Annotated in this window: 52 protein-coding genes and 2 pseudogenes (2 of these 54 running past the window's edge); 23 read left to right on the top strand and 31 right to left on the bottom strand. The window is 56.5% G+C overall.

The genetic code is table 11. The features are described 5' to 3' along the window. The 6 genes and pseudogenes from ABJD00_RS14315 to ABJD00_RS14290 all read left to right on the top strand — a co-directional run. A protein-coding gene (locus ABJD00_RS14315; protein WP_413836384.1) for a class I SAM-dependent DNA methyltransferase crosses the window boundary here: on the top strand, positions 1–531 show its 3' portion. It extends 198 nt beyond the left edge of the window; 531 of the gene's 729 nt are visible here — the last part of the coding sequence; the start codon falls outside the window, past its left edge; the stop codon is at positions 529–531. A 502-nt stretch (positions 532–1033) separates the two neighbouring features. Then, positions 1034–2407, top strand: coding sequence for an aspartate aminotransferase family protein (locus ABJD00_RS14310; protein ID WP_413836386.1), 1374 nt, complete (start codon positions 1034–1036; stop codon positions 2405–2407). A gap of 20 nt (positions 2408–2427) precedes the next feature. Next, the gene (locus ABJD00_RS14305; RefSeq protein ID WP_413836388.1) at positions 2428–3612 is read left to right on the top strand and encodes a M24 family metallopeptidase; all 1185 of its coding nucleotides are present in this window, start codon (positions 2428–2430) and stop codon (positions 3610–3612) included. A 3-nt stretch (positions 3613–3615) separates the two neighbouring features. Continuing rightward, positions 3616–4777, top strand: a pseudogene (gene argE, locus ABJD00_RS14300) (acetylornithine deacetylase). A gap of 352 nt (positions 4778–5129) precedes the next feature. Further along, a complete protein-coding gene (locus ABJD00_RS14295) occupies positions 5130–5417 on the top strand; it encodes an SH3 domain-containing protein (protein WP_413836391.1) in 288 nt (95 codons plus the stop codon). Between the two features lie 97 nt (positions 5418–5514). Further along, entirely contained in the window at positions 5515–5895 is a 381-nt protein-coding gene (locus ABJD00_RS14290) for a hypothetical protein (protein WP_413836394.1), read from the top strand. 668 nt (positions 5896–6563) lie between these two features. Here ABJD00_RS14290 and ABJD00_RS14285 read toward each other — a convergent pair. From ABJD00_RS14285 to ABJD00_RS14270, 4 genes and pseudogenes are all read right to left on the bottom strand, one after another. Continuing rightward, positions 6564–6773, bottom strand: a complete 210-nt coding sequence (locus ABJD00_RS14285; protein WP_413836516.1) for a hypothetical protein — start codon at positions 6771–6773, stop codon at positions 6564–6566. 42 nt (positions 6774–6815) lie between these two features. Next, positions 6816–6977 (bottom strand): annotated as a pseudogene (locus tag ABJD00_RS14280) (c-type cytochrome); the annotation flags it as partial. A 44-nt stretch (positions 6978–7021) separates the two neighbouring features. Continuing rightward, on the bottom strand, positions 7022–7633 hold the full coding sequence (locus ABJD00_RS14275) for an HdeD family acid-resistance protein (RefSeq protein WP_413836395.1): 612 nt from the start codon (positions 7631–7633) through the stop codon (positions 7022–7024). 112 nt (positions 7634–7745) lie between these two features. Then, on the bottom strand, positions 7746–8093 hold the full coding sequence (locus ABJD00_RS14270; protein ID WP_413836397.1) for a carboxymuconolactone decarboxylase family protein: 348 nt from the start codon (positions 8091–8093) through the stop codon (positions 7746–7748). 253 nt (positions 8094–8346) lie between these two features. Between ABJD00_RS14270 and ABJD00_RS14265 the strand changes: the two genes are divergently transcribed. After that, positions 8347–9771, top strand: a complete 1425-nt coding sequence (locus tag ABJD00_RS14265) for a M20 family metallopeptidase (RefSeq protein ID WP_413836400.1) — start codon at positions 8347–8349, stop codon at positions 9769–9771. Between the two features lie 117 nt (positions 9772–9888). Here the strand turns inward: ABJD00_RS14265 and ABJD00_RS14260 are convergent, their stop codons facing one another. The 3 genes from ABJD00_RS14260 to ABJD00_RS14250 all read right to left on the bottom strand — a co-directional run bounded on the left by ABJD00_RS14260 (position 9889) and on the right by ABJD00_RS14250 (position 13780). After that, positions 9889–10920 (bottom strand): hydroxyacid dehydrogenase, encoded by a 1032-nt coding sequence (locus ABJD00_RS14260; RefSeq protein WP_413836402.1) that lies wholly within the window; start codon positions 10918–10920, stop codon positions 9889–9891. 95 nt (positions 10921–11015) lie between these two features. Further along, entirely contained in the window at positions 11016–12887 is a 1872-nt protein-coding gene (gene htpG, locus ABJD00_RS14255) for a molecular chaperone HtpG (protein WP_413836404.1), read from the bottom strand. A 257-nt stretch (positions 12888–13144) separates the two neighbouring features. Next, positions 13145–13780 carry a glutathione S-transferase gene (locus tag ABJD00_RS14250; RefSeq protein WP_413836407.1) on the bottom strand — a complete coding sequence of 212 codons (636 nt, stop codon included), beginning with the start codon at positions 13778–13780 and terminating at the stop codon, positions 13145–13147. A 784-nt stretch (positions 13781–14564) separates the two neighbouring features. Between ABJD00_RS14250 and ABJD00_RS14245 the strand changes: the two genes are divergently transcribed. After that, positions 14565–14978 carry a cupin domain-containing protein gene (locus tag ABJD00_RS14245; protein WP_413836410.1) on the top strand — a complete coding sequence of 138 codons (414 nt, stop codon included), beginning with the start codon at positions 14565–14567 and terminating at the stop codon, positions 14976–14978. Positions 14979–15052: 74 nt separating this feature from the next. Here ABJD00_RS14245 and ABJD00_RS14240 read toward each other — a convergent pair whose 3' ends face one another. Beyond that, entirely contained in the window at positions 15053–16765 is a 1713-nt protein-coding gene (locus tag ABJD00_RS14240) for an adenylate/guanylate cyclase domain-containing protein (protein ID WP_413836415.1), read from the bottom strand. A 456-nt stretch (positions 16766–17221) separates the two neighbouring features. Between ABJD00_RS14240 and ABJD00_RS14235 the strand changes: the two genes are divergently transcribed. Beyond that, positions 17222–17359, top strand: coding sequence for a hypothetical protein (locus ABJD00_RS14235; RefSeq protein ID WP_413836417.1), 138 nt, complete (start codon positions 17222–17224; stop codon positions 17357–17359). Between the two features lie 492 nt (positions 17360–17851). After that, positions 17852–19987, top strand: coding sequence for a polyribonucleotide nucleotidyltransferase (gene pnp, locus ABJD00_RS14230; protein ID WP_413836420.1), 2136 nt, complete (start codon positions 17852–17854; stop codon positions 19985–19987). A 123-nt stretch (positions 19988–20110) separates the two neighbouring features. Here pnp and ABJD00_RS14225 read toward each other — a convergent pair whose 3' ends face one another. After that, positions 20111–20764 (bottom strand): peroxiredoxin, encoded by a 654-nt coding sequence (locus ABJD00_RS14225; protein ID WP_413836423.1) that lies wholly within the window; start codon positions 20762–20764, stop codon positions 20111–20113. A 133-nt stretch (positions 20765–20897) separates the two neighbouring features. Here ABJD00_RS14225 and ABJD00_RS14220 point away from each other — a divergent pair, with 133 nt between their 5' ends. Then, entirely contained in the window at positions 20898–22337 is a 1440-nt protein-coding gene (locus ABJD00_RS14220) for an aldehyde dehydrogenase family protein (RefSeq protein WP_413836425.1), read from the top strand. A 36-nt stretch (positions 22338–22373) separates the two neighbouring features. On the opposite strand, the gene ABJD00_RS14215 is transcribed toward ABJD00_RS14220, so the two are convergent. Continuing rightward, a complete protein-coding gene (locus ABJD00_RS14215) occupies positions 22374–22787 on the bottom strand; it encodes a MarR family winged helix-turn-helix transcriptional regulator (RefSeq protein ID WP_413836427.1) in 414 nt (137 codons plus the stop codon). A gap of 97 nt (positions 22788–22884) precedes the next feature. Here ABJD00_RS14215 and ABJD00_RS14210 point away from each other — a divergent pair, with 97 nt between their 5' ends. Continuing rightward, positions 22885–23349, top strand: a complete 465-nt coding sequence (locus ABJD00_RS14210; protein WP_413836429.1) for a hypothetical protein — start codon at positions 22885–22887, stop codon at positions 23347–23349. 117 nt (positions 23350–23466) lie between these two features. Continuing rightward, a complete protein-coding gene (locus ABJD00_RS14205) occupies positions 23467–25395 on the top strand; it encodes a DUF3604 domain-containing protein (protein WP_413836432.1) in 1929 nt (642 codons plus the stop codon). 141 nt (positions 25396–25536) lie between these two features. Here ABJD00_RS14205 and ABJD00_RS14200 read toward each other — a convergent pair whose 3' ends face one another. Then, a complete protein-coding gene (locus tag ABJD00_RS14200) occupies positions 25537–26073 on the bottom strand; it encodes an extensin family protein (RefSeq protein WP_413836434.1) in 537 nt (178 codons plus the stop codon). A 542-nt stretch (positions 26074–26615) separates the two neighbouring features. Beyond that, a complete protein-coding gene (locus ABJD00_RS14195; RefSeq protein WP_413836511.1) occupies positions 26616–27305 on the bottom strand; it encodes an RluA family pseudouridine synthase in 690 nt (229 codons plus the stop codon). 65 nt (positions 27306–27370) lie between these two features. Between ABJD00_RS14195 and ABJD00_RS14190 the strand changes: the two genes are divergently transcribed. Further along, entirely contained in the window at positions 27371–28168 is a 798-nt protein-coding gene (locus ABJD00_RS14190) for an alpha/beta hydrolase family esterase (protein ID WP_413836436.1), read from the top strand. On the opposite strand, the gene rarD is transcribed toward ABJD00_RS14190, so the two are convergent. From rarD to ABJD00_RS14140, 10 genes are all read right to left on the bottom strand, one after another. Next, the gene (gene rarD, locus ABJD00_RS14185) at positions 28165–29070 is read right to left on the bottom strand and encodes an EamA family transporter RarD (protein ID WP_413836438.1); all 906 of its coding nucleotides are present in this window, start codon (positions 29068–29070) and stop codon (positions 28165–28167) included. The genes ABJD00_RS14190 and rarD overlap by 4 nt on opposite strands. 46 nt (positions 29071–29116) lie before the next feature. Continuing rightward, positions 29117–31564 (bottom strand): GcvT family protein, encoded by a 2448-nt coding sequence (locus ABJD00_RS14180; protein WP_413836440.1) that lies wholly within the window; start codon positions 31562–31564, stop codon positions 29117–29119. Between the two features lie 12 nt (positions 31565–31576). Further along, positions 31577–32470, bottom strand: coding sequence for a homocysteine S-methyltransferase family protein (locus ABJD00_RS14175; protein WP_413836444.1), 894 nt, complete (start codon positions 32468–32470; stop codon positions 31577–31579). 4 nt (positions 32471–32474) lie between these two features. Further along, the gene (locus tag ABJD00_RS14170; RefSeq protein ID WP_413836447.1) at positions 32475–32939 is read right to left on the bottom strand and encodes a cupin domain-containing protein; all 465 of its coding nucleotides are present in this window, start codon (positions 32937–32939) and stop codon (positions 32475–32477) included. Further along, positions 32936–35383 (bottom strand): GcvT family protein, encoded by a 2448-nt coding sequence (locus tag ABJD00_RS14165; RefSeq protein ID WP_413836449.1) that lies wholly within the window; start codon positions 35381–35383, stop codon positions 32936–32938. Before ABJD00_RS14165 ends, ABJD00_RS14170 begins: the two co-directional genes overlap by 4 nt. Before the next feature lie 2 nt (positions 35384–35385). Then, positions 35386–35757, bottom strand: coding sequence for a GFA family protein (locus ABJD00_RS14160; RefSeq protein ID WP_413836452.1), 372 nt, complete (start codon positions 35755–35757; stop codon positions 35386–35388). Further along, a complete protein-coding gene (locus tag ABJD00_RS14155) occupies positions 35757–36377 on the bottom strand; it encodes a LysE family translocator (RefSeq protein WP_413836454.1) in 621 nt (206 codons plus the stop codon). The genes ABJD00_RS14160 and ABJD00_RS14155 overlap by 1 nt, the downstream gene beginning before the upstream one ends. Then, positions 36377–36949: a helix-turn-helix domain-containing protein gene (locus tag ABJD00_RS14150; protein ID WP_413836457.1), complete on the bottom strand. Its 573-nt coding sequence runs from the start codon at positions 36947–36949 to the stop codon at positions 36377–36379. The genes ABJD00_RS14155 and ABJD00_RS14150 overlap by 1 nt, the downstream gene beginning before the upstream one ends. Before the next feature lie 67 nt (positions 36950–37016). Then, entirely contained in the window at positions 37017–37469 is a 453-nt protein-coding gene (locus ABJD00_RS14145; RefSeq protein WP_413836460.1) for a GAF domain-containing protein, read from the bottom strand. An 88-nt stretch (positions 37470–37557) separates the two neighbouring features. Then, positions 37558–38730 carry a thiolase family protein gene (locus ABJD00_RS14140; RefSeq protein WP_413836463.1) on the bottom strand — a complete coding sequence of 391 codons (1173 nt, stop codon included), beginning with the start codon at positions 38728–38730 and terminating at the stop codon, positions 37558–37560. A 93-nt stretch (positions 38731–38823) separates the two neighbouring features. On the opposite strand from ABJD00_RS14140, the gene ABJD00_RS14135 reads away from it, so the two are divergent. From ABJD00_RS14135 to ABJD00_RS14125, 3 genes are all read left to right on the top strand, one after another. Then, positions 38824–39162 (top strand): STAS domain-containing protein, encoded by a 339-nt coding sequence (locus tag ABJD00_RS14135; protein WP_413836465.1) that lies wholly within the window; start codon positions 38824–38826, stop codon positions 39160–39162. Between the two features lie 27 nt (positions 39163–39189). Beyond that, positions 39190–39639: an ATP-binding protein gene (locus ABJD00_RS14130; RefSeq protein WP_413836468.1), complete on the top strand. Its 450-nt coding sequence runs from the start codon at positions 39190–39192 to the stop codon at positions 39637–39639. Between the two features lie 366 nt (positions 39640–40005). Further along, the gene (locus tag ABJD00_RS14125) at positions 40006–41580 is read left to right on the top strand and encodes a gamma-glutamyltransferase family protein (RefSeq protein ID WP_413836471.1); all 1575 of its coding nucleotides are present in this window, start codon (positions 40006–40008) and stop codon (positions 41578–41580) included. Between the two features lie 28 nt (positions 41581–41608). Here ABJD00_RS14125 and hspQ read toward each other — a convergent pair whose 3' ends face one another. After that, positions 41609–41935 (bottom strand): heat shock protein HspQ, encoded by a 327-nt coding sequence (hspQ, locus tag ABJD00_RS14120; protein WP_108838100.1) that lies wholly within the window; start codon positions 41933–41935, stop codon positions 41609–41611. 85 nt (positions 41936–42020) lie between these two features. Between hspQ and ABJD00_RS14115 the strand changes: the two genes are divergently transcribed. Next, positions 42021–42902 (top strand): AEC family transporter, encoded by an 882-nt coding sequence (locus ABJD00_RS14115; protein ID WP_413836473.1) that lies wholly within the window; start codon positions 42021–42023, stop codon positions 42900–42902. Between the two features lie 88 nt (positions 42903–42990). Further along, positions 42991–43566 carry a lytic transglycosylase gene (locus ABJD00_RS14110; protein ID WP_413836475.1) on the top strand — a complete coding sequence of 192 codons (576 nt, stop codon included), beginning with the start codon at positions 42991–42993 and terminating at the stop codon, positions 43564–43566. A gap of 11 nt (positions 43567–43577) precedes the next feature. Here ABJD00_RS14110 and ABJD00_RS14105 read toward each other — a convergent pair whose 3' ends face one another. From ABJD00_RS14105 to ABJD00_RS14090, 4 genes are all read right to left on the bottom strand, one after another. Then, the gene (locus ABJD00_RS14105) at positions 43578–44171 is read right to left on the bottom strand and encodes a LolA family protein (RefSeq protein ID WP_413836478.1); all 594 of its coding nucleotides are present in this window, start codon (positions 44169–44171) and stop codon (positions 43578–43580) included. Between the two features lie 215 nt (positions 44172–44386). Next, positions 44387–47215 carry a DNA translocase FtsK gene (locus ABJD00_RS14100; protein WP_413836481.1) on the bottom strand — a complete coding sequence of 943 codons (2829 nt, stop codon included), beginning with the start codon at positions 47213–47215 and terminating at the stop codon, positions 44387–44389. A gap of 18 nt (positions 47216–47233) precedes the next feature. Next, positions 47234–48412 (bottom strand): aminotransferase class I/II-fold pyridoxal phosphate-dependent enzyme, encoded by a 1179-nt coding sequence (locus ABJD00_RS14095; RefSeq protein ID WP_413836484.1) that lies wholly within the window; start codon positions 48410–48412, stop codon positions 47234–47236. A 207-nt stretch (positions 48413–48619) separates the two neighbouring features. Then, positions 48620–49948 (bottom strand): amidase, encoded by a 1329-nt coding sequence (locus tag ABJD00_RS14090; protein ID WP_413836487.1) that lies wholly within the window; start codon positions 49946–49948, stop codon positions 48620–48622. Positions 49949–49996: 48 nt separating this feature from the next. Between ABJD00_RS14090 and ABJD00_RS14085 the strand changes: the two genes are divergently transcribed. Next, positions 49997–51253, top strand: coding sequence for an FAD-dependent monooxygenase (locus tag ABJD00_RS14085; protein WP_413836514.1), 1257 nt, complete (start codon positions 49997–49999; stop codon positions 51251–51253). Positions 51254–51261: 8 nt separating this feature from the next. Here ABJD00_RS14085 and ABJD00_RS14080 read toward each other — a convergent pair whose 3' ends face one another. From ABJD00_RS14080 to trxA, 3 genes are read right to left on the bottom strand one after another with little or no spacing between them, the layout of a single operon-like run. Beyond that, positions 51262–51438 (bottom strand): Trm112 family protein, encoded by a 177-nt coding sequence (locus ABJD00_RS14080; RefSeq protein WP_413836489.1) that lies wholly within the window; start codon positions 51436–51438, stop codon positions 51262–51264. Then, a complete protein-coding gene (locus ABJD00_RS14075; RefSeq protein ID WP_413836492.1) occupies positions 51435–52076 on the bottom strand; it encodes an LON peptidase substrate-binding domain-containing protein in 642 nt (213 codons plus the stop codon). The genes ABJD00_RS14080 and ABJD00_RS14075 overlap by 4 nt, the downstream gene beginning before the upstream one ends. 27 nt (positions 52077–52103) lie before the next feature. Beyond that, a complete protein-coding gene (trxA, locus tag ABJD00_RS14070; RefSeq protein WP_413836495.1) occupies positions 52104–53018 on the bottom strand; it encodes a thioredoxin in 915 nt (304 codons plus the stop codon). A 398-nt stretch (positions 53019–53416) separates the two neighbouring features. Between trxA and ABJD00_RS14065 the strand changes: the two genes are divergently transcribed. After that, positions 53417–54106, top strand: a complete 690-nt coding sequence (locus tag ABJD00_RS14065; protein WP_413836498.1) for a cyclic nucleotide-binding domain-containing protein — start codon at positions 53417–53419, stop codon at positions 54104–54106. A gap of 154 nt (positions 54107–54260) precedes the next feature. Here the strand turns inward: ABJD00_RS14065 and ABJD00_RS14060 are convergent, their stop codons facing one another. Continuing rightward, entirely contained in the window at positions 54261–55049 is a 789-nt protein-coding gene (locus ABJD00_RS14060; RefSeq protein ID WP_413836500.1) for an exodeoxyribonuclease III, read from the bottom strand. 276 nt (positions 55050–55325) lie between these two features. On the opposite strand from ABJD00_RS14060, the gene ABJD00_RS14055 reads away from it, so the two are divergent. Continuing rightward, positions 55326–55532: a cold-shock protein gene (locus tag ABJD00_RS14055; RefSeq protein WP_108836582.1), complete on the top strand. Its 207-nt coding sequence runs from the start codon at positions 55326–55328 to the stop codon at positions 55530–55532. Between the two features lie 261 nt (positions 55533–55793). Then, a protein-coding gene (locus ABJD00_RS14050) for an amidohydrolase family protein (protein ID WP_413828858.1) crosses the window boundary here: on the top strand, positions 55794–57316 show its 5' portion. 394 nt of this gene lie beyond the right edge of the window; 1523 of the gene's 1917 nt are visible here — the first part of the coding sequence; the start codon lies at positions 55794–55796; its stop codon lies off the right edge, out of view.

Genomic DNA, 57316 nt, shown 5'->3' with positions numbered 1-57316 from the left:
ATTGAGCTGTCCGCCGCCATGGTCAGGAAACTGCGGGAAAAGGAAACCGGCCCACCCATTGAGGTCGCCATCGGCGACATGACCTCGACACAGGTCCAAGGCACGTTTTCACTGGTCTATCTGGTGTTTAACACCATCGACAACTTGACCTCTCAGCAGGCGCAAGCCGCGTGTTTCAAGAACGCTGCGCGCCATCTTGGACAAGGAGGCCGGTTCCTTATTGAAACCCTCGTGCCGCCTATCCAAAAAATCCCTTTCGGCGAGGAAAGACTGGCGTTTGCAAGCAGTCCTGACCACTTCGGCATCGACGAGTTTGATGTGGCGTCGCAAAATTACACGTCAAACCACGTTTGGATGAAAGACAGACGCTACATTCATCAGTCGATCCCTTTCCGTTATGCATGGCCTTCAGAGCTTGATCTAATGGCACAAATGGCGGGTATGGAGCTGGAACATCGATGGTCAGACTGGGACCGTTCGCCGTTTGATCGAATGAGCACAAAGCACATATCGGTCTGGAAGAAATCCTAGCGTCTGGACCTATCCACTTCTGACGTACCAAATGCCACAAAGCGGGCCTTAGATGCACGCCCCCCCAGTGACCAAATTGCAGGACAAAGTCGCTATTCCGCGGCGACCGCGACAATGTCCGTATCCTTAGGCCAAACAGACAAGGAAACGTATCAGGTAGCGCGGCAACCACTGGATTTATGGAGGAACGCTCTTCGCGGCAAGCGGTGGTACGACCGTCGAGCAGACCGCGATCTTGACAGATCCAAGCCGCTTACCCTCTTAAGCGGCCAGAACCAGAGTGCGTGCGAGCAATGATGCCCTCCGCCAAATTTCAGTTGATCTTTGAGTATACGGCGTGGTTCAAGTCTCGCATTACCTTGGCAATAAAGGCATTGCGCGCTGCTGCCTCGGAGAGTGGAGCCTTTCTGCTCATAGTCAGGGTCGTACTTGACCCATAGCGTGCAACTGGCTCCCTTCAGAAACCAACAGGCGGCGCGCCGCCCAAGCCGAAGGTCAAGCCATGCTCCATAACGATCAACTTGAACACTGGGATCGCGAAAATTTCTTTCACCCCTCAACCCACCTTGCTGAATTCGCACGCGGGAACGTACCGCACCGCGTGATCACGGGTGGATCGGGCAGTCATATCGTAGATCGTGACGGCAATCGCATGCTGGACGCTTTTGCTGGGCTCTATTGCGTGAATGTCGGGTATGGACGTCCGGAAATCGCGGAGGCCATCGCCGAACAGGCCAAGGAACTGGCGTATTACCATTCCTACGTGGGTCACGGGACCGAAGCGTCAATCACACTTGCAAAAATGGTGCTCGACCGCGCTCCAGATCATATGTCGAAGGTCTATTTTGGTTTGTCGGGGTCGGATGCAAATGAGACCAACATCAAGCTGATCTGGTACTACAACAATATTCTGGGCCGCCCCCAGAAAAAGAAAATCATCTCACGCTGGCGAGGCTATCACGGGTCCGGCCTTATGACCGGATCACTGACGGGGCTTGAATTGTTTCACAACAAATTTGATCTACCGCTTGCTCAAGTGATCCACACCGAAGCACCATATTATTTTCGAAGTGATGATCTCGAACAGAGCGAGGCTGAATTTGTAGCCCATTGCGTCTCAGAGCTTGAAGCGATGATCAGCCGCGAAGGAGCCGACACAATCGCGGCTTTCATCGGCGAGCCTGTACTTGGGACGGGCGGGATTGTCCCACCGCCTGAGGGATATTGGCCAGCCATCCAGGCTGTTTTGGAGCACCATGACATTCTGCTGGTCGCAGATGAGGTCGTCACCGGCTTTGGCAGGCTTGGCACGATATTCGGGTCCGATCACTATGGAATGCGCCCCGATCTCATCACAATTGCCAAGGGTTTGACGTCGGCCTACGCGCCGCTGTCCGGATCTATCGTGTCCGAAAAGATGTGGACCATTCTGGAACAAGGCACGGAGGAAAACGGACCCATTGGGCACGGTTGGACGTATTCCGCACACCCGATTGGTGCCGCTGCAGGCGTTGCAAATCTTGAGCTGATCGACAAGCTGGGATTGATCGAAAACGCGGGCATTGTCGGCACCTACCTGAACGCAGAAATGCAGGCTGCCCTTGGCGATCATCCTCATGTCGGAGACGTGCGCGGGGAAGGAATGTTGTGCGCGGTCGAATTGGTGGCCGAAAAGGGCAGTCGCACATTCTTTGATGCAGGCGAAAAAATCGGGCCACAGATCGCGGCCAAGATGCTGGAACAAAACAGCGTCATCGCGCGCGCCATGCCACAAGGGGACATACTGGGTTTTGCACCGCCGTTTTGCCTGACCCGCGCCGAGGCTGATCAAGTGGTCGCAGCCACTGTTCAAGCTGTCACAAGCGTTTTGGGTTGAACCGCCGAAAGGATACCGCAATGGCCACTCACAATGCAGCATTTGAAACTGCAGAATATGATCGCCGTATCGCCAAAACCCGCGCCGCAATGTCGGCGGCAGGGCTGGATGCGATATTTGTTACTGACCCCTCCAATCAAGCGTGGCTGACAGGGTATGATGGGTGGTCGTTCTATGTGCATCAGGGCGTGATCCTGACCATGGATGGCGAACCGATCTGGTGGGGGAGGCATATGGACATGATGGGTGGGCGCCGCACCTGTTGGATGCAGCACGACAACATCATCGGCTACGGCGATCATTTCGTACAGTCGAGCGAAGTTCACCCCATGCAGGACCTGGCCGAGCATCTAACCGCCCGTGGATTGTCGCAGGCGCGCATTGGCGTCGAGATGGAAAACTACTACTACTCCGCCAAGGCACATGCCGTTCTGAGCGATGCGCTTTCCGATGCAACGCTTCTCGATGCCACTGCCTTGGTGAATTGGCAGAGGTTGATAAAATCGGCGGTCGAAATCGATTTTATCCGCAAGGCTGCGCGGATCTCGGAAAAGGTGATAAATACGGCAATTGAGCGCGCAGCGGTGGGCGTTAGAAAGAACGATCTTGTCGCGGAAATCATGCATGCAGGTATTTCAGGTGTGGGCGATGATTGGGGGGACTACCCTGCGATTGTGCCGATCACGCCCTCTGGCTTGGATGCTACAGCAGCGCATCTGACTTGGGATGGCGCACCTATGCGCGCAGGAGAAGCCACGTTCTTCGAGTTGTCAGGGTGCTATCGGCGCTATCACGCTCCGCTTTGCCGTACCGTTTTCCTTGGCACCCCGTCGGATGACATGCGCCGCGCCGAGGCGGCACAGGTCGAAGGCATCGAGGCGGGGCTTGATGCGGCGCGGGCAGGCAACCGTACTTGTGACATCGCCAACGTTTTCATGTCAGTCATTTCCAAACACGGCATCGAACGCTCCGGCCGCATGGGCTATCCCATTGGCCTTAGCTACCCGCCTGACTGGGGCGAGAGGACGGCATCAATCCGCAGTGAAGATGAAACCGTTCTGCAACCCGGCATGACCTTCCACTTCATGCCCGCCCTGTGGATGGACAGTTGGGGGCTGGAAACCACCGAAACTATCCTAATCCAGGACGACGGCCCTGCTGCAACTCTGTGTGACATACCACGCAAGCTTTTTGTGAAAAGCTAGGCCATGATCGACCAGACCAAGCAGATCCTGTCAGACCTAATCGCTTTTCCAACAGTGTCCGCTGACAGTAATCTCGAGATGATCGCCTATCTCGCCAATCGACTGGAAGAGTGCGGCGCGCATGTGGATGTAATGCATGATGAAACGGGTCGCAAAGCCAATTTATTTGCCACTTTGGGTCCAATGCGCGACGGCGGGATTGTCTTGTCCGGACACAGCGATGTTGTCCCCGTCACGGATCAGAATTGGGACACGAACCCTTTTGAAATGGTAGAGCGTGATGGCTTGCTATTTGCGCGCGGGACCTGCGACATGAAAGGCTTCATCGCGGCGACTGTGGCCATGGCCCCACGTTTCGCGGAGCAGGTGTGCGACAGGCCTCTTCATTTCGCATTCACCTACGATGAAGAAACTGGCTGCATCGGCGCTGGGCATCTTGTTCAAAACCTTACCGAGCGATCCATCAGGCCATCCCTTGCCATCATCGGAGAGCCGACTGACATGCGGATCATCGAGGGACACAAAGGTTGTTATGAGTACAGCACCCATTTCCACGGCCTTGAGGGCCATGGATCTACCCCCGAGCTTGGGGTGAACGCAATCGAATATGCCGTGCGGTATGTTGCCCAATTGCTTGATCTACGCGATGCGCTGAAACAAATGGCCCAAACAACAGCCCCTTTGGCCCGCCCTGGACCACGCTGAACATTGGTGCGCTGAACGGTGGGCATGTGCACAACATCATTGCACCCAAAGCAACGGTCGATTGGGAGATGCGTCCAGTTACGGCAAGTGACGCCGACCTAGTTAAGGAATCCCTCAAGGCGTATTGCGACGAAACCCTCTTGCCTGCGATGCAGGCGGTCTATCCCAATGCATCCATCCTCACTGAAGTGATTGGCGAGGTTGCAGGCCTTTTGCCCACAGAAAAAATGAAGCTGTTCGAATCCTTTCCGAACTCACCGGGGCGAACGGTACAGATGTTGTTTCATTCGGGACGGAGGCAGGCTTGTATCAATCCCTTGGGATGGATGTTGTCGTCTGTGGACCCGGTTCTATCGAGCAAGCCCACAAGGCAAACGAGTTTTTGGCTCTAGGCCAGTTATCTCAATGTCTCAAAATGCTGGAAGGACTTAGTGGCAAATTGTCCGAGCCTCAGGGGTGATGGGCGAAATCTTGTGACAAGTGTTGCGATCCAGCATAGCAACCGTGCACGCGAATTGCAGTATCTGGCGCTTAGGGCTAGCAGCGGTGGTTCGCTGTATAGGGGGCCAAGGGCCACTTTATCCCCAATCGCTCACTATGAGTTTGATAGTTCCAGAGCCTAGGCTCTGGACCCATTAAATTCCAAAGCATCGAATACCACCAAGCGGACCTTCGCTGCGCGACGCCCCAATGACCGAGTTGCGGACAAAGTTCCTGTTGCGGACTAGACTACTGTAATGAACTCCGTGTTCAGCAGAGTAGAATTTGGCCGGATGTCAGTCTACTAGTTAGGAAGCAAACGAGGCTAAATTATGCAACGCACAGTTTTTCCGGTTATTTTTGTATTTCTGTTCGTCGCTAGCTGTGGCGGCATAGTAACTGATCGCACTGTTGTCACCGGTGCTGGGCCGGACGAATTGCTCAAGTTACGTGCAGGCCCCGGGCTTGACTACAATGTAGTCTTGGGATTGCCAGACGGAACATCTCTCAATCGCCGCTCCTGTGTGACTGAAGTAGGTCAGCTCTGGTGCCAGGTCTCGCTTGCAGCCACGCCTCAGATCACAGGCTACGTCTCCGCAGATTATCTCCTAGACAGCTGACTTCGGTTAACCGCAGCTGGTCCCGACATCAGTTGAGATCGCGGTGAATTCACCCAATGATGTCTGAACAGACTTTCACTGCAATGGATCATCAAAAATGAACTACTTTGAAATCTACGCCGATGCTCAGGGCGTTTCTCATTTTCGAGATGCAGAAGTTTCTTTCGCTTCAAATGAGTTGGCAGCAAAAGGAAACCCGGTTTCGACATCAAGTTTTCATCAAGCGGCGGCTGGATTCATATCTGTTCCCGCAGGATGGAATAGTGGGTGGCACAATTCTCCAGGTGATGGTTTCGCTGTACTGCTCCAAGGCGGCGTAGAAATTGAAGTAGGTAGCGGAGAAGTCCGACGCTTCTCACCCGGCGAGGTTTGGCGAAGCACCGACGTCTCTGGCAAAGGCCATATCAGTCGGGTTGTCGGCACTAAAGATGCAAAAATCTACATGACGAACTTCGTCAATCTCGATGGCGAAATATGATGTATTATGTTTGAAGAAACCTACTAAACTTACGCTCTGGGCTCGGAGCGGTCGTTCATCGCAAAGCTGACCAATGACCGCTATTTGGAAAATTTGGAGTAAAGCGGCAGGTGCTCTTTCCTGTCTCCTACCGTTCAAGCGCTCTACGAGCAGCTTTGTTTCAAACGTGAAATACCCGAAGCCAGCAGTCGCCTCGCCTCGTACAAGTCACGCTGACCAGACATCAGATTTGGAGGTAAAGCGCTTATCTTTTCTGAATGCCCGATTGATACCTCTAACCTATCAGTCGCTTTGAGCGCAGCTTGGATGGCGGCCCTATGCCTCTGTAGTCTTTTCGCCGTCATGCCACCAGCAATCATCCAGATGGTCAAAATCAAAATGCGGGTAATCTTTTGCAAGTTCGTGCGGCGGCCTCCCGACATCGCAACTGTTACTGAGCTGCTCTCGCACCGTGGCATTGATTTGAAACGGCCGCGTGTTTCCTACCTCCAAGGAGCACTTGCTGCTTGTGCTTACCGAGGGTTCCTAGCAAATGCGTCGTTCAATCCTCGAAGTTTTGCGATCCGCTTTTCCAAAGGCCGCTACACAGCAAAAATAGGGGAAGGTTATCTCGCTCTAGAGACGATCGAACACAGGTCGAGAAAAGCAGCAAACCTTTTCTTCTACGATCAAGGCACGTAGCGCGACGGCGGAGGGTTCTGTAGAGTTTCGAGGTATTTTACTATTTCGATCAGCTTGCTTGGGACCAGAATATCCACACCGTTTCCGGTGTCGAATTCGACCATCTCATTATCCAGAAAATTCTCGAACACCGGCATATCTTCGCGCGGCACTATGTTTCGGGAGTAGCCATCAATGATCGACATTATCTCCAGCATTGGCCACACCCCACCACGTTGGGCGGAAATTTTGGTCAAATCTGCCGGGGCTGTATCCAGTCCCCTCGCATTTGGGCCGTCGCCTTGACCAGCAATACCGTGGCAGGTGACACAGTTTTCCAAGAATAGGGTTTCCCCAACGCTTTCAGCTCCCAGCGAAGAGCCCAAGGCAATAAATGGGACACTAAACAATAGCTGCTTCACTGTTGACCTACTTTCAAAAAATGAGGCCCAAGCGGATCCAAAGGTCAACGCGGATTGATGACCTTGGTCTTAAGGCGTTCATTCGCTCCTTTGAAGCGGGATGCGAGCCAGAACATTATCACCGATACTGTCAGGGCTCCAAATGCGATGGCCCATCCGAGGGCCACCAACCCCGTACCGGGCCAGAAGATGAGAAACAAACCAATGAGCAGCGCGGCAACTCCCGCATTGCGAGCCGTCATCCGCTCAGGATCAGATTCCGGCAACTGCCTCCAGGTCAGAAGAGAGCCTGTACCTGTAAGCAACGCAAAGGCACCCAATAGGGCAAACGCAAAGCGTGCAGTGCCCTCGGGCCAAATCAGCAACACCAACCCAATGGCAATTGCACCGATACCGACACCGCCTGCAGCCCCGCCCCGTCCAAACCCAAACAAGGTAAGTCCACCATCCAAGATTAGAAGAACACCCACGAGTTGAAGCAAAAGCGAAATACTACCTGTCGGCCAAAATAAGGCTGCAAGGCCAACGCCTGCTGCAAGCAATCCACGTAAGAAAAAGGTCCACCAGACATTCGCAAGCCGGCTACTGAGTGCCTCGCGAACCTCTAGCCGATCATCATCGACAATCTCTGCATGCGGAGTTTCCGGTTGATCCATAAGATGTCTCATTTTGTTTGGTTATGACTTTAGCGCAGACAACCAGTCGAGTCTTGCCGATCTCAAAATGACTACGTTGTTCTGTGCAACCTTGAGGTTTGCAAGCGGACGGTTACTGCCCTCCGAACTGTTCCCAAGCATCTAGGGCCTGAGCGGCATACATAAGGGATGGACCTCCGCCCATATAGATTGCTACCCCAAGCATTTCTTCGAACTCTTGGCGGGTTGCACCCAGCCGGACAAGAGTTTTGGTGTGAAACCCGATGCACCCATCACAACGCAGTGCAATTGCTATGCCCATTGCAATTAGCTCTTTGGTTTTCTCATCCAAAGCAGCATTCGCCGTGGCGCCCTGCGCCATGGCGGAGAAGCCCTTCATCGTGTCCGGTATGCCTTTCCGCAATTGCCCGATTTGTTTCGAAATCCCATCGGTCAACTCGGGGTATGACGTTGTTCCCATTTCACTCACCCTTCTTACATTCCTTGGATCCAACTTTACCACTTGGGTGAACCGTCGAACTGATTTGGATCAAGCGAGCCAATGCAAGCAAACGAAAATTGGCTTAATAGCGGGCGATCCGCGTTGGCACGGCCGACAACAGGCAAGCGTCAGGATGCAAGAGATTGACGATACTGCGCTGTATACGGAAATTGTGTTCAGCATCCTCTGCGCGTCAGCCTGGCGCCGCGTAGGAAACTCAAAAGGAACTTCGATGACCAGTGACGCCACCATTGCCCGTGTACATGAATACTTCGACACAGGCGCTTTCCAGGCCGAATTGGCTGATCTTGTCACCTATCGCTCCGAAAGTCAGAACCCTGCCGAAGAATCTCGGAATGAAAGCCACCGCTATCTGAAAGAAGCAATCCTGCCGCGCCTTGAAGCCATGAAATTTGCCTGCGAGATTATCGACAATCCCGACCCGCAGGGCGGTCCGCTGTTGATCGGCGAACGGTTTGAAAGCGACGACCTGAGTACTGTGTTGACGTACGGCCATGGTGACACAGTGCTTGGACAGGAGGGCACGTGGCGCGACGGCCTTGAGCCTTGGGCACTGGTTGAAGAAGGTGACCGGTTGTATGGCCGCGGTGCAGCGGACAACAAAAGCCAACACCTGATCAACCTCGCCGCACTCGAAGCTGTCCTGTCTGTGCGGGGATGCTTGGGATTCAACATCCGCATCGTGATCGAAATGAGCGAAGAGGTTGGGTCCATTGGTCTGCCGCAGGTATTCGAGCGTTTCAAAGATCGTCTGAAAGCAGATGTCTTGATCGCATCAGATGGTCCGCGCCTGCAGCCCGACGTGCCAACCATTTTTATGGGGTCACGGGGTGGGATTACTTTTGATCTCTTGGTCAAGACGCATGAAGGGGCACATCACTCGGGCAATTGGGGGGGACTTTTGGCCGATCCGGCAATGATCCTCGCCCATGCGTTGGCGTCTATCACGGACCGTCGCGGTCAGATCACTGTACAAGAGTGGCGCCCCGACAGTCTGACCGATGCTGTGCGGAGGGCGCTCAAGGACTTGCCCGTGGCGGGCGGGGATGGACCACAGGTCAATCCAGACTGGGGCGAAGAAGACTTAACGCCGGCCGAGCGAGTGTTTGGATGGAATAGTTTTGCGGTTCTTGCGCAGATTACCGGCGTGCCCGATGCCCCACTGAACGCGATTTCGGGCTGGGCCCGTGCGACATGCCAACTCAGGTTTGTCGTTGGGACTGATCCCGATGAGGTTGTTCCAGCCTTGCGCCGCCATCTCGACGCGCAAGGCTTTGAAGACGTGCAGATCATTCTTCATGACAGGGGGTTTTTCAGTGCAACGCGGTTGGATCCCCAACACCCTTGGGCAGAGTTCGTCGGCAACTCGATCCGCAAAACCAGTGGCGGCAAGCTTCATGTGCTGCCCAATCTTGCCGGCTCGCTCCCGAATGACAGTTTCACGGACATTCTTGGAGTGCCGACGATTTGGGTGCCACACTCTTATCGGGGCTGCTCTCAACATGCACCAAATGAGCATGTCCTAAAATCGGTGTGCCGCGATGCTCTGAGTGTCATGGCAGGCCTCTTTTGGGACATCGGCGCGCTTGGTAATCGGCCGAGTGAGTTGCAGAACCTTCTAAAGCCAATGGTCTGACTACGGAGGAGTTCTGTCAGGCCGTCATTCATACACGCCAGAAAACGTCGCTCGTCACGATTTGATCTAGCCATTTTAGGAACATCTGGATCCCTTTGTTTCGGAGTTTGCACCTGGCTAATTTTTGTCAACAGGACGCGACCGCATTCGGCTCACCGTTTCGCGCTCAGCGCGCTTGCACCGCATCGGTGGGAGTCCTCGATCCATCAGGTCCAAGTCTTCCAACACCATATCGCCCATTTGCTTGAACGCGACATCGAGCGCTCCGGCACGGTGGGCTGACCCAATAAACCCAGGGATACGCCTTGCGCGATGATCTGCTGGCAAAGGCTCTTGCGGGAAGACATCGCTCGCCGCAACAATTTGGCCTCGTTCAACAGCGTCCAGCATGTCATCAAAATTTACGACATCAGCGCGGCTCAGAAGAATAAACGCGGCACCTGATCGCATTTGTGCAAACTCTTCTGCACCAAGAAAGCCCTGGTTTTCGGTAGTGACCGCCGCCATCACAAAGATGAAGTCTGACTGTTGTAGCACATCTTCAAGGGAAGACGGCGTAACCTGATAATCAAGGAGGATCGACGGCGGCATCCAAGGATCATAGACTCGGATGTTGCACCGAAATCCTTTGAGCAGTCGGTTCATCGCCCGCCCTAGATCTCCAAAACCGATGACCCCCACATCGGCGCCAGACAGCAAGCGCGCGCTGGTATTGCTGTCGCCGCCCCAAGTTTCCGTGCCAGCCTTGAAGCTACTATCCGCTTGGGTAATGCCTCGCGCAAGATCCAGTGCAAGACCAAGGCCCATTTCAGCAACTGGCATGGCGAAAACAGAGCCAGTGGTGACGACATGTATTCCCCGCGCGAACACTTCATCATAGGGCATGTTATCAAGAAGGTTCGACTCCACGTTCAGTACGGCTCGAAGCAACTTCATCTTCCCGAGTGTGTCCGAAGAAATGGGTGGTTGGCCGATGACGTACTTCACTTTGGCGAGCACTTCTTCGTCCAAGGCGTCAAACACATCTACCGTAGTTTCGATCAGATTATACCGTTCCTGCAGTTCAGCCAGCTTCCTTGGTGTAAAAATCAAGTCCAGACTGCGCGGTTCGGGGACGCTAATCACCAGCGATTTTGCATCAGATTTCATCTCGAGTCTTTCTTGCGTTCATACGCCGGGTATTTCGCACGGCCCAATTGCTTGCCCCGCTTTCCTTTTCGCTCAAACCAGCATTGTGCTGCGCGCTACTTTGAAGTTGTAAAGGCGCGCGCTATGACAGTTCCTAGACGCCTTGCGAACTCGGACGGGTTGGTTGGGGTTTCGCCTTCGACAATCCGGGCCTGATCCAACAGGAGGTGAGCGGCGTCCTTGAGAAGACTATCGTCGCTTGCGCTCTCTGCCATTGCCCGTTCTGCCAATTTGGTGATCATGGCATGGTTTGGGTTGAGTTCCAGCACGCGCGGCATGCCATGTTCCAATTGACCATGACGTTTGAGCATACGTTCTAGATTAACATCCATATCCCCGTCATCAGCGATAAGACAGACGGGACTGTCAGTCAGGCGTTTGGATGGGCGGACGTCTTTGACGGTTTCGCCCAGTTCCACTTTGATCGCAGCGATTAGAGCAGCCAGATCAGCGTCCTCAGTTTTGTCTTCGTCTTTAGTTTCTTGCCCCGTTTTGATCTCATCTAGCTCCGCGGCACCACGAGTAATGGATTTGAGCGGCTTCCCGTCGAACTTGGTAACGTGCTGCAACCAAAACTCGTCAACGTGGTCGGAAAGAAGCAGTACCTCGACGCCCTTAGCCCTGAAGCCCTCCAAATGGGGTGATTGCGCGAGCTTGGCGGCGTCCTCTCCCGCGATATAGAAAATCGCGTCCTGCCCTTCTTTCATTCGAGACACATAGTCGGGGAGGCTCGCAAGCGCATCCTCACCCGTGGAGGCGAAACGGCAGAGCTCAAGAATGCGGTCACGCAAACTTGGATCCTCAATTAGCCCCTCTTTCAAAACCGCACCGAATTTTGCCCAGAATTTCGCATACTCTTCTGGAGCTTTGTTCGCTTTTTTCTTCAGTTCGCTGAGAACCTTCTTGGTGACCTGGGATTTTATCTTGGCGAGTTTTGGATCGGTCTGAAGCATCTCGCGAGAGACATTGAGTGAAAGGTCCTGGCTGTCCACCACACCGCGCAGAAAACGGAGGTAGGCGGGAAGAAGGTCTTTTGTCGTCTCGGAGATAAAAACTCGATTTACATAGAGCTTCACATGGCTTTTGCGCTCAGCGTCGAAGAGATCGAAAGGCTGGTGGGTGGGCACAAAGAGGAGGCTGGTGTGATTGAGCGCACCCTCCACTTTGTTGTGCATCACATGCCAGGGCTCGTCAAAGGCATGTGAGCAGTGGCGATAGAAATCGGTGTACTGTTCTTCAGTGATGTCTTTCGCCGGACGGGGCCAGAGCGCTTCAGCCGCGTTGAGCGTTTCCTCTCCGAGCTTCACGGGGAAGCTGATATGTTCAGAATAGGTCTTAATAATGTGTCGGATGCGGGCTTCGTCTGCGAATTCTTTCGCATCCTTCTTGAGATGAAGAGTGACCGTGGTACCACTGGTATCCCGCTGTGCAGCCTCAATCGTGAAAGATCCTTTGCCGTCTGAGGACCAAAGCCAAGCCTCGGCCTCGCCAGCCTTGCGCGTCAGCACATCAACTTTGGCGGCCACCATAAAAGCTGAATAGAACCCCACACCAAACTGACCAATGAGACCCGGGGTATCTTTCTCCTCAGCTTTGAGCGCCTCAATGAAAGCACCAGTGCCGGACTTTGCGATTGTACCAAGCGTTTCCAACAGATCAGCATGGTTCATCCCAATGCCGTTGTCGGAGATCGTCAGCGTTTTTGCTTTCGTGTCGAACTCAAGTGTTATTGCGAAATCCTGTGATGGTGCCAGGCTTGCATCTGTCAGGGCAGCGTAGCGCAACTTGTCACAGGCATCAGAGGCGTTAGAGACGAGCTCCCGCAGAAACACCTCGCGATTGGAATAGAGCGAGCCCGCAACAATCTCCAAGAGTTGGCCGACTTCTGTCTGAAAAGAAAAGGTTTCTTTCTCGGTAGTCTCTGACATTCGTCCCTCCAAATTCTAATCGCGAAGTCGATTTAGGTGGTTTCGGAGCAGGTTTCAACGCGTCGCTCGCTACCTCCAAGGAGCACTTGCTGCTTGTTCTTTCCAAGGGCTCCTGGCAAGTGCGCACACCATCACTGTTTAAAGCACTTTGCCTCCGACGTTTTCGAAATAGATATCAATCCTACTTGGACATGCCTAGCGCAACTGCTGCACTTTACGCCAACGGCCGCCTTCTAGACCACTCACAAAGCTATGACTCAACCGCCAAACCAGAGCGGTGGCTCTCCCTCTGACCAAGGCGGGTATTTGGTCATAACGCTTACAAAGGTCTCGCTTTCCAGAAACCTATCGAGCCATGCGATTAGATCTGGCCATGGCTGCAAATCAAACCAGTCTCGATCCGAGTTAGCGAACTGTCGCACGAACGGAAGTATCGCGAGGTCGGCTACAGTTGCGTGGCTTCCAAACAGCGACGTCTGCTTGCGCAATCGCGCGTCAAGGCCGGTTAGAAAAGCGGCGGCTTTTACGCGTTCAACCTTTGCATCCACGTCCGGATAACGCGACGCATATTTGGTGTGATCCAGCGCAGATTTGAAAGGACCGTCATTTTCGTCAATCAGGTCCCAACCTTCCTTGGGCATGTTCAAAAGCCGATCCGGATCATGCTGTTCAAGAGCCCAAACCATGATGTCCCTGCTCTCATCCAGTACCCGATCAGTAAGCCGAAGAGCCGGTACGGTGGCTGAGATTGATGTTTCAAGGAAAGCTTGTGGTTTGTCCCGCAATAGAATTTCGCGCAACTCAACTTTGATCCCCGCACTTGCAATCGCAAGGCGCGCCCGGATGGCATAGGGGCAACGTCGAAACGTCCAGAGAATTGGGTGCTGGGACATATAAGACCTGTATGTCAGGAAAAAACGTTCTCGGTCGAGTATAGTTTGCTTGCCGACTTCCTTTGGCCATTTTTTATATTACGTGTCGTACTTTAGGGACGCCGGGCCCCATCCGGGAAAAATGATTTTGACGGGCCGCGAATTTCCTCCAAAACTGGGACTTTTTGAAATCCTTGGGGCTTGAGTTAAGGGATTCAAATTTTTATCATTTACTTCAGATATCTAAGTGTCACCAATCCAACGCTCTTTGACTTTGCAACATCGGCTGGACTTGATTGGCTCCACTGACCAGATTTCCGTGAAAACCACCCGGTTTGTGGAAAAAAATCTGTGCATGCGGGGGATTCGGGTTTTGCGGCCCATTGGTTTGAGAGATTTGCCCCACCCCTCCCCCTTAAACTGTCCCTACCCAAGTACCTCTCCGACCAAAAAACGGCCATTCATGCAAGGCATAGCGAAAGATCGCTCAGAGCCCGTAGCAGCCGGATTGAAATCGTGCCCATCGCTCTTGCAGCAAACTGTGCGCCTCGGCTACGCGTAGCATCGCAGCAAGAAAAGCAGACAATGGTCGCGACCACAGCGAAATTCGAGGGGTCTATGACCCAGTTGCGGACTAAGCTGCCACTCGCCGCACCGTCCGTTAAGAAGCGCTCCGCGAACTATGCGGACCCTAGAATAGCTTTTGACACAACAATTTGGAACGCAGCAGTAAACCGTATGCACACCAGCATTGATTTCGAACAGGTCCCAATGCCATCATCTTCTAAAAGCAGGAGGGGATTAGATGTGGAAACCAATCACATTGGCTTTTTTGATTGTCGTGACTGGTGCCGCAGCGGCTATGTCGCACGATGTGCGGGATCCAGCAACTTTGCAAAAACCGCTCATTCAGGACTTGCTAACCGAGTCGCTCAAAAGCACTGAGGGCTTGGAGGTTGTCCTGAGCCATGTTGCCCTACCACCAAACCTCACTTTACCAATGCATTGGCATCCCGGTGAAGAATTTGCCTACATTCTACAGGGCAGCGTCACCCTCATCCTAGACGGCGAAAGCGAACAAAAAGCTTTTTCAGGTGACGTAGGCGTCGTTCCGTTGAAAAAAGTACACACCGCTCGCTCAGGGGACGAAGGGGCAACCATTTTGGTGTTCCGTGTCCATGAGGAGGGCCAGCCAGGCAGAGTTTTGGTCAGCGACTGATTTTCAAGTCAAAGGCGAAATATCCTTCACCGAATGCACGGTTGACAGAACCGCGGGGGTGGTGCCGTTTGCCTTCACACTTGCAACCCTGCTTTTTTCCACCCGCTGCGCCAGCGATCAGCGCAGGTTGGAATAGAGAATAACGGTAAACGTGTTGTCTCGGTTATCGAAGCCGCATTCGGGGCGATTTCTTCCAATTTGGCGGCCGCTGTTTTTGCCGCATCTACGTCATCGAGCTCAGCGAGCGAGGCAATCAGCATCAGGTGGCTCATCAGGAAGGTTGCACGCACAGACAAGGCTTCGCGACAGGCCTGCGCGGCTTCCTCATAACGTCCCAAGTGAAACAAGGCGGCACCCTGTCCCATGAAAGCGGCGTGCCGCAATGGATCACCCGGGCTGAGTTCGACAGACCGGACTGCATGTTCCAGCGCCTTGTCAGGGCGATTCAGCAAATAGAGATTTGCAGCGGCAAGCATGTGGACCGTCGCCGCGTTGGGATTTTCCGACAATGCTTCCTTAAAGGCTGTCCGTGCGCGGGACAGGTCTTGTGCCAGCATAGAGATCGAATGTGCGGCATATGCCTTTGCAATGCCGTCCGCGCGATCGCTCCGCAGCACCTGCTCTGCGGCCGCGACAGCTGACTTGGGCCCCTGATCTACAGGTTCCAAACCTTGCACAAGACGTTGGATATGAAGCCATGCCAGCAAGCCCGCCGCAGAGGCGTATTCCGCATCTCGATCCAAAGCCAGTTTTGTCAGTCGTATTGCCTCTATGTTGTCTTGGTCAGTCAGCAAGTGGAAATGTGACAAAGCTCGGAGGTAGAGCTCGTATGCCTGTAAGTCCTTGGTGGGTTTTGCACGCGCACGATTTGTTTCAGCGTGCCGCACCGATGGTTCAATAGCTGTAACTACGTCTTCGGTGACTTGATCTTGAAGATCAAAGATGTCGTCGAGCACACCGTCAAAGCGGTCCGCCCACAAATGGCTGCCATTTTCGGTATCTATGAGCTGTCCCGTGATGCGGACGCGCTGCCCGGAACGCCGAACGGAGCCTTCCAGTACATACCGAACCCCTAAGTCCCGGCCCACGTCGCGGATGTCCGTGCTTTTCCCCTTATAAGTAAAAGAAGAGTTTCGTGCGACGACCATCAACCAACGAAACCGCGATAGCTCAGTTATGATGTCTTCCGTGATGCCATCGGCAAAGAATTCCTGCTCCGGATCACCCGACATATTGTCGAATGGGAGCACAGCGATTCCCGGCCTTACATCCGCTTTGATCGCGAGATTGGCTTTCGTACCCTTTGGCCAACACCAGATTCCAACATGCCGCGTGATGTTTTTCAGTTCGGTTTGCTCTCCGCCGTCGAACAATCCCGCATCGTTACGGTCAAGGCTGTTATGTGACGTATCTGAAAAGAGCACTTGTCCCGGCTTCGCGAGAGCCTCCAGACGCGCCGCAACATTGATGCCATCGCCGAAAATGTCATCGCCATCGGTTACCACTTCCCCTGTGTGAACCCCGATGCGCAGTTTGATGTGGTCAGGTTTGTGGGCGGACTGAACTGCGATCGCGCAAGCTGCCGCTTCAGATGGTGATTGGAACTCGACGATCCAGCCGTCGCCCATGCTTTTGATCAGTGAACCATTGGTATCTTCCACGATCGTGAGAAACGTGTCCTCGCGGAAGGTCTTTAGTGCAGCGACTGTGCCAGTCCGGTCCTGATCCATCAGCGCGGAATAGCCAACAATGTCGGCGGCCAATACCGTCGTGAGACGTCTTCCCATTCACCCCTCCTCTTTGCAACGAAGTTAGCTCGGTGGGTTGCTTCTGTCAGCCCATTCGTCAGATTTTGAAAAGCCTTAATGAATAGAAAGCACAGGTACAGGCAAACACGCACGACCCGACTGGATAATCACCAATTGCTCAATTCACCTCGTCGCTTGTAACTGGCCGCTTCGTCGGCAACTCGGTCATAGCCCGATCCAACCTCGCTGCAGGCTGACCCAATGTCCGCTTTTCTCGCTGCAGCGCGGCTGATGATTTGGTCAATTAGTTTGCTGCATCTGCGAGTATCGGTGCCGGACCATGTCTCCTTTGGGCTCAAAGCCGACTCTCTCTGCCGTGTGCACCAACGTCCGCTATAGAGGTTTTCGCTAGTATCCATCCATAAGACCTGCCCCTACTATCCGAAACATGGATGATCTGCCCCGCCTCGCCTTGTCTGTCCGCCAGCCCTCCGCATGGCGATAATTGCCGGGCACAAACCGATCGAGAACCGGTCATTGGGATCCATCCGCGCCGGGCGGATGGGTCCGGGGCGGATCGCCCTGCATGCCGCCCAAGGCCTGAAAGAAAAAGAGTTTCGTTATCTGCATTAGCGATTGGGTGAGCATGGCGTGCAATGCCCGCATCCGCTGGATTTGCCACGCGATTGCATCATCGGGTCCGTCGAGGTGACAGGCGTGATAACAGAATCTGATAGTGAATGGATTGGCTGTCAGGCAGGTTTGACATTGAAGGATCCTGTCCCGCGCGCGCCGATCCCCTGTGCGGGCGCACTCGGTTACTTCGAATGGGCGCGCGGTGGTAAACTGGCACCCCCAACGAAGTGGATGACGAATTGGGGGACCCCCGGAGCAGGCACCGCGAATGATCTCTTTACAGAAGCCCCAATTGCCTTTGAACGTCCGCCGAAAAAGCCTTGGGGACAGCCCGTTTCTGTGCGCTTTCCATTTGCCGCATTCTGCTGTAGACGCGCGATATCTGAAAGCATGGCGCCCGGACCTCAGCGCCCGCAAAAGAAGATACAGGGGTCAGGGGGAATACGCCCCCTATGCAAATGGCGAAACGCGCCAATTTAGGAAACAGAAATGTTCAACGAAGTGAAAAAATCGATGCAGTGGGGCGAAGAAACGCTCACACTGGAAACAGGCAAGGTTGCCCGTCAGGCTGACGGGTCGGTCATTGCCACGCTGGGCGAAACCAGCGTTATGGCGAACGTGACGTTCGCGAAAAAACCAAAGCCCGGTCAGGACTTCTTTCCTCTGACCGTCCACTACCAGGAAAAATACTATGCCGCGGGTAAAATCCCCGGCGGTTTCTTCAAGCGTGAGGCCCGCCCCACCGAGAAAGAGACCCTGACAGCCCGTCTAATCGACCGTCCGATCCGGCCCCTGTTCGTCTCCGGCTTCAAACACGAAGTTCTGGTGATGTGTACTGTTCTGTCCCACGATCTGGTCAATGACCCGGACATGGTGGCGATGATTGCGGCCTCTGCCGCGCTGACGATTTCCGGTGCGCCCTTCATGGGCCCAATCGGCGGTTGCCGCGTTGGTTTTGAGGACGGCGAATACGTTCTGAACCCAACTGTCGACGACATGCAGGACCTGCGTTTGAACCCTGAACAGCGCCTTGATCTGGTTGTTGCGGGTACGAAAGAGGCCGTGATGATGGTCGAATCCGAAGCTTACGAGCTTTCGGAAGCGGAAATGCTGGGTGCGGTGAAATTCGCCCACGAGCAAATCCAGCCGGTCATCGACTTGATCATCAGCCTTGCCGAAGATGCCGCCAAAGAGCCGTTTGACTTCCAGGCGCCTGACTATTCTGACCTCGCTGCTGCTGTGAAAGCTGCCGGAGAAGAGCAGATGCGTGCGGCCTTTGCGATCTCTGACAAGCAAGAGCGTACAACGGCTGTATCCGAAGCACGTGCCGCAATCCTTGCTGCACTGACCGAAGAGCAAGCCGAAGACTCAAACCTTGGCTCCGCCATGAAGGGTCTTGAGGCGTCCATCCTGCGCGGTGACGTTGTCAAAACCGGCAAACGGATCGACGGTCGTAAGACTGACGAAATCCGCGACATCGTATGCCAGACAGGCCTTCTGCCCCGGACGCACGGATCGGCCCTGTTCACCCGTGGTGAAACCCAAGGTCTGGTTGTGACCACACTGGGTACCGGCGATGATGAACAGTTCATCGACGCCCTGCACGGCAACTTCAAATCCAACTTCCTACTGCACTACAACTTCCCTCCCTACTCGGTGGGTGAAGCAGGTCGCGTGGGCCCTCCCGGCCGTCGCGAAATCGGTCACGGCAAACTGGCATGGCGCGCGTTGCAAGCTGTGCTTCCAGCCTCGACCGACTTCCCCTACACAGTGCGCCTGGTCTCGGAAATCACCGAATCCAACGGCTCTTCTTCGATGGCCTCCGTCTGCGGCGGTTCGCTGTCAATGATGGACGCAGGTGTGCCGCTGAAAAATGCAGTTGCCGGTGTGGCCATGGGGCTGATCCTCGAAGAGAACGGCGAATACGCCATTCTGTCCGACATTCTGGGTGACGAAGACCACCTTGGCGACATGGACTTCAAAGTGGCAGGCACCGAAAACGGTATCACCTCGCTGCAGATGGACATCAAGATCGCAGGCATCACGCCCGAGATCATGGAAAAAGCGCTGGATCAGGCCAAAGCAGGCCGGATGCACATCCTTGGTGAGATGGCGAAATCCATCACCGGCGCGGCCGAGTTCTCCGAACACGCGCCGCGTATCGAAACCATGCAGGTACCAACGGATAAAATCCGCGAAGTCATTGGCTCGGGTGGTAAAGTGATCCGTGAAATCGTCGAAGTGTCCGGCGCCAAAGTCGACATCAACGACGACGGCATCATCAAGATCGCGTCGCCAAACGGCGAGTCGATCAAGAAAGCTTACGACATGATCTGGTCCATCGTAGCCGAGCCCGAAGAAGGCGCGGTTTACACTGGTACAGTTGTCAAAATCGTCGACTTCGGTGCGTTCGTGAACTTCTTTGGCAAGCGCGATGGTTTGGTGCACGTCTCCCAGATCGAAAACCGCCGCCTTAACCATCCTTCGGACGTTCTGAAAGAAGGCCAGGAAGTCAAAGTCAAACTCTTGGGCTTTGATGATCGCGGCAAAGTGCGCCTGTCGATGAAAGTCGTCGATCAGGAAACTGGCGAAGAAGTGAAGAAAGAGGAAGCGGCAGAGGGTTAACCCCACCGTCACTTGAATTTATTGGCTCCGGTGGAAACACCGGGGCCTTTTTTTGTCACAAAAAAGGCGGACCACCGGTCCGCCTTACTAAATACAGGGCTCCGTGTCGCCGGTCCCTCAGGATCAGCCCGGTGCTTTGGTCGTCCGCAGGTAAGGCAGCACTTTGGTGAACTCCCCAAACTTGGCCTTGGCGTCTTCGTCCGACACAGCAGCCGGGATGATCACGTCATCGCCGACGTTCCAGTTCGCAGGTGTTGCCACACCGTTGCCCGTGGACATCTGCAAACCGTCCAGCGCGCGCAATACTTCGGCAAAGTTGCGGCCCACTGTCATTGGATAGGTCATCGACAGTTTCAGCTGTTTGTCCGGCCCAATGATAAAGACAGATCGCACCGTGGCGCTGTCGGCAGGCGTGCGGCCATCCGGCAGGTAAGCTTCGGCTGGCAGCATGTCGAAGGCTTTGGAAATCTCTAGCCCATCGTCCGCGATGATCGGAAAGCCTGCAGGCGCTCGGCCTACCGTCTCGATGTCCGCCTTCCAGCGTTTGTGATCCTCAACCCCGTCCACAGACACACCAAGCACCTTGGTACTGCGCTTGGCCCATTCATCGCTCAGCTGTGCCACAGCGCCAAATTCGGTCGTGCAGACAGGCGTGAAATCCTTGGGGTGGGAAAACAGGATGGCCCAACTGTCGCCAATCCACTCGTGCAGGGAAAATGTGCCCTGATCGGTCGTGACCGTCAGATCGGGTATCGTGTCGTTAATGCGCAGACCCATGAGTTCCTCCATTGGGATAATTGCCGTCGCGTTAGATGTAGTCGATTTGCACCCGGCTTTCATCCCCTGTCTTGCCGCCGCTTGCGCTCGGTGTCACAGTCCGCTGCGAAACGCATGTCCGGGAGGGATTTTCATGCTCATCAAACGCGATTTTTACATCAACGGTGCTTGGGTCGCCCCACTGAACGGTACCGACCATCACGTCATCAACCCCTCGACCGAAGAGCCTTGTGCAACCATCTCACTGGGCGGTTCTGAGGATGCAGATGCGGCAGTTGCTGCAGCCAAGGCGGCACTGCCCGGCTGGATGCACACGGACCCTGCCGAGCGGATTGCGCTGGTGGAAAAGCTGATCACCGCCTACCAGGCACGCGCCGATGATCTGGCCGAAGCGATGTCCACCGAGATGGGCGCGCCCATCGATATGGCCAGCAGCAGTCAGGCGGGTGCCGGTACATGGCATCTCAAGAACTTTGTAAAGGATGCAAAGGGTTTCCAATTCAATCGCCCCCTTGGCGACCACGCGCCCGGCGATCGCATCATTTACGAACCCGTCGGCGTTGCCGCCCTGATCACGCCATGGAACTGGCCAATGAACCAAGTCACATTGAAAGTTGGCGCGGCGGCCATCGCGGGTTGCACGATGGTGCTGAAGCCGTCTGAGGAATCCCCTCTCAACGCAATGATCTTTGCCGAGCTGATGGACGAGGTAGGCTTTCCTGCCGGTGTGTTTAACCTTGTGAACGGAGACGGCGCAGGCGTGGGCACCGCGCTGTCAGGGCACAAAGACGTGGACATGGTGTCTTTCACCGGATCGTCTCGCGCCGGCACGCTGATCTCAAAGAATGCCGCAGACACGCTCAAGCGAGTGCATCTTGAGCTTGGAGGTAAGGGCGCAAACCTGATCTTTGAGGATGCAGACGAAAAGGCCGTGAAACGCGGCGTGCTGCACATGATGAACAACACTGGCCAGTCCTGTAACGCGCCCTCGCGCATGCTCGTGCAGCGCGGCATTTATGACCGCGTCGTCGAAGAAGCGGCCACAGTCGCCGACAAAGTTACCGTTGGCCCTGCATCTGAGTCCGGGCGGCACATCGGACCGGTGGTGAACGAAGTGCAGTGGAACAAGATCCAAGGTCTGATCGAAAAGGGCATCCAGGAAGGCGCCAAGCTGGTTGCAGGCGGTCCTGGGCGTCCAGAAGGGTTTAACAAGGGCTTTTACGTGCGCCCCACAGTCTTTGCCGATGTAAACAACGATATGACCATCGCCTGCGAAGAGATCTTTGGCCCAGTGCTCTCCATCATTCCATTCGAGACCGAAGAAGAGGCTGTCGAGATCGCCAATGACACGCCCTATGGCCTCACGAACTACGTCCAGACACAGGACACGAGCCGCGCCAACCGGCTCGCCACGCAACTGCGCTCCGGCATGGTCGAGATGAATGGCACGTCGCGCGCGGCAGGCTCACCTTTTGGGGGCATGAAACAGTCAGGCAACGGACGCGAAGGCGGCGTCTGGGGGATCGAAGATTTCCTTGAAGTCAAATCCGTCAGCGGTTGGGCCGCCGAGTAACGATCTGCAGGCGGGGGACGCCCCCGCCTGACCCCTTCAGATGTCGCTCAGTATCCGTGCTAGTGCAGCACGGTCTTTGGCAGGCAAGGGCGCCAATACCTCGTCAATCACCTCAGACATCAGGGCCCGGATGGTCCCGACAAAGGCGCACCCTTTTTCCGTCAGGTGCAGCAGTGTAACCCGCCCATCCGTCTGGCTGGGTGTGCGTGCAATCACTCCCTTCAATTCCATCATCTGAACAAGCCGCGTCATCTGCGACTTGTCGCGCCCCAAGTGGCGCACGAGGTCTTGCATGGTCACCGGGTGCAATTCGGCAATCGCCAGCAAGACCAACCCGCCCAGTTGTCCAATCTTGTCCGTATCCAGCGCTGCAGCCCGTTTGTGGAGGGCCGCATCAATCCGACGCATCAAACGGTCCATATTCTTGGCGATTTCGTAGCTGTCAGCCATTGGCATCCCGTTTTAGTTGACAAAGTCAACTTCTTTGCTTTAGTGGACTTGGTCAACTTTATACCCACCACTCACACCTATACCAAACGGGGATCAGATGTCACAAACACATGCCACCGCCCTAAAGGCTGCCACCGTCCTTTGGGTCGTTTGGGGCCTTGTCCACATGTTTGCAGGTGTCCTGACTATCGCCCAACCCACCGGGGCGGGATTTGCCGGTATCGCAGACGCTATGGACCCAGCCAGTTTCGACATGGAGTATGCAGCAGGCGTCGATGGAATATTGCGTCAACACGGGTGGAACCTGCTTTGGGGCGGGGCTGTAACAGTAATTGGCGCCGTCTTCATCTGGCGCGCCAACATGACCGCCATTTGGGTTACGGCAATGGTCGGCGGCTTGTTGGATGTCGGATATTTCCTGTTCATGGACCTCGGGGGATACGTGAACTTTGTCCCAGGCACAGTCATGACGCTGGTCTCAAGTGCTGCCATTTTGCTGAGCGGGTGGGTCTGGATTACAGCGCGCAAAACCGCTTCAGCGGATGACAAAGGCGCGACCTGACCAAAAACTCTTATTCAAAGTTTTGCGGCGGATTTCCACTTTCATGAAGTTTTAGTACCCAAGTCCGGCAGATTGAATTAGCTTTGAGTCCAGTCAACAGATTTGGGGGTTTGTGCTATGAGAATACTATTCTCTGCCGTTGCAATTGCAGTCTTGGCGGGACCTGTTCATGCTCAGGATGCTTCAGGTGTATCGGAAGATATCTTTGCCGGGCGACCCTATTCTCCCTACGCCGACCGATCCTTTCCCACGAATGTATATTTCGGAGACACGCACGTTCACACCGGCCTTTCTGCCGATGCAGGTGGATCGGGAACACGGCTAATGCCGCGTGACGCCTATCGTTTGGCAAGGGGCGAACAGGTCACCTCCAACACAGGTCAACCCGTCAAACTTTCCCTGCCTCTCGACTTTTACATGATCACGGATCACTCCGACGCGATGGGGGCCATCATCGACATTCTGAAAGGTGCGCCAAACATCATCGCGGACCCCGACGGCAAGGCGTTTCATGAGGACTTCAACGCGGGCGGTTCGGTTGCAGCCGACGCCATGTTCCGTCTGATCACGCAATTCGCGCAAGGAACCATCTCGCCAGAGTTGAACTATCAACCAGGTAACCCAGCCTATGAACGAGTCTGGGACGACATCGTTCGCGCCGCGGAAGAGTTCAATGTACCCGGTGTTTTCACAACCTTCATTGCGTTTGAATGGACGTCGTTGGTCGCTGGTAACAACCTGCATCGCAACGTGATCTTCAGAGACGGGCCCGAGCGTGCGGGTCAGGTTTTGCCATTTACAACAACGCCACCATTTGGCTCTCGCAACCCACGTGACTTGTGGGCGTGGCTCGAAAACTACGAGGCGGCAACCGGCGGAGACGTTACTGCCATTCCCCACAACGGTAACTTGTCAAATGGCATGATGTTTGCGCTTCAGGACGACTTCGCGGACGGCGCGGAACTGGACACGACCTATGCGGAGACCCGCCAGAAATGGGAGCGGCTTTACGAAATAACCCAGATGAAGGGCGATGGAGAAACCCATCCAATGCTCTCCACAGACGATGAGTTTGCGGACTTTGAAAACTGGGATGTCGGCAATCTGGACCTTACTGAATTGAAGACCCCGGAAATGTTGCCAGGCGAGTATGCGCGTTCAGGATTGCAACGCGGTTTGCAACTGGAAGACTCGTTGGGCGTAAACCCCTTCAAGTTCGGAATGGTCGGCGCGAGCGATACGCATGTCGGTCTGACCACCATGGAAAACAACAACTTCTTCCATAAGTTCACGACCTATGAGCCATCCCCCGACCGCGTTGTTGAAGATGGTGAAATCCACTTTTCCAACAAAACTGCTGATGGCTCGGCCGGGATTGCAGCCTGGCAATACATCACCTCCGGGCTGACCGCCGTCTGGGCTTCGGAAAACACGCGTGGTGCAATTTTTGATGCCATGGAACGTCGCGAAGTCTACGCCACCACTGGCAATCGTATGAGGCTGCGTTTCTTCGGGGGCTGGGACTTCAACGAAGAAGACGCAAATACTCGCGATCTTGCACAAGTCGGATATGCCAAAGGCGTCCCCATGGGCGCTGATCTTCCCAGCAATCAGGAACCGACTTCACTGCCAAGTTTTCTTGTCTATGCCTTGAGAGACCCAATCGGCGCAAACATTGATCGCCTCCAGATCGTCAAAGGCTGGCTCGACGCTGAAGGAAACCCACAGGAACGTGTTTATAACGTTGCGTGGTCGGATGACCGTGCCCCTGACGAGAACGGGAAGTTGCCACCTGTCGGAGATACGGTGGACCTCTCCGTACCGACCTGGACCAACACCATTGGTGCATCGGAGATGGGGACCGTCTGGACAGACCCCGATTTTGATCCCTCACTCAGAGCCTTTTACTACGTTCGTGCGATCGAAATCCCGACCCCGCGTTGGACGGCCTATGACCGGGTAAAGTTTGACGTAGAATTCCCCGAAAGCGTGACACTTAAGGGGCAAGAAAGGGCATATTCATCCCCAATCTGGTACAATCCGTGAAGCAGTAGGTGACGTGACCTATCGGTCATCGATAGGCCACGTTGGTGCAATAAAAGGTCCGACTTTGGGTCCGACTTACCCGTTTGAACAGATGCGGATACAAAACAGATTGACTATCGGTGAAGGAATTGGGCCAGGTCGCTATCGGCAATTTGGTTTACTGGCACGTCGCGCCGTATCAAAATGGAAATGCCCTTTGTGGTAGCGATCAGCGTCAGGGCCAAGCACTGTAGCGAACAAGCCGCAGGCACCTGAGTGAACCTCGCGCATGACGCCAGTGGTCTCTTTGTCCTCCCAACCATCGCGGACGGTTATCACGGTACCATCCTTGAGTATGAAGGAAGAAACATCAATCGCACGACCTCGTGCATGTTCGGAAAGGCGCCCGCCGGGCTGACTATTCTGCGTCTTGCAGGCGTAGTGGCCGGACAGGCGCAACCCTTTTAGCCCTCCTCCGTGATCCGCAAAGGCCGGTTTGGCGGTGTTTTCCAGCCAAGTTTTGAGCGTAATGGCCGTTCGACTGTCCATCAGTGCCAATTGGCTGAGAAAGATTTCAGATACACGGCTAATGCGGACAGGTTCAGTGATACCGCATCCTCGGTATTTCCCGGCAAAGGGCTTGCGGGTTTCACCGACAATGGTCCAGTCGCCACACACCGCTCCGCGTTCGAGCATCATTTTTCGACCAACTTCGAAATGCCGAAACTTGCAAGGCCGCAGCCTTGGCCTTGCAGTGGTCATCAAATGGCTGTCGTGGTTGGCGGTAGCTTCTTTTTCGCCTGAGTTTTCCCCAAAAACTGCCGGAGGTCCATACGTTGGAAATCCGTTCGGTTGCGCTTGAACTGGCTCCGCGCAATCCGACGCAGCGTTTGCCATACTTGAACATAGAAAAAGCAACAAAGCCCATACTCGCATAGAATAACTTGTTCCCTTTCAGGTCCGACCGATTGCCTGTTTTGCCACTTTTTGAAGGTCGTTGGTAGCCATGTTGACACAAGAGACAGGTACTCCAGTCAGAGCGACTTTTTCGTCTAACTGCGGTTCACCCTTTGTAAACAAATACGAACGCACGCCATGTTAACACGGCGACCGGAGTACAGACGGTGCACAAGTTGTGCACATGCTGTGCACGGAGTGTGACAGCCTCTTCACCATATCCCAAAGGCGTTAACCCTTTGATTCGCGCCGCTCGCGAAAATCTTGCACCGCGCGTTGCGTGTTCAGAAAGGTGCGGGTGCACGAAACCGCATCATGCGCCCCGAATCCGGATGCTTGATGCGCAGTTCTTCGGAATGCAGCATCAACCGCTCAAAGTCACGGGCCTCACCTTCCGCATAGAACGGGTCGCCCAGTATCGGATGGCCCAGCGCTTGCATGTGCACCCGCAATTGGTGACTGCGGCCAGTCTGCGGCATCAGCCGCACGCGGGTCTCCGTCGCGTTGTCACGCAGCACCCGCCAGTCGGTTACAGCAGCCTTGCCATTCTCGTGATCCACATGCTGGCGCGGGCGATTGGGCCAGTCCACAATCAGCGGCAGATCGACCCGACCGGTTTTTGGCGTTAGGCGCCCCCAAACCCGCGCCACGTAGGTCTTTTTGGCGGCGCGCAATTCGAACTGTTTGGACAGGAACCGTTGTGCGTGCGGAGTGAGGCCAAACACCATCACACCGCTTGTATCCCGGTCCAGTCGATGCACCAGTAGCGCGTGAGGCCAGACCGCCTGCACCCGTGCGATCAGGCAGTCAGACAGATGTTCTCCTTTACCCGGCACACTCAGTAACCCGGATGGTTTGCTGACCACCAGCATCTCTGCATCGTCGTGCAGCACATCAAGCGGATCGCTCGGGGGGGTGTAGGTGTCATCCATGGCCTTCGCCTGACAAATGCGCGCGCCAGAGGCAACCCCCATCACGTTTCGGCGAGGCATTGGGTTGTCCCTTTGCATCCCGAACAGGGGGATGATCTGTCAACAACATGAGATATCTTGCCGCCCTGCTGTTCGCCCTGCCCTCACTTGCCTTTGCCCAGTGTGGCCCGGACGACCCCTGCGAAATCGACGGCGGCAGCTATCACATGCTGGTGCCCGACGGGGTGTCTGAAAACGCACCTGCATTGGTGTTCTTTCACGGGCACAATGCGACAGGCGGGATGATCTTTCGGGGCGGCATCCGGTCGGACTTTGCTGAAGCCGGATATGTGGTGATCGCGCCCAACGGCACACCTATCGAAGGGCGAAAGACCCTCCGCTGGGCTGGGCGCGAGGGGGGCACACGCGATGATGTCGTCTTTACACTGGACGTGATCGAGGACGCGAAGACGCGTGTGTCCATCGACCCCGAGCGCATCTATGTGGCGGGGTTTTCTGCCGGTGGATCAATGGCGTGGCTTATGGCATGCAAGGCCGCGGCGCCCTTTGCTGGCTTTGCCTCGATCTCGGGAGCCTTGCGCCAGCCGAACGACACTACAGATTGCCCATCCGCGCCCGTACGCTTTCTGCAAATCCACGGGTTTGGCGACAATCAGGTCCCGTTTGAGGGCCGCGCCATCCGGGATTGGCATCAGGGCAGTGTGTGGGACAGCCTGTCCCTTGCGCGCTCGGCCAACCAGTGCCGTAGCCATCCTGACAGCATCGATATTGGCGAGCGGTTCCGCTGCCGGATGTGGGATGACAGTTGCGGTGAAGGCGCCATCAAATTCTGCGAACATGATGGCGGTCACGGGCTGCCTCGTGGCTGGACGACTATGGCCCGCGATTGGTTCGAAGCGGGTTAGGGCCCAACCTTGTCCCGACTGCGCATCTGCCGGAACATCGACACCGAATAGATCACTAGCGCCGTCCAGATCATCGGGAAGGCAATCATACGGGCCTGTCCAAAAGGCTCTTTGAATACCAGAACAGCACAGAGAAAGATCATAGTGGGCGCGACATATTGCAGGACTGCAATGGTGGTCAGCTGAAGCCCTTTGGCCCCATTGGCATAGAGCATCAGCGGGATCGCTGTCACCGCGCCACAGCCCAACAGCAACCAAGTGTTGCGCGCATCACCCGCCATGAATTGCCCCTGCCCGGTCAGTCCCAGCCATGTGGCATAGGCCAGCGCAGGAATGAGCAGGATCAGCACTTCGAGCAGGAACCCTTGATTTGGCCCGATCGGTAGTTGCTTTTTGGCCAGCGCATAAAAGCCCCATGTTATTGTCAACGTTAGGGCCGCCCACGGCACAGTGCCTGCCGAGATTGTCAGCACAGCCACGGCGCAGGCAGCCAATGCAATGGCGACCATTTGCGCGCGGGTCAGCCGTTCACGCAGGAAAATCGCCCCGAGGGCGACGGAAAACAGCGGGTTGATATAATACCCCAAGGCCGCATCCAGCGTCCTGTCAGCCGAGATTGCCCAGACGTAGATGCCCCAATTCACCGACACGAGGGCCGCTGTCACACAGCCCATCGCCAACATCCGCGGATTCCGCAAAGCAGCGCTCAGATCGCCAGTGCGCCTGATCACGATCAACACGATCGCAGCGATTGGCACGGACCAGATGACGCGGTGCGCAACGACTTCCGCCGCGCTGATATGGCTGAGCATTTTCATGTAAAGCGGCAAGAAGCCCCAGAACACATAGGCCCCAAGCGCGAACATCAGCCCGCGCGGCGTATCGCCAGAATTTTGCATCATGAACGGGGTCCTCTCGAGCGACCCCTAGCACCGGATCAAAGCGGCGTCACGCCTTCACCCGCTCCGATTTGGGGTCATACATCGGTTTAAGCGACACCTCGGCCTTGACCCGCGTACCTGCCACGTCGATCTCGTAGTCTGCCCCCAGAACATCCGCGACCGTCTGGCCCTTACACGGCACATAACCAAGGCCCATCGCGGCTCCAAGGTGGTGCCCATAGCCGCCAGAGCTGAGGTAGCCCACGATCTCGTTGTCCCGCACAATCGGTTCGTTGTGATAAAGCAGCGGCTCGGGGTCCGTCAGCTTGAATTGCACAAGACGGGTGTTCAGCCCTTCGTCCTTTTTGCGCAGAACGGCATCGCGCCCGATGAAATCGGGTTTGTCCGTTTTGACGGCAAAGCCAAGACCCGCCTCAAGCACGTGATCCTCGCAGGTGATGTCGTGCCCGAAATGGCGGAACCCTTTTTCGATGCGGCAAGTGTCCATCATATGCATCCCACACATCCGCAGGTCCATGTCCTGGCCCGCCTCGTGTAGAACCTCAAACACATGCCCCGCCATATCCGCGCTGACATAGACCTCCCATCCCAACTCGCCCACATATGTCACGCGGTGCACACGAGCATGGCCCATGCCGATCTCGACGTCCTGCGCGGTGCCAAAGGGGTTCGTGTCGTTGGAAAAGTCATTCGGGCTGACGGCCTGCAACAGTTTTCGCGCGTTGGGGCCCATAACAGCCAACACGCCCTCACCTGCAGTCACATCCGTAATGACGACGTTGAAATCACCCACATGGCGCTGCATCCATGTCTGATCGGCCAGCCGCGTCGCAGCAGGGGTTACCACAAGATAGGCCAGTTCAGACAGCCGGGTCACGGTCACATCCGCCTCGATCCCGCCCCGGTCGTTGAGGAACTGGGTGTAGACGATCTTGCCCGCTGGCACGTCGTATTGCCCGCCGCCAACATAGTTCATAAAGGCCATTGCATCGGGCCCCTCGACCCGAATTTTGCCGAAAGAAGACATGTCGTACATGCCAACATTCTCGCGCACTGCCTTGTGTTCCTGCGCGACGTTGCCAAAGAAGTTCTGGCGTTTCCACGAGTATTCATAGTCAGCATTTTGCCCCGGATTGGCGAACCAGTTGGCCCGTTCCCATCCTGACAATTCACCCATCACAGCGCCCCGCTCGATCAGGTGGTGATGGAATGGAGTACGTCGCACACCGCGTGCCGTAGCCTTTTGTCGATAGGGGAAATGGTCTGCGTAAAGCAGGCCAAGCGTTTCTGTCGACCGTTCAGCGAGGTATGTCTTGTTGCCCTGAAATGGCTGCATCCGGGTGATGTCAACGTCGCCCAGGTCAAAGGGCTTTTGCCCATCTTCCATCCACTGCGCTAGCGCCATACCTGCGCCACCCGCCGATTGGATGCCGATGGAGTTAAAGCCGCAGGCAACCCAAACATTGTCCATCTCGGGCGCGAGGCCAAGGTGGTAGGCATCGTCCGGTGTGAAGGATTCTGGCCCATTGAAGAAGGTGTGAATGCCCGCCTCGGCCAACATTGGCATGCGGTTCACCGCCGCCTCAAGGATCGGTTCAAAGTGGTCGAAGTCCTCGGGCAGTTGGTCGAATTCAAAATCGAGAGGGATACCGTCCACGGCCCACGGTTTGGCGTTGGGTTCAAACGCACCCAGCAACATCTTGCCAGCGTCTTCCTTGTAGTAAGCGCATTCGTCCGGCACCCGCAGCACAGGCAGCTGGGTGAGGCCCGAAATGGCTTCGGTCACAATGTAGAAGTGTTCGCAGGCTTGCAGGGGAACGTTCACACCTGCCATGCGACCTACCTCATGTCCCCACATGCCCGCGCAATTGACCACATGATCGCATGTGATGTGGCCGCTTGTGCCATCCTCGCCTTGCCAGTCGACGCCCGTGATGCGCCGCCCGTCTTTGGTCAGTCCCGTAACCGCTGTACGTTCCTGAACCTTGGCCCCGCCTTGCCGCGCGCCTTTGGCCAGTGCCAGCGCGATGTTGGCCGGATCGCCCTGCCCATCCAGCGGCAGGTACACGCCGCCAGTGACATCGTCGATGTTGAGGTGCTCGTAGCGCGCCTTGATTTCAGCAGCCGAGGCTTCTTCGACCTCAACCCCAAAGGCCCGCGCCATCCCTGCCTGCCGGTGCAATTCCTCTAGCCGTTCCTCGGTAAGGGCCGCCGTGATCGACCCAACGCGCTTGAACCCGGTGGCCACGCCGGTTTCCGCCTCAAGGTTGCCGTAGAGTTCCTGACTGTATTTGGCGAGCTTGGTCATGTTGGCCGTGGCGCGCAGCTGCGCGATCAACCCGGCAGCGTGCCACGTGGTGCCTGAGGTAAGCTGTTTGCGCTCCAACAGCACAACGTCCTTCCAACCCAGTTTGGACAGGTGGTAAGCGACAGAACAGCCGATGACGCCACCGCCGATGATGACGACGCGAGCGTGGGAAGGCAGATCAGGCATGACGCGGTTCCTTTAAACGATGGTGTGCCCCGCCGCGCGCAGGCGTCGGGCAATTTCGGCAATGTGGGTCGGGCTGACTTCGCAACAGCCCCCAACGATGGTCGCGCCCATGTCGATCCAAGTCATGACATGATCGGCGTAGGCTTCGGGCGTAAAGTCATGGCGCAGGGTGAGAGCATCCACCGTCGGCTTTTCCTCTAAAAATCCTTCGGAGATCTGGACAAAGCCGTTGGCATAAGCGCCGAAAGGGAGAGCTGTGTGCTTGATCTTGTCGAGCGCTGTGGTGATCGCCTCGGGTGAAGAGCAGTTGATCAGCAGCGCGTCTGCTCCGTTTTCTGCAATCGGCAGGACGTCAGCGACCGCCTCGCCGGAGCGCAGATGCGCCCCGTCTTGATCATCGACGGTCATTGCCAGCCAAACAGGCTTTCCTGTTGTTTTGGCTGCAGCCAGTGCGTCGCGGGCATGGGCCAGAGAAGACACGGTTTCACACAGGATCAGGTCACAGCCATCAGCCAAATGGTCCGCGACTTCCGAAAACAGGGCGACGGCCTCATCGGGTGCCGGATGCAAATCAGGTCTATAGCTTGCGCCGAGCGGGCCGATGGACCCTGCAATGCGGCCTGAACCGTGCTGCAAGCGGGCGGTAGATGCCTCCTTGAGCGCGCGCGCATACAGGTCAGGCAGTTGACCCTCGATCTCAGTATCTGCAACCCGATCACGGTGCAGCGCATAGGTGTTTGCCGTCGCGATCGTAGCCCCGGCGGCAAAGAAGTCCGCGTGAATCGCCTGCACGAGACCCGGGTGGTCCTGCATCACTTGCGTGGACCATAGAGGTGTCGGGATGTCGCCTGAGCGGCGCACCAGTTCCTGACCCATGCCGCCGTCTAGAAGGGTGATGTCTGTCATGTCTTCAGTCCTCGGGATGGGGCGGTACAGGGCCCATGGGCACGATGTCGTACTTTGCGTTCAGGGCATCCATTTTTGTACTGTCGGCAAAGTCGGCCTCGGACATCTGCGCCATCTCATCCAGAAACCCGTCAAAGCCAGAGGGTTGGTAGATCATCAGCATCCGAGCCGGACCACCTGAACTGCGGCAGGCATGCGGCAGGCCCGGCGGCACGTGCAACGTCGTGCCCGCAACCGCTTTGTGCCACGTGTCATCAACGTAGAAATCGACCGCACCTTCGAGGATGTAAAACGTCTCTGCGTGGATGTCGTGCCGGTGCAGTCCAAGGGCAAAGCTGGCCTTTAGGTTGTCTTCCATCAACGTGTAGGCGCCGCCTGTATCAGCGGCGGACACCTTTACAAACGTGTGGTCATTCTCCCACTGATAGTTGGTACCGGTGCCCGGCGGCAGGATGGACGCCTTGGTCATGCCCGCAGCCGTTCGTTTTCCGGATCCCAAAGTGGAACGTCTGGCTGCACAGTCGCTTTGCACCGTTTGCCATAGATTTCGACTTCAAGCGTTTGACCCGGCGTTGCCAGTTCGGTTTTCACCACACCCAACGCCACGGACGCCCCGATACGGTAGCCCCAGGCACCTGACGTGGTTTCACCCACAACGGTATCGCCATCCCAGATCGTCGACATGTAAGGCGCGTCCTGCTCACCTGCGTCCACCAGCAACGTCACGAACCGCTTTTTCGATCCCTGCTGTTTTTCGTTCATCAAGGCCGCTTTGCCGGGGAAGTCCTGTGGCTTGTCGAGTTTGACGAAGCGGTCGAGCCCACCCTCAAACAAGGTGTAGTCGGTCGACAGGTCGCCCTTCCACGCGCGGTACCCTTTTTCGATACGCAGCGCATTGAGGGCATACATGCCAAAGGGGATGGCCCCCGCACCACGCACCGCCGCGTAAAGCGCGGGGATATCGGCGTTCTTGGCGTGGATTTCCCAGCCGAGTTCGCCCGCAAAGCTGACGCGCGCCAACATGCAAGGCACACCCGCAACCGTTGCAGGCTGGTGGCTGAGCCAAGTCGCCTGCAGGTCCGCATCCGTACCCATCGCCTGAAACGCATTACGTGAATCCGGACCACACACGATCAGAGTGCTAAATTGCTCGGTGTGATCGGTCAGGCCCAGCCCCTCGGGCAGGCCTGCCTTCAACACTTCGAAATCATGCCATTGCGCGTTGGCCGCTGTGATCAGGGTAAAGTCATCCTCGTCGTGCCGGATCAGCGACATTTCAGTCAGGATGCGGCCGCGGCTGTCTGCAAAGTAACCGAGGTTCATACGCCCTGCTTTGGGCAAACCGCCTGTAATGCGGCCGCGCAAATATTCTGCAGCCCCAACGCCCGTTAGTTTGAAACGTGAAAACCCGGGCAGGTCCAGAACGCCAACCTTGTCGCGCACGGCTTCGCATTCTTCTTTGACCCGAATGGCCCATGGCCCCTCACGGTTCCATGTTTCTGTCGCCTCAAGCGAGGTGTCGTCCCCTTCCTTGGCGAACCAGTTGGCCCGTTCCCACCCGTTGTAGGCCCCCATGACACCGCCCTGCTCAAGGATCGTTTCATGCACGGGCGACAGTTTCTTGTCGCGCCCTGCAGGCCATTCGTGATGCGGGAAGTGCATGGCGTATTCGTGCCCGTATGTTTCCAGCGCTTTCTGCAGCGAATAGTCGTGATCGGCGTAGCCGGTATAACGGCGTGGATCGACGGCCCACATGTCCCACTCGGTTTCGCCGTGCATGATCCACTCTGACAGGACCTTGCCCGCACCGCCCCCTTGGGCGATCCCAAAGGTAAAGCAGTGCCCTTCGAACGCGTTTTTGACGCCCGGCATTGGCCCAAGCAGTGGTAGCCCATCGGGTGCGTATGGAATCGGTCCGTTGATGTTGCGGCCCACGCCAGCGGTGCCAAGGGCAGGAACGCGCTCCATCGCGTCTTCGATGTAGAACTCCAACCGCTCCAGATCGTCGGGGTAGAGCTGGAACGAGAAGTCTTCGGGCATCGGATCGTCAGGTGTGATCCAGTGCGCTTTGCAGTTGCGCTCATAGGGGCCGAGGTTCAGACCGTTCTTGTCCTGGCGCAGGTAATAGCTGATGTCGACGTCGCGAATGATGGGCAGTTTGCGCCCGTTTTCCTTGGTCCATGCGGCCACTTCTGGGATTTCGTCTGTCAGAAAATACTGGTGAGACATCACCACCATGGGCACGGTGCGGCCGCCGAAAGGTTTGAACATTTCCCCAACGCGCTGGGCGTAGTAGCCGGCACAGTTCACAACGAACTCGCAGCGGATGTCGCCCTTGTCCGTCTTCACAATCCACTCGTCCCCGTCCTTGTCGATGCCTGTGGCTGGGCAGAACCGTTCGATCCGCGCACCTGCATCGCGAGCGCCCTTGGCCATGGCTTGAGTCAGCTGGGCCGGGTCAATGTCGCCATCCAACGGGTCCCACATGCCACCTGCAAGCTCGTGCGTTTCCATGAAGGGATGGTGTTCTTTCATCTCGTCAGGCGTCAGGATCGGCATCTCAAGGCCCTGATAACGGCCCATGCCTGCGACCCGCTCGAACTCCTGCATCCGCTCTTTTGAATGTGCCAGACGCAGGGACCCTGTGACGTGGTAGTTCATCGGATAGTCCACGTCCGCCGCCAGCGTCCGGTACATTTCCAGCCCGTAGCGCTGCATATTCAGAATCGCCCAGGACCCCGAAAAGTTCGGGCAGTTGCCCGCAGCGTGCCATGTTGAACCTGCCGTCAGTTCGTTCTTTTCCAGCAGAACGCAGTCTTTCCAGCCGGCTTTGGCCAGATGATAAAGGGTCGAGGTCCCGACAGCGCCACCACCGATGATGACCACGCGGGCCGTTGTTGGAAAATCACTCATGCTCAGTTCTCCCGTTGCGGAACATCGTCCGCGATGTCGTAATAATCGCCCTTATCGGCGGTGAATATGTGGCGTTCCAGCCTGATGCCCGATGGCCCGTCGATCAGACCCATTGAAAAACTAATCTTGGGTTCGCTGTCCATTTTCCAGAACAGAAACGACCCGCAGGTCGGGCAAAACCCCCGACGTGCAAAGTCGCTGGAGGCATACCAGCGCACCTCGCCTTGTGTTGTCAGGTCTTCGTCAGCGACGAGGCCAGACGCCCAATGATGGCCGGACTGTTTGCGGCACTGGGTGCAATGGCACGCACTGGCTCGGATCACGTTTTTGACCGTAAAGGTCACCGCGCGACAATTGCAGCTTCCCTTCAGCATTACGCCCGCCCCGGTGTGGTGGCGGTGCCAAGAAGGACGCCATAGATGATAAAGCACGTGGCCATGACCCGTCTCACCCAGACATTGAAAACGGCCCCTAAGGCTGCGCGCCCGATCCCTGCCCCAAGTGCGGTGAACCCGACATAACTGAGCGCGGTGATGGTCAGCGCCGTTGGCATAATCAGCCCCATCTGGTCCCAGACGGGCACGTCGGGCTGAACGAACTGCGAGAACGCGGCGAGGTAACCTGCCACGCTTTTGGGGTTGATCGTGGCAATGGCGAATGCGCGCAGATAGATGGATTTTCCCGAAGGGGCCACGAGTTTGGGCGGCTTGGTCGCATTCATCCACCCTCGAATGCCAAGAAACACAAGGAAAGCGGCCCCGATCAACTTGGCCACCCAGAACGCAGTGGGCGAAGCGGCAATCAACGCCGTCACACCAAGCGCCGAAAGCAGCAGGAATAATGTGGCTTGGGTAAGGATCGCCAGCACGCCAATCAGAGAGCGGCGAAAACCGAGCGTCATCCCGTTTGTGATGCAGTTCACGGCATTTGGCCCCGGCGTGGTGACAAACACCACCCAGAACAGCGCAAATATGGCCCATCCCTCAAACGACATCAGTACACCGGCGGCGCAATGACCCAGATCGCAACGGCTGGGGTGTCATAAGGGTTCATCCATCGAAACGCCTCGCCCCGGATGCGAAAACTGTCGCCGGGGTGCAGGGTGAAATGCCGTCCGCCGATATCGAGATCAAGGCGACCTGAGATCAGATAGCCAACCTCTTGAGTTGGCCTTGCGACCGGGGTTTCGATCTCGCTATGCGCCTCGAAGGTGGAATGCACCATTTCAAAATCATCCGTGAGATCCGGAGAAAGCAATTCCTCGACCAGACCCGCGGTGCGTGAGCCAATTGGGCGGCGCGCGGTGCTGCGCACAACATACCCTTCCTCTTCTGCAGGGGCCGCGCCGCGCCGGAACAAGGTGGACACGGCTATGTCCAAGGTCGCTGCTATGTGACGCAAATCGGTAATTGAAGGCTCTGAAAGATCGCGCTCCACCTGACTAAGCCAGCCGACGGACCGCCCCAAAGCGGCCGCCATATCCTGCAGCGTCATCCCCCGCGCCTTGCGCAGTGCACGCAAGTCAGCGCCTAGGCTGGAGGGGGAAGAGAGTTGGGTTTGCAGCATAATCTCGTGAAATTCTGGCGTTGAATTTCACGTAAAGCCAGAATCAGTGAAAAATCAAATGATTTTTTCACACACCGCCGAATACTCCGGCAAGTATTTCGGTGAGGGAGTCGGCGTCATCCTGTGTGAACGCGCCCGGTTGGTCACTGTCGATGTCAAAGACCGCGATCAAGTCGCCCGCACCGTTTAACACCGGCAGGACCAGTTCAGACCGGGTGGATGAAGCGCACGCAATGTGTCCTGGAAAGGCATCAACATCAGCAACCAACTGAACCTCGCCAGTCCGCGCTGCAGCCCCGCATACGCCGCGCGAGAACGGGATTTGCAAACAGCCATGTCCGCCCTGATAGGGCCCAATCTTTAGCATTTCGGGGCCCGTAACCCGGTAAAACCCGGTCCAGTCAAAACGTGTGTCGCTGTGATGCACTTCGCAAGTAACTGTTGCCATGAGTGCGACGGCGTCATCTTCGCCTTCGGTCAGAGACGCAATGGTTTTGGCGAGGTCAGTGTAGTCGGGCATGGTTTGTCTTTTTCGGCTGAGCTCGGTTGGGGGCTGTCTGCCCCCGGCGCTGGCGTGCCTCCCCCGAGGATTTTTTAATCAGAGAAAGTTATGGTCGCTCAATGGCGATAGCTGTGCCTTCGCCGCCGCCGATGCAGATTGCTGCAACGCCGCGCTTGAGATTGCGCTTTTCCAGAGCGTTCAGCAACGTCACCATGATCCGCGCACCCGACGCGCCAATTGGATGTCCCAGGGCGCAGGCCCCACCGTTGACGTTGACCACATCATGGGACAGTCCCATTTCGCGCATGTAGGCGAGCGGCACCACGGCGAATGCTTCGTTTATCTCCCACAGATCCACGTCGTCTTTGGTCCAACCAATGCTTTCGAGCAACTTTTGCGCAGCCGGTACAGGTGCTGTTGTAAAAAGGCCCGGCGCCTGCGCATGACTGGCGTGCCCAAGGATGCGCGCTCGGATCATCAAACCTTGAGTTTCCGCAGCTTTTTCAGAGGCGAGCAGAAGGGCCGCCGCGCCGTCCGAAATCGAAGATGAGTTGGCCGCTGTCACCGTCCCCCCGTCCCGGAATGCGGGTTTCAGGTGCGGAATTTTGTCGGGCCGCGCTGTGCCGGGTTGTTCGTCGGTATCGACTATGATCATCCCCTTGCGCGAAGGCACTTCGACTTGGGTGACTTCTCCGTCGAACGCGCCGTTCTCAATGGCGGCCTGAGCCCGCGAAAGCGATGTCAACGCGAATTCATCCTGAATGTCCCGTGTGAACTGAAACGCCTCAGCGCAGTCCTCGGCGAAAGTGCCCATAAGACGGCCCTTGTCATAAGCATCCTCGAGCCCGTCGAGGAACATATGATCCACTACCTGTCCATGCCCTAGACGGGCCCCATCACGCATTTTCGGCAGCAGATAGGGAGCGCCCGACATGCTTTCCATGCCACCGGCGATGATCGTGCCCGTTTGCCCAAGAGCGATCTGATCAAAGGCGATCATTGCCGCTTTCATTCCTGACCCGCACATCTTGTTCAGGGTGGTCGCCGGGACGTCCTCTCCAAGACCTGCGGCAAAGCCAGCCTGCCGTGCAGGGGCCTGACCCTGTCCTGCCGACAATACACATCCCATCAGAACTTCGTCCACTGTCGTGGCTCCTGCGCCAGCCATGGCTGCCGCTATGGCCTGCCCGCCCAAACTGGCGGCAGGCATATCGGAAAGTGCACCCTGGAAACCGCCCATCGGCGTGCGGGCTGCGCCTGCGATTACAACTGAGTTCATAGCTTGGGATTCCTTCGCAGAAGAGTGGAAACACAATAGTAAGGATTGTCTTTTAGACACGCAATGTAACCGAAAATCTGCATGAGGGCGGACATGGATCTTCGCAGCCGATCAGAAGAAAACTTACAAGTCGTCTCAATTCTCGACAACCGGATCGACGCTGCGGTGGCCATCGAGTTCAAGGATGCCATGCGTGCGTCCACGGACGGGGGCAGCGAAACTGTGGTGCTTGACCTCAGTCAGGTCCAATTTATCGATTCAAGCGGCCTTGGTGCGATCGTCGCTTCGATGAAACACATGGGAGCATCCCGCAAACTGGCGTTGGCAGGTTTGACTCCAACCGTAGAGAAAGTGTTTCGACTGACCCGAATGGACAGCGTTTTTAGCGTATTCGCGACGCTCGACGGGGCGTTGGACGAATTGAAAGCCTGATTTGTCGTTCCTTTGAAAGACCACGCCATGTCCCTCATTTCGCAAGTGCCCGCCATTAACATTTCCATCCAAAGTGGCGAGATGGCTGTCCGAGAGGCGCTTGCGAAACTGCTGGACAGCTTAACCCCTCTCTCGCTCGACGTTGAAGAGTCTGGAACAGTGGAATTGGTTATGGCCGAAGCGTTGAACAACATCGTAGAACACGCCTATCCTCAAGGTGACCCGTGCGGCCCAATCGACATTACCTGCTCTCATGCAAGGGACGGGCTTCACATGACTGTGACCGACTCGGGCCGTGCCATGCCGGATGGACGCACGCCACTGGGGGCAGCGGTTGATACGGATGTTCCATTCGACGATATGCCCGAAGGCGGGTTTGGCTGGTTCCTGATCAAAGACCTCGCCAAAGACGTCAGTTACGTGCGCGTTGCGTGTCAAAATCAGTTGAGCCTTCGTTTGGCTGTTGCCATCTCCTAAACCGCTGGGGTCGTGGAGTGCGCTCAACCGTTCCGCTCGTAAAAAACACGCGTCGCCAAACCCCGTTTACCTAAGCCTTACTGACCATTCCGGCAGCCGAATTAGCCGGTTTCAACCTGTGGATGACAATGGTGCCTGGAACCCCTGACATTCCAAGAAAGTGCCGCTCAGCCACCACAATACTGCCTTGATTTCCCGGCATACCGTGTCTTGTAGCTGCATATGGCTTCCCTCGGTGTCGCGTTTAATTGCCCCCACCCAGTGCGCGGCACCGAGGAACTTATGCTCCCCAAAACAATCGAGTGGACAACGCGGGTAACGCAGATACGTTACGCTGCAGTTCGAACACTACAGGGGCCAGCCAACATGCGAGACTTTCATCAACCAGGCCGTTCGCCTGTTCTGGCTACCTCTGGAATGTGCGCAACCTCCCATCCACTAGCGGCTCAAGTTGCCGTGGAGACGCTGAAGGCTGGTGGCAACGCCATGGACGCGGCCATCGCCGGTGCGGTGTTGCTTGGAATCTGCGAACCACAGATGACCGGCATCGGAGGCGACTGTTTTGTCCTTTGGTCAGATGCGAGCGGCAAAATCAACGCGCTCAACGGGTCGGGGCGCGCTCCGTCTGCACTGGACGCAGCTGAACTAAGGGCCGAGGGCCATTCCGTCGTCCCACCACAAAGCGCGCATGCCGTCACCATCCCCGGCGCAATCGACGCCTTTTGCACCCTCTCTGAACGGGTCGGCACCCTTGGCCTTGACCGTCTCCTTGCCCCCGCCATCCACTATGCAGAACAGGGCATACCCGTGTCGCAGCGCGTCGCCTTTGATTGGGCAAGCGACTCAAGCATTTTGCAGGGTGTGGCCCGCGACAAGTTTATGATTAACGGAATGGTACCGTCCACCGGACAGATATTTGCCGCACCCGGTCAGGCCGCCGTTTTGCGCAAGATCGCGAGTCAAGGACGCGGTGCGTTCTACACGGGTGAGATCGCCGAAGACATGGTCAGCGCGCTGAACGCAGCCGGTGGCAAGCACAGCCTCGCAGATTTTGCGACCACCGCCTGCACCGACACGACCCCAATCAGCAGCACATACAAAGGTATCGAGCTGTTCGAACATCCGCCGAACGGCCACGGCGCGACGGCGAATCTGATCCTGAACATGTTCAAGCACTTCGACGTGGCCAACATGGACCCGTTCGGAACTGAACGGACGCATATAGAAGCAGAAGTGACCAAACTGGCCTATGACACGCGCAACCGTCTGATTGGCGATGCGGATTACACCACGCGTCTGGTTCATATGTTGGCACCTGAAACAGCCGCTGCACTGGCCGCCCTTGTTAATCCAAACCGCGCCATGGACGACCCCGCCGCCTTGTCCGAACAGGTCCACAAAGACACGATCTATATCACCGTTGTGGACCGCGACGGCATGGCCGTATCGATGATCTATTCGATCTTTCACGGCTTCGGTTCGGGCATTGCCACAGACAAATACGGGATCTTGCTGCACAACCGCGGCGCAGGATTCACTGTCGAAGAAGGCCACCCCAACGAACTGAAGGGCGGCAAGCGACCCATGCACACGATCATTCCGGGCATGTTGGCCAAAGACGGCAAACCCTTCATGCCTTTTGGCGTCATGGGAGGCGCCTATCAGGCGACAGGCCATTCCCGGTTTGTAACCAATATTGTTGATTTTGGCATGGATGCGCAGACGTCTATCGATTCGCCACGCGCCTTCAGCGACAACGGCGATATGAAGGTCGAACGTGGTTATTCCGATACGGTCCGCGCCGAACTAACTGAAATGGGACACAAGGTGGTTGTTCCCGAAACGCCAATTGGCGGGGCGCAGGCCATCGACATTCACGACAGCGGCGTTCTGGAAGGCGCCAGCGATCCTCGCAAAGACGGGTGTGCGTTGGGTTACTAGGTATGGCGGACTTCGTGCCCGCCTTACCTTAGTTCAGCTGAAAGTGCAGCGGATAGGTGCCGTCCTGAAACGGGCCAAAAAGATCCGGGATGTCCGGGTGATCCACGGGCTCGCCGGAATAGTCCGCGACAAGGTTCTGCTCTGACACATATGCCACGTAGTAGCTTTGGTCGTTTTCCGCGAGCAGGTGATAAAACGGCTGCGCCTTTTTGGGACGGCTGTCTTCGGGGATCGCCTCGTACCACTCGTCCGTATTGGAAAACTCAGGATCCACGTCAAACACCACACCCCGGAAGGGGTGCTTTTTGTGGCGGACAACTTGGCCCAAGTGATATTTTGCGCGCGTTCTGAGCATAGCGTTGCGCCCCCTATCTTGCGTGATTACACGGTGCAAGGGACATTTGTCCAACAATTGAGCACATTATTTCTGGAAACAGTCTGTGAACCTGACAGTAACAGTCCTTCAAATCGTAGCCCCTGTATTTCTACTGGCCAGCATCGGCTTTGTTTGGGTCAAGGTCGGGCTGGAGTACCGCATTCAGTTTGTCACGCAACTGGCAATGACTCTGTCCCTGCCCTGCCTGATCTTCGTCTCTCTCATGCAGACCCGAATTGCCCCCGAGGCACTGACGGCCTTGTCGCTGGCTTCGGTCATGGCTTACGCACTTATTTCGCTGGCCTTTTTGGCGCTGGTCAAGCTGCTACGCCTTGAGGGACGCACCTATACTGCACCCCTCATCTTTGGGAACACCGGCAATCTGGGCCTGCCGCTGGCGCTGTTCGCGTTTGGAGATGAGGGTCTGAGCTATGCCATCATCGTCTTCGCGATCATGGCGCTGTGGTCCTACACCTATGGCATATGGCTGGTTGCCGGTGCTGGTTCACTGGGCCGGGTTCTGCGCGAACCTTTGGTCTGGGCCACTGTACTGGGCGCGCTGTTCATGTGGCAGGGATGGGAAACGCCCAGCTTTGTGACCAACACGCTGGAACTGATCGGACAGATGGCCATCCCGATGATGCTGATTACGCTTGGCGTCGCGGTGGCCCGTTTGTCGGCAAAAGGTATGTTGCGTGCGGTCGGTTTATCCTTTGTTAAACTAACGCTCTGTGTGGCCGTTGCTTGGGGTGTTGGGTCAGCCTTTGAATTGGATCGGGTTGCATTCGGCGTGCTTGTTTTGCAAGTAGCCACACCCGTTGCGGTGACCTCATATTTGATTGCTGAAAAGTACGGAGCCGATGCGCCCTCTGTCGCAGGCCTTGTCGTGGCCTCGACCTTGATGTCGGTCGCCACCCTGCCTTTAATCCTCGCATTCGTGCTTTAGCGGCGTCCCGCTAACAATTCGTGATTTCCACGTCCGCAGTTTTTCGCTATACTGCCTGCAAAATAATAAACAAAAGCGAGTGAGGCAGATGAGCAGACTCTTTCGCGCATTGGCATTGGTTCTTTTGGCTGCCAGCTGTGGTGGCGGGTCGGGTACGGCCCCCCGTCAGCTGGATAACGCCTGTTCGATCCTTGCCGAGCGTCCCGGATACTTGAAGGCGTTCCGCGCAACCGAGCGGAAATACGGCGTCCCTGTGCACGTGCAGATGGCGACGATATATCAGGAAAGCAAATTCATTTCCGATGCGCGCACCCCGTATCGGTATGCGGCTGGTGTGATCCCACTTGGCCGTCAGTCCAGCGCCTTTGGCTACTCTCAGGCTCTGGATGGCACTTGGGAAGAGTACCTTGATGAAACGGGGTACCGCGTCGCCCGCCGCGACCGTATTCGCGATGCCACCGATTTCATGGGGTGGTACATGCAGGAAACGCAAGAGCGCCTTGGCGTTCCCGTTTCGGACGCGCGCAACCAGTATCTGGCCTATCACGAAGGCCGCAATGGTTATCGCCGTGGTAGCTACAATTCCAAACCTTGGCTGGTCCGTGTGGCCGGAGAAGTTGACCAGCGTGCAGACATGTATGCACTGCAGTTGCAGTCCTGTTAAGAGCTGTGAGCCTAGTTCCGATCAGAACGCGGCTCACTAAACAGGCGGTTTGAAAGGGAACCACCGGTCTTAAGTTCGCCCAGTACAACGGTGGTTTTGCCACCACCGTTGTCGTTGACCACCCATTGCCGCAGTTGCACAGGGTTGCCTGTGAACTTCATCTGGATGCTGCCATATTCAGGATTTTTAGGATCTTGCGCCGTCACAACCGTCGCTGTGCCGTCAAAGTCGTGACCCACAACCATGTTTGCAGCGCTCAGGTTCACATTGCGAGCAAGGATCAGCGACAAGGGCGTGCGCCGCAGAGGGTAGGTTTCGGGTGGCTGGTTGGATTTCGAGTCCACAATGTAGACTGCGTTTGCTGAAGCGACGACCAATGCCGTATCGGGTGCGTTGTATTCAAACCGCATTCTGCCTGGCCGTTTAATGTAGAGTTTCCCAGTGCTGATCGACCCATCGTCGTTGATCTGTGTGAACGATCCTTCGGCGGTTTTCAGGTCATTGAGATAGGCGGAAATTGTGTTCAACGGTAACTTGTCGGCCAAAGCCGATTGTCCTGCCAACAGGGCCACAGCAAATGCGGCGATGCGTGTTATCCGGATCATAGGGTGTCTGCGTCCTTGGGATCATTTGTCTTAGCTTTGATATAGAGCGCGCCACCTTGATATGCGATAGCGCGGCCAAATTGGCGGCAAGAGATTGCCCCCAGCGACCGCCAATCTGCGGCACTCGATTCCAATTTTTACAATAGCCGAGGAGCGCCGCACGATGCACAAGCTGTGCACCGGCTGTGCACAGCCCGTACACCAAATGGTACACACTACCCGTGTTCAGGCACCAGAATCTCGCGTTTTCCGACGTGGTTGGCGCTACTCACAACACCCTCATCCTCCATCTGCTCAACCAGCCTTGCCGCCTTGTTGTAGCCGATGGCCAGTTTGCGCTGGATGTAGGAGGTCGAACACTTGCGGTCCTTGATCACGATGGCGACAGCAGTGTCGTATAGCGCGTCTTCACCGTCTGTATTTCCGCCAAGGCCCAACACCTGATCGATGCTGCTTTCCTTGTCCTCGTCCGGCCCATCGAGCACGCCACTGACATAGTCAGGTGCACCAAAGGCCTTGAGGTGGGTCACGACCTCTTCGACCTCTTCATCCGACACAAACGGGCCATGGCAGCGGGTGATTTTCGCCCCGCCCGCCATGTAAAGCATGTCGCCCATGCCCAGCAGTTGTTCGGCGCCCATTTCACCAAGGATCGTCCGGCTGTCGATTTTCGACGTCACCTGGAACGAAATCCGGGTGGGGAAGTTCGCCTTGATCGTACCTGTAATAACGTCAACCGACGGGCGTTGAGTCGCCATGATCAGGTGGATGCCAGAGGCCCGGGCCATCTGAGCCAGGCGCTGGATACAGGCCTCAATCTCTTTGCCCGCAACCATCATCAGGTCGGCCATCTCGTCAACGATCACCACGATATAAGGCAGCGCTTCGGGAGCGAATTCTTCCGTCTCAAAGATTGGTTCGCCGGTATCATCGTCAAACCCGGTCTGCACTGTGCGGCTGAACATCTCGTTCTTGGCCAACGCTTCGCGCACTCGGCCGTTGTATCCTTCGATGTTGCGCACGCCCATCTTGGACATCTTGCGATAACGTTCTTCCATCTCGCCCACGGTCCATTTCAGAGCCACGACCGCCTTTTTCGGATCCGTCACAACCGGGGAAAGAAGATGCGGGATGCCGTCATACACCGACAGTTCCAGCATCTTGGGGTCGATCATGATCAACCGGCATTCTTCAGGCGTAAGCTTGTAGAGCAGGCTGAGGATCATAGTGTTGATCGCCACCGATTTACCCGAACCCGTGGTTCCCGCGATCAGCAGGTGGGGCATCTTGGCGAGGTTCGCGACCATGGAATCGCCGCCAATGTCTTTGCCAAGGGCCAAAGGCAGGCGCATGTTGCTGTCGCCAAAGTCGCGCGAGGACAATATTTCGCGCAAGACCACCTTTTCACGGTTTTCGTTCGGCAGTTCGATCCCGATGACGCTGCGTCCGGGCACTGTGCTGACCCGCGCAGACAAGGCCGCCATCGATCGCGCAATGTCGTCTGCCAACCCGATCACGCGAGAGGCTTTGAGGCCCGGCGCCGGTTCCAGTTCGTACATGGTGACCACTGGACCCGGGCGGACGCTAACGATCTCGCCCTTGACGCCATAGTCGTCCAGCACGCTTTCCAGCATCCGCGCATTTTCTTCCAACGCCTCGTCACTCAGGTGATGACGCTTCACTTCGGTTGGGGTTTCCAACAGATTAAGCGGAGGCAATTCAAAGCCGGGATGCGTGTCCTCAAATGCTAGTTTGGGCTGCGCTTCGGCCTGAGCACGCGCGCTCGGTTGCATCGGTTTGCGGGCAGGTTGCTGCACCACTTTGCGCGGTTCAGCGACAGGAATCGCAGGCGCGGCAACAGGCTCGGTACTCACGGTTTCGATCAAATCGTCTTCAACTTCTGGCGCGCTCAGCGGAGGCTCGGCACGGCGTGCCACAAGATCGGCAGTGAGGGGCGGTTCAGGTGGCAGGGGTGCGTGTGGAGCGCCATGGACCAGCAGTGGATCGGGGCCACGTCCACGACCTTTCGTCAGAGGCGCAGTTGGATGTGCCTGCCCTGCCGGAGCAGCGCGCACCCGTGACTTGATCACATCTGCAATTTTACTTCTGACCCGTTCATCCACAGGGCTATCGTCGACCTCGGCGTCGGAATAGGTGCCGACCAGTTCTACTTCTTGCTGCGGCTGTGGGTCGGGCCGTTTGATAAGGGCGGGCATACGCGCCAACAGCCCGGGTTTGGGCGGATCTGTCTCAAGGCTTTCGTCATATGCTGGCTCGGGCGCCGGGGCGATCGGCACTGCATAGGCTTCAGCCTCTTGTGCCGCGATCTCGCGCTGTGCACGGCGATCTGCGGCCCGTTCCTGCATCGTGCGCGCCGCATGCGCAGCGCCGCTGGCGCTACGGCCCAGCAGAGTCATCAACCCCGCATAAACCATCACCAGACCAACCAGCAGGAAACGTGCAATGCGCGACAGTTCTGAGCGTGTGAATCCAAGGACAAAGGCCCCAAACACAAAGATCCCGACCCCCATGGCAAAGGACATCAGCTTGACTGTAATGGTGGACCCAATGGGCAAGGCTGTGAGCAGAAAGGCCATAACCGTATCGCCAAACAACCCGCCAAGGCCAAACCCATGCGTCGCACTCCATTCCGGACCCGGTTGCAACGTGGCCGCATAGATCGACCCGAACGCAATGGCGATGGGGGCAAAGATCAGCCGCCCCAAAGCCCGTTCACGCCCAAGATGCAAAGCAAACCGAACGCCCCAGACCACGAGGACGATGGCGATTCCAAAGATGCCCCAACCTGCGATCATTACCATGGGTGCCGCCAGCGAAGCACCGGTGCGTCCCATCCAATTCTGCACAGGCGCGTCTGTCGATGACATCCAGTTCGGATCATGTGGTGTGTAGCTCAGCATCATGGCCGCGACCATTGCGCCGACGATCACCAAAGCGATGCCGATCAACTCGCGACTGCGTTTTTCAATCGCTGCCTGCACATCCTGATCAAAAAGTGGGTCACGCCGTGTCTGGTATGCCATGCCTTGTCCTTCGTTTATTCAAGCGGCGTAGAGCGTGTCACGGATGGCTGTTAGCCCCCGCTCCGTCTCTGCCTTTGGGGCGACCAGGGCCACCCGAATGTATCCGTCACCGGGGTTCACCCCGTCTATTTCGCGCGCAAGGTAGGCACCGGGTAGCACCCGCACACCGGTCTCCTGCCATAGGGTCAGCGCCGCGGCCTCTCCATCCGGCACCGGCAGCCAAAGGAAAAACCCTGCCTCGGGTGCCCCATAACCCGGCACATTCCCCAGAATGCGGTCGGCCAGATCGTATTTCTCGTGATATTGTGCGCGGTTTTCGATCACATGATCCTCATCGGCCCACACCGCCGCCGCTGCGTGCTGCAGCGGGGTTGGCAATGGAGTGCCGGCATAGGTGCGCAACTGGCGTACCTCGCGCATGGTGGCGGGCCCACCAACGATGAACCCTGACCGCAATCCCGGCAGGTTCGAGCGTTTGGACAAAGAATGAAAGGCCACAACCCGCTCTGGGTTGGCGTCGCCGATGCACTCCAGAACGCCGACAGGCGGGACATCACGGTAGATCTCGGAATAACACTCATCCGCAAAGATCTGGAAATCATACTGTTCAGCCAAGGAGATCAGATTGCGCCAATACCCAGCATCCGCAACCGCCCCTTGGGGATTTGCAGGAGAACACGTATAGCACGCGACCGCGCGGTTCAGGATGGACGGGTCGACACTGGCGAAATCAGGCAAGTGACCGGTTTCAGCCGTTGCAGGTACCAACACAGGATCAGCCCCTGCCGAAATCGCCGCCAACATGTAGACCTGATAAAACGGGCTGGGCATCAAAACGACAGGGCGCTGCCCCTTCTTCTGCTCCGGGCAAAGTGCCATCGCAGCATTATAGAGCCCCTCTCGCGTCCCATTGAGCGGCATAACGTGGACATCCGGGTCTTTCTCGACCCCATAACGACGCCCAAGCCAATCACAAAAGGCACGACGCAACTCCGGAATGCCTTCATTCGGCGGGTAGTTGTTGAACCCGGCGGCATGCTCAGCAATTACATCCGTAATCCATGCAGGAAAGGCATGCTTTGGTTCGCCGATGGTCATATGCACCACTTCGCCGCCCGCTGGATGGCTATCCAACAGGGTGCGCAAACGCGGAAACGCATAAGCCGGAAGGTTCGAAAACCGCTCGGGAAACTTCATCAAACTGCCTCAGGTTCGGGATCGTTGTCGCCCCGTTTCTCCCAAGATAGCCCAAGCAAGACTCCCACGTCCAGAAAAACCGAGCCAAAACGTAAGCGGCGTGGCAATTCCGCCAACCAACGGCTTCTTTTGACAAAAATACCATGGGGGAGTCCGAAGTACGGGGGTGAAACCCCCTAAAACATGGCGTCGCGCAAAGCGTACCCGTCAGACCAACGCCGCTTCTGCTGCCACACCCATCCGCAACAGAGCCGTATCGCGATCACGTGCGCCAAAAATCATGAGGCCGCAACTGGGCACACCGGTCGGCAACGTCAACGCGCAAATCCCAAGCAGGTTGCCAATGCGGGTGTTGCGCAGCGCCAGCAAGTTCTCTGTTTTGTAATACTCACCATCCGCATTCAAACGCTTGAGATTGGGTGGCAGGATCGGGGCGGTGGGCGCCAGCACCCCATCATAGGCAACTGTGGCGGCATCCCAGGCAGCGCGTGCGGCGTCCAGTTGCGCCCACGCAGCGCTGTAATCCGGCGCGCTAAACTCCTTGCCAAGACGGAACCGCTCAAGGATTTCCACATACATCGCATCTGGCTGTGCCTCGATCACGTCGCGCCACAGGCCATAGACCTCGCCGGGCAACAAGGGACCGGCAAGGGCAAGCGCGTCTGCAACCGCTGGCACCTCCAAAGGCTCAACAATGGCGCCTTCCGCCTCAAGTCGCGCGATCGCGGTTTCATAGGCCGCCAGCGGGGCATCCCGGGCGTCTTCGAGCACAGATGTTTGCAACGCCGCAAAGCGCCGACCCTTCAGGGACGCACCCCGCAGATCCGGCGCGGGCGCTCCTTGCATCAGAGCTGTCAGAACAGCTGCATCTTCTACTGTCCTGGTCAACGGACCCACCGTATCAAACTTGAGACTCAGCGGCACACAGCCTTCCAGTGACAACTGCCCATGCGTCGTCTTCATGCCCACCAGATCGTTCCACGCCGACGGAATCCGCACTGACCCGCCTGTATCCGACCCAATCGCAGCGGGTGCGAGACCAAAGGCCACCGACGCCGCCGCACCCGAAGACGACCCCCCTGGAACGGCGGCTTCGTCATTCACACAAGGCGGCGTTGCGGTAGACGGGTTATAGCCCAGACCCGAAAAGGCCAACTCGCTCATATGGGTCTTACCCAAACAGACCAGCCCGGCAGACGTCGCATTTTGCAGCACCACGGCGTCCGTCTCCGGCACCCGGCCCGCGAGCAGTTTTGATCCGGCTTCAGTCCCTTCTCCGGCAGTGTCGAACAAGTCTTTCCAACTGATCGGGACGCCATCCAGCACAGACAACCGCTGCTCCGCCTTTGCACGTTCCGATGCAGCGCGCGCTTCGGCCATTGCGCGGTCTTTGGTCAGACGGGCATAGACTTTGTCTTTGAGGGCATGTCCGTCGATCCGGTCAAAGAATGCGTGGGCCAGATTGACCGGATCAATGTCACCCGCGCCGATCGCGCGCCCCAGATCGCATGCACTTTTGCTCAACCAGTCCTGCATATGTCTTCTCCGCTGCTCTTTGCGGCGACGGTAGCGACGTCGGGGCGCATGGACAATCCCACCCCCTCGGCCATATTGCGAGTTATGAGCACTGACATCCTCATCGTCGGCGGCGGGCTGTCCGGCCCGATTCTTGCCTTAGCGCTCGCGCAGTCCGGTCAACGCTCAACCGTGGTCGACGCCTTGGGCGAAGAGACCCGCACCGCGGACGACTTTGACGGGCGCAGCTATGCGGTGGCTCTCACCTCACAACGGCTTCTAGATGGCATCGGCATTTGGGAAGCGATCGCAGACCACAGCCAGCCCATCTTGGAAATCAAAGTTTCGGACGGCCGCGCCGGCGAAGGGCCCTCACCATTTTTCATGCACTTTGATCATGCCGAGATTGAAGAAGGGCCAATGGGCCACATGGTGCAGGACCGCCACCTGCGCCGCGCCCTGATCGAAGCCATGGAGAAGACCGAAAGTATCACGCATCTGGCCGGTGAGACGGTGACCGATCAAGCGGTGACACCGGGAGGCGTTACGCTGACCCTGTCTTCTGGCAAAACCCTGACCGGGTCGCTTTTGGTTGGCGCCGATGGGCGCAGCAGCAGCACGGCTGTGCGCTCTGGGATCAAGCGAACGGGATGGGAGTATGGGCAGACCGCCCTCGTTTGCGCCATTGCCCATGAAAAACCGCACCATGGCATTGCGCACCAGTTCTTTATGCCCGCCGGCCCACTGGCCATCCTGCCCCTGCCCGGCAATGTCAGCTCCATCGTATGGAGCGAGCGGGCCGAAACGGCGGCCGCCTTCAATGCCATGTCTGACGCGGAATACCTCACCATGCTTCGCCCCCGTTTTGGCGACTTTCTGGGCGAGATCAGTTTGACAGGTAAACGCTTTACCTACCCTCTGTCCCTGTCTCTGGCGTCGCGATTGGTGGCACCGCGCACTGCATTGGTCGGGGATGCGGCCCACGGCGTGCATCCGATTGCGGGTCAGGGATTGAACGCAGGTATGCGAGATATCGCCGCTTTGGCAGAAGTGATCACGGATGCCATACGGCGCGGCGAAGACGCTGGCAGCGAGGCGGTTTTGGCCCGCTACGAGGAATGGCGCCGCTTTGACAACACCGCATTGGCGCTGGCCACCGACAGCTTCAACCGTTTGTTTTCGAACGATAATGCATTGCTACGAGGTCTGCGCGATCTGGGCATGGGTGTCGTGAGCAAGATGCCTGGCCTAAGACGCGGCTTTATCCGCGAAGCTGCAGGGCTGACGGGCCACTTGCCACGGCTGATGCGCGGAGCGCCGCTCTGAGGTCAGCTTCAGTCGATCTTGCGCGCCTCATCCACCAGCATTACCGGGATCCCATTTCGTATCGGATAGGCGAGGCCTGCGTTTTCCGACACCAATTCCTGCGCCTCTGCGTCATAGCGCAACGTGGCGTGGGTCTGAGGGCAAATCAGCGCCTCAAGCATCTTGCGATTTGCATCTGTGCTCATTGCAACATATCTCCTTCACCGCCACGCAAATCAAACTCGATCAGAGTCACCAACGTTTCACGGCGCGTGCTCAGCGATGGCGCCTCGAGCAGCGCCTGTTTATCCTCGGGATCGAGATCCAGCATCATCGACAGAGAGTTGATCAGCAACTCATCATCCGCGTCCTTCAGCGTTTCCCAATCTGCCGAGAGCGAGCGCGCCTCAAAATACCGGCCCAACAGGTCAAGGAACCCATCCCGATCAAAAACGGCGTCTTCCTCCGTCTTACCCAGATCGCGTTCAAACCCGTCCCAGATCACGTCACAACGCCGATATGGGGTGAACCCGTCGACTTCCTTCACCACGCGAAAGCGTGAAATGCCACTGAGCGTAATCAAATAGCGGTTGTCTTCGGTTTCTGAAAACTGGGTGATCCGGCCCGCGCAGCCGATAGTGTGAAGGCCCGTACCCCCGCGTCCGGCGACCTCGTTGGGTTGCACCATCCCGACCAAACGGCCTTCTGTTTTCAGCGCGTCGTCGAGCATCTGCAGATACCGCGGCTCGAAGATATGGAGCGGCAGGCGGGAACGCGGCAACAGCAACGCTCCCGGCAATGGAAATACCGGAATCGTACCGGGGAGGTCAGTCACCTTAATCATAAGCTGTGAGCTAGCCCGCAAACGCCATCAGGCAAATATCATTGAGCTAAGCTTTCGGCGACCATTCAGAACAATCGGGTCATTGGCCTTGAGCGCATCAAAGATGGTGAACAGCTGCGCCTTGGCCGCGCCATCATTCCACTCCCTGTCACGGCGAAACAGATCAAGCAGTTGATCAACGGCCGCCTCAGTCTCACCACTGGCATGGAGTGCCTTGGCCAGTTCCAGCCGAGCCTCATGATCGTCCGGGTCAGCCTCGACCACAGCGCGCAAGTCAGCGACAGGGCCCGCATCCGCTGCTTGCTTGGCAAGTTCCAGTTGGGCATGAGCCGCATCGAGTTCAGGCGTGTCCGATATTTCGGCGGGCGCGCCATTCAGTATCGCCTCGGCCTGGTCCAGATCATCAAGGGCGATATGAGCACGCACGAGACCACCATAGGCCACTGCATGTGCCGGTTCTTCGCCCAGTATCGCGGCAAAGGTTTGGGCCGCATCCACAGCAGCACCCTCGTTCAGCATCTCTTCGGCGGCGGCAACGGCCTCGTTCAGGCCATCTTCGGGAGAAGCGCCACCAGAGGCTTTGATCACCCGGTCAACAAAGGCCGTGACTTCGGAATTGGGCTGCGCCCCTTGAAACCCGTCCACGGGTTGTCCCTGCCAGAACGCATAGACGGTAGGGATCGACTGGATTTGCAACTGACCTGCGATCATCTGCGCCTCGTCGACGTTGATCTTGGCCATTTTGACCGCACCCTTAGCGGCAATCACAGCCTCTTCAAGCATGGGCCCCAAGGTCTTGCAGGGGCCGCACCAAGGGGCCCAGAAATCGACGATCACCGGTGTGGTCTGGCTGGTTTCGACCACGTCGGCCATGAAGGTCGCCTCAGTGCTGTCCTTGATCAGGTCGGCGGCGGTGGGGGCGGCGGACAATCCCAAATCCATGTTTCTGATCCTTCCATCAAAACTTGGAGCTTATATGGATTGGAATGGTCGGACTTCCAAGGGGTGTTGGGGTGTCCAACGCTGTGACAGCGTGCGCCACACGGGAAATCAATGGGTTGCGGAGGTGGATCGGGGATTTGTTAGTGAGATGGGTATGCAACCGATGGGCCGTCATTCGATGGCGACCGGATGCTTTGTGCCGGTCGTCAGGGTCGAGCTGATGCCAAAAAAGGAACTTGGACTGCTGCGCCGCTGCTTCTGTCCGCTTAACGCACTACCGGACATTTCTTGAATTGCTTTGAGGCAACCTCTAGACACTATGACAGCGCAAGTTTCGACGGCAGCGTGCAACCGGATATCGCTAGTCCATAACTTGTCCAAAAGAAGTAGAGCTGGCTTTGGATTATTGGATAGACGCCGCTTTTTCGACGGGCGGCCTGGTCGGACACCTTTCGTATATCCTTCTCGTCGTCTCAATGATGATGCGAGATATCTCGGTGCTGCGATTGTTCGTAATTGCATCTGCATTGGCAGGCATTGCGTATGATCTGTTTTGGCTGCGAAATCCTGTCGGCGTTTTTTGGGAAGGCTTGTTGTTACTCGTCAATGTAGTGCAGCTTTATCTCCTCTGGCGAAAGAACCGACGCGCACAGTTCACTCCAGAAGAAGATCGGTTTATTTCCACACGCTTGATGGGGCTATCACCGGGCCGGTGCCGCGACTTTTTCGACTTGGGACGATGGGAAAACCTGTCCACGGGTACAGTTTTGACTCGACAAAATGAGCTGCCGGAATTTTTGACTTATCTTTCAGAAGGAACCGCATCAATAACCGTAAACGATCAGGACGTCGCATTGGTTCGAGCGGGTCACTACATCGGTGAAATGTCTCTTTTGGGTGATGGAAACGCAACTGCGACTGTCGTCGTATCGGGTCCTGCACGTGTCTGGCGGATTGAGGCGGAAAAGATTGAACGGTTGATCCAAGACAGACCGAATATTGCGAATGCGTTGAAGGCCGGGATTGCAATCGACATGCGACGAAAAATTGTTGCCTTGAACTCTGCAGTGACAACTAGCGAACCCTAATCGCACCCAAATCCCAACAGCAATTAGGCGTCTGTTTGGCCTCGTAAGGCGGACATTCGCTAAATCGAAACGGCCGTCTGGTTAGTCTTTCTAAACAGAATTCAGTCTGTTGCCGGTTTGGATTGGCGATGTGTGTGAACACGCGCCTTACTGGTCAGACATCAAACGTCGCAAACACCGGGGCATGATCGCTGGGTTTTTCCCACCCACGCACGTCGCGCAGAATGCGGCTACTATGTCCCGCATTCGATATATCTGAGGTGGCCCAGATGTGGTCGAGTCGACGGCCTTTGTCAGCCGCGCTCCAGTCCTTGGCGCGGTAGGACCACCAAGAATAGAGTAATCCTTCGGGGATGTTCTGACGTGTGATGTCGACCCATTTACCTGCCTCCTGAACCTCGGCCAGATGATCGACCTCAATGGGCGTATGGCTGACGATTTTGAGAAGTTGCTTGTGGCTCCAGACATCGTCTTCGCGCGGGGCGATGTTGAGGTCACCAACGAGGATCGCCTTGGATGGAGCGTTGGCCGCGAAGTGGGCTCGCATGTCCGTCAGGTAGTCTAATTTCTGGCCAAACTTTTCGTTCTTTTCTCGATCAGGCACATCCCCGCCTGCCGGGACATAGAAATTGTGAATGGTTACACCGTTTTCGAGCCGACCAGCGATGTGGCGGGCGTGGCCCAGACTTGCAAAGTCAAATGCTCCAACCTCTTCTATAGGCGTTTTGGAAAGGGTCGCGACGCCGTTGTAACCTTTGTCACCGCGCGCAACCATGTGCTTGTATCCCAAGGCGGCAAACCCTTCGCGTGGGATCTTGTCCACCGGGCTTTTACATTCCTGCAGGCACAACACATCCGGCCCCTGCTCTTTTAGCAGCTTTAGCACGATAGGTTCGCGCAGGCGGACAGAGTTAATGTTCCAGGTGGCAAGGGTGAAGGGCATCGGCAGTCTCCGGACATAGGCTGGCGCGCCGAACCTAGCCGGGGGCGCAAGTCAGAGCCAGCGAGAAAACGGAGGGTTTTTCGTCGGCTGACAATCGCCGGTTGAGCATAGAGTGAGTCTAATCGCTTGCTTTTAAACTGACGGAGGCGTATGGGATCCGGGCGACGTTACCTCTATCGGCCTTACTGCTCCTTACGGCACAGTCACTCTCGATCTTGCACTGACTTAGCCGACCTGCCGCATCCCGTGGGCAGATTATTATTAGGAGTACTGACAATGGCCACAGGCACAGTCAAATGGTTCAACACAACAAAAGGCTTCGGCTTTATCGCACCCGACGGTGGCAGCAAAGACGTGTTCGTACACATCTCTGCCGTTGAGCGCGCAGGCCTGACAGGTCTGGCCGACAACCAGAAAGTGACTTTCGACATCGAAGCAGGCCGTGACGGCCGCGAAAGCGCCGCCAACATCGCGCTGGCATAAGCGTCTGCCCCGTTCGGGGTGGTGTGAGAATTTAGAGGGCCCATCGGACACGGTGGGCCTTTTGCGTTTCGCGGCGGAAGTTTTGGCGACAGGGAAATGAGGGGTAAATTGGTTGGGACCTGATAAGGGGCCGATGTCTGGCTTACGGACGAAGCAGAGTTATGCTGCGGCCAGCATTAATGATCGCTGAGCGGACAAAGCTGCCCTTTGTGGTGCTGTTCAAGCCTTAGCCAGAAATTCACTTCTAAATTTATCCCCACAATGGGTTTTCCTCCTGATAGCATGAGGCCGAAATGGAGGACTGATCAATGCGGACTGGTTTTTTTATGCGTGTTTTGGGTGTTGGCGTCTTTGGCAGGCGCACAGACTTACGACGTCGTCATTTTGAATGGGCGGGTTATGGACCCGGAAACAAACTTTGACGCTATCGCTAACGTAGGGATTTCTGGAGGGTGGATCGCCGAGATTACGGACCAACCTATCGAAGGCGATGAGACGATTGATGCAACCGGCCACATTGTTTCCCCAGGCTTCATTGACACACAGCACCACGGGCACGGCAATCTGTTTGGCGTTAGGTTAAGCCTAAGAGACGGCGTAACCACGCCGATGGATCTAGAATACGGCAACATAAACTCGGCCGAGTGGTACGCTGCGCGCGAAGGCAAATGGCCCGTCAACTTCGCCGCAGCAGCGTCTCATGAATTGCAGCGCATGCGTGTTTTGGACGGGTTGGTTTTCGAAGAAGGCTTTGATGCCGAGGGCGGACTACTTGCTCGCGGTGATAGCTACAATGAGAACGGCATCCCGGATTGGGCTGAAACTGTTCCGACAATCGATCAGCTCAACGACATAATGGCTGGTATCGATGAAGAGCTTCGCGCTGGCGCGCTGACTGCGGCTTCGACGATGGAGTACATGGCTGTTGGTGCGACGACGCTGGAAGTCTTCAACCTCCAAAAAGCCGCAGCGAACTACAATCGCCCGAGCAGCTTCCACGTTCGGCTATTGGGGAACAATGCCCCTCCTTACGAGGGAAATCTTGGAAATCTTGAGCAAATGGCGAATGCTGCCGCCTTGGGTGCTCCAATGCTCATCAGTCACAATAACAACGTGGGCTGGTGGGAAATTGAAGAGCGTGCTCAAGGTATGCGCGAGCAAGGCATGAACGTGTGGTCCGAATACTATCCTTACACCTGCGGATCAACGACCATCGGATCTGAATTCCTCAAACCAGAAGGTTTGGCACTTTTGGGGTGGGGATATGATCAGATGCTCAACCCGCGCACCGGCGAGTTCATGTCTGAGGAGGAGTACAAGAAGATTGTGGCTGAAGACCCAGCCTTCGTCATCATCGCTTGTATTCCAGAACGGGAGGAGTGGCTTCCTTTGTGGCTACGAGTTCCACATATGACGGTCGCCGGCGACCAGATGCCCCCGACTGACGAAAATGGACGAATACTGACAGGCGAAGACCCCTTCGAAGCCTATGTAGGACATCCACGCACCGCTGGAAGTCACGCTGCGACGCTACGCCTTGCTCGTGAAAACGATGTGCCGTGGATGCAGATGATCGCTTCAAATAGCTATTGGGCGGCAAAACACTTGGGCGATACCGGACTGCGTGCAATGCAGGTGCGAGGCAGGATGCAGGAAGGCATGGTGGCTGACATCACGATCTTCGATCCCGAGACTGTGACCGACAATGCTACATATCAAACCGGTTTCAATGGGTTCCCTTCGACAGGAATTCCATATGTCCTCGTCAATGGCACAATAGTTGT

This window comes from Tateyamaria sp., from assembly GCF_039945315.1.
Lineage (GTDB): Bacteria > Pseudomonadota > Alphaproteobacteria > Rhodobacterales > Rhodobacteraceae > Tateyamaria.
This window is presented reverse-complemented; position numbering and strand designations above follow the sequence as displayed.

Bases quoted from the DNA above. Each gene is read 5' to 3' on its own strand.
- ABJD00_RS14310 (WP_413836386.1), top strand. From the start codon at position 1,034: ATGCTCCATAACGATCAACTTGAACACTGGGATCGCGAAAATTTCTTT.
- ABJD00_RS14305 (WP_413836388.1), top strand. From the start codon at position 2,428: ATGGCCACTCACAATGCAGCATTTGAAACTGCAGAATATGATCGCCGT.
- ABJD00_RS14295 (WP_413836391.1), top strand. From the start codon at position 5,130: ATGCAACGCACAGTTTTTCCGGTTATTTTTGTATTTCTGTTCGTCGCT.
- ABJD00_RS14290 (WP_413836394.1), top strand. From the start codon at position 5,515: ATGAACTACTTTGAAATCTACGCCGATGCTCAGGGCGTTTCTCATTTT.
- ABJD00_RS14285 (WP_413836516.1), bottom strand. From the start codon at position 6,773: ATGCTGGAGATAATGTCGATCATTGATGGCTACTCCCGAAACATAGTG.
- ABJD00_RS14275 (WP_413836395.1), bottom strand. From the start codon at position 7,633: ATGGATCAACCGGAAACTCCGCATGCAGAGATTGTCGATGATGATCGG.
- ABJD00_RS14270 (WP_413836397.1), bottom strand. From the start codon at position 8,093: ATGGGAACAACGTCATACCCCGAGTTGACCGATGGGATTTCGAAACAA.
- ABJD00_RS14265 (WP_413836400.1), top strand. From the start codon at position 8,347: ATGACCAGTGACGCCACCATTGCCCGTGTACATGAATACTTCGACACA.
- ABJD00_RS14260 (WP_413836402.1), bottom strand. From the start codon at position 10,920: ATGAAATCTGATGCAAAATCGCTGGTGATTAGCGTCCCCGAACCGCGC.
- htpG (WP_413836404.1), bottom strand. From the start codon at position 12,887: ATGTCAGAGACTACCGAGAAAGAAACCTTTTCTTTTCAGACAGAAGTC.
- ABJD00_RS14250 (WP_413836407.1), bottom strand. From the start codon at position 13,780: ATGTCCCAGCACCCAATTCTCTGGACGTTTCGACGTTGCCCCTATGCC.
- ABJD00_RS14245 (WP_413836410.1), top strand. From the start codon at position 14,565: ATGTGGAAACCAATCACATTGGCTTTTTTGATTGTCGTGACTGGTGCC.
- ABJD00_RS14240 (WP_413836415.1), bottom strand. From the start codon at position 16,765: ATGGGAAGACGTCTCACGACGGTATTGGCCGCCGACATTGTTGGCTAT.
- ABJD00_RS14235 (WP_413836417.1), top strand. From the start codon at position 17,222: ATGGCGATAATTGCCGGGCACAAACCGATCGAGAACCGGTCATTGGGA.
- pnp (WP_413836420.1), top strand. From the start codon at position 17,852: ATGTTCAACGAAGTGAAAAAATCGATGCAGTGGGGCGAAGAAACGCTC.
- ABJD00_RS14225 (WP_413836423.1), bottom strand. From the start codon at position 20,764: ATGGGTCTGCGCATTAACGACACGATACCCGATCTGACGGTCACGACC.
- ABJD00_RS14220 (WP_413836425.1), top strand. From the start codon at position 20,898: ATGCTCATCAAACGCGATTTTTACATCAACGGTGCTTGGGTCGCCCCA.
- ABJD00_RS14215 (WP_413836427.1), bottom strand. From the start codon at position 22,787: ATGGCTGACAGCTACGAAATCGCCAAGAATATGGACCGTTTGATGCGT.
- ABJD00_RS14210 (WP_413836429.1), top strand. From the start codon at position 22,885: ATGTCACAAACACATGCCACCGCCCTAAAGGCTGCCACCGTCCTTTGG.
- ABJD00_RS14205 (WP_413836432.1), top strand. From the start codon at position 23,467: ATGAGAATACTATTCTCTGCCGTTGCAATTGCAGTCTTGGCGGGACCT.
- ABJD00_RS14200 (WP_413836434.1), bottom strand. From the start codon at position 26,073: ATGATGCTCGAACGCGGAGCGGTGTGTGGCGACTGGACCATTGTCGGT.
- ABJD00_RS14195 (WP_413836511.1), bottom strand. From the start codon at position 27,305: ATGGGGGTTGCCTCTGGCGCGCGCATTTGTCAGGCGAAGGCCATGGAT.
- ABJD00_RS14190 (WP_413836436.1), top strand. From the start codon at position 27,371: ATGAGATATCTTGCCGCCCTGCTGTTCGCCCTGCCCTCACTTGCCTTT.
- rarD (WP_413836438.1), bottom strand. From the start codon at position 29,070: ATGATGCAAAATTCTGGCGATACGCCGCGCGGGCTGATGTTCGCGCTT.
- ABJD00_RS14180 (WP_413836440.1), bottom strand. From the start codon at position 31,564: ATGCCTGATCTGCCTTCCCACGCTCGCGTCGTCATCATCGGCGGTGGC.
- ABJD00_RS14175 (WP_413836444.1), bottom strand. From the start codon at position 32,470: ATGACAGACATCACCCTTCTAGACGGCGGCATGGGTCAGGAACTGGTG.
- ABJD00_RS14170 (WP_413836447.1), bottom strand. From the start codon at position 32,939: ATGACCAAGGCGTCCATCCTGCCGCCGGGCACCGGTACCAACTATCAG.
- ABJD00_RS14165 (WP_413836449.1), bottom strand. From the start codon at position 35,383: ATGAGTGATTTTCCAACAACGGCCCGCGTGGTCATCATCGGTGGTGGC.
- ABJD00_RS14160 (WP_413836452.1), bottom strand. From the start codon at position 35,757: ATGCTGAAGGGAAGCTGCAATTGTCGCGCGGTGACCTTTACGGTCAAA.
- ABJD00_RS14155 (WP_413836454.1), bottom strand. From the start codon at position 36,377: ATGTCGTTTGAGGGATGGGCCATATTTGCGCTGTTCTGGGTGGTGTTT.
- ABJD00_RS14150 (WP_413836457.1), bottom strand. From the start codon at position 36,949: ATGCTGCAAACCCAACTCTCTTCCCCCTCCAGCCTAGGCGCTGACTTG.
- ABJD00_RS14145 (WP_413836460.1), bottom strand. From the start codon at position 37,469: ATGCCCGACTACACTGACCTCGCCAAAACCATTGCGTCTCTGACCGAA.
- ABJD00_RS14140 (WP_413836463.1), bottom strand. From the start codon at position 38,730: ATGAACTCAGTTGTAATCGCAGGCGCAGCCCGCACGCCGATGGGCGGT.
- ABJD00_RS14135 (WP_413836465.1), top strand. From the start codon at position 38,824: ATGGATCTTCGCAGCCGATCAGAAGAAAACTTACAAGTCGTCTCAATT.
- ABJD00_RS14130 (WP_413836468.1), top strand. From the start codon at position 39,190: ATGTCCCTCATTTCGCAAGTGCCCGCCATTAACATTTCCATCCAAAGT.
- ABJD00_RS14125 (WP_413836471.1), top strand. From the start codon at position 40,006: ATGCGAGACTTTCATCAACCAGGCCGTTCGCCTGTTCTGGCTACCTCT.
- hspQ (WP_108838100.1), bottom strand. From the start codon at position 41,935: ATGCTCAGAACGCGCGCAAAATATCACTTGGGCCAAGTTGTCCGCCAC.
- ABJD00_RS14110 (WP_413836475.1), top strand. From the start codon at position 42,991: ATGAGCAGACTCTTTCGCGCATTGGCATTGGTTCTTTTGGCTGCCAGC.
- ABJD00_RS14105 (WP_413836478.1), bottom strand. From the start codon at position 44,171: ATGATCCGGATAACACGCATCGCCGCATTTGCTGTGGCCCTGTTGGCA.
- ABJD00_RS14100 (WP_413836481.1), bottom strand. From the start codon at position 47,215: ATGGCATACCAGACACGGCGTGACCCACTTTTTGATCAGGATGTGCAG.
- ABJD00_RS14095 (WP_413836484.1), bottom strand. From the start codon at position 48,412: ATGAAGTTTCCCGAGCGGTTTTCGAACCTTCCGGCTTATGCGTTTCCG.
- ABJD00_RS14090 (WP_413836487.1), bottom strand. From the start codon at position 49,948: ATGCAGGACTGGTTGAGCAAAAGTGCATGCGATCTGGGGCGCGCGATC.
- ABJD00_RS14085 (WP_413836514.1), top strand. From the start codon at position 49,997: ATGGACAATCCCACCCCCTCGGCCATATTGCGAGTTATGAGCACTGAC.
- ABJD00_RS14080 (WP_413836489.1), bottom strand. From the start codon at position 51,438: ATGAGCACAGATGCAAATCGCAAGATGCTTGAGGCGCTGATTTGCCCT.
- ABJD00_RS14075 (WP_413836492.1), bottom strand. From the start codon at position 52,076: ATGATTAAGGTGACTGACCTCCCCGGTACGATTCCGGTATTTCCATTG.
- trxA (WP_413836495.1), bottom strand. From the start codon at position 53,018: ATGGATTTGGGATTGTCCGCCGCCCCCACCGCCGCCGACCTGATCAAG.
- ABJD00_RS14060 (WP_413836500.1), bottom strand. From the start codon at position 55,049: ATGCCCTTCACCCTTGCCACCTGGAACATTAACTCTGTCCGCCTGCGC.
- ABJD00_RS14055 (WP_108836582.1), top strand. From the start codon at position 55,326: ATGGCCACAGGCACAGTCAAATGGTTCAACACAACAAAAGGCTTCGGC.